Annotated in this window: 52 protein-coding genes and 3 tRNA genes (1 of these 55 running past the window's edge); 24 read left to right on the top strand and 31 right to left on the bottom strand. The window is 72.6% G+C overall.

The window, feature by feature from the left end; all coding sequences use genetic code 11:
- From ACFV9Q_RS24245 to ACFV9Q_RS24235, 3 genes are all read right to left on the bottom strand, one after another.
- Positions 1 to 576 carry the 5' portion of an aminoglycoside phosphotransferase family protein gene (locus ACFV9Q_RS24245; protein ID WP_377236524.1) on the bottom strand. The gene continues 321 nt to the left of window position 1, outside the view, so 576 of the gene's 897 nt are visible here — the first part of the coding sequence; its start codon is at positions 574 to 576; the stop codon falls past the left edge of the window.
- Between the two features lie 36 nt (positions 577 to 612).
- Positions 613 to 1,788 carry an NUDIX domain-containing protein gene (locus ACFV9Q_RS24240; RefSeq protein WP_377236523.1) on the bottom strand — a complete coding sequence of 392 codons (1,176 nt, stop codon included), beginning with the start codon at positions 1,786 to 1,788 and terminating at the stop codon, positions 613 to 615.
- Positions 1,789 to 1,881: 93 nt separating this feature from the next.
- Positions 1,882 to 2,397, bottom strand: a complete 516-nt coding sequence (locus tag ACFV9Q_RS24235) for an SRPBCC family protein (protein ID WP_377236522.1) — start codon at positions 2,395 to 2,397, stop codon at positions 1,882 to 1,884.
- Positions 2,398 to 2,510: 113 nt separating this feature from the next.
- Here ACFV9Q_RS24235 and ACFV9Q_RS24230 point away from each other — a divergent pair, with 113 nt between their 5' ends.
- Together ACFV9Q_RS24230 and ACFV9Q_RS24225 are read left to right on the top strand one after the other, a co-directional pair.
- Positions 2,511 to 3,839, top strand: coding sequence for a glycoside hydrolase domain-containing protein (locus tag ACFV9Q_RS24230; protein WP_377236521.1), 1,329 nt, complete (start codon positions 2,511 to 2,513; stop codon positions 3,837 to 3,839).
- A 23-nt stretch (positions 3,840 to 3,862) separates the two neighbouring features.
- On the top strand, positions 3,863 to 4,135 hold the full coding sequence (locus tag ACFV9Q_RS24225; protein ID WP_377236520.1) for a DUF4242 domain-containing protein: 273 nt from the start codon (positions 3,863 to 3,865) through the stop codon (positions 4,133 to 4,135).
- 48 nt (positions 4,136 to 4,183) lie between these two features.
- Here the strand turns inward: ACFV9Q_RS24225 and ACFV9Q_RS24220 are convergent, their stop codons facing one another.
- Positions 4,184 to 7,108, bottom strand: coding sequence for an ATP-binding protein (locus tag ACFV9Q_RS24220; RefSeq protein WP_377236519.1), 2,925 nt, complete (start codon positions 7,106 to 7,108; stop codon positions 4,184 to 4,186).
- A 169-nt stretch (positions 7,109 to 7,277) separates the two neighbouring features.
- On the opposite strand from ACFV9Q_RS24220, the gene ACFV9Q_RS24215 reads away from it, so the two are divergent.
- Both ACFV9Q_RS24215 and ACFV9Q_RS24210 read left to right on the top strand, forming a co-directional pair.
- Complete coding sequence (locus ACFV9Q_RS24215; protein ID WP_377236518.1) at positions 7,278 to 7,976, top strand: hypothetical protein; 699 nt, start codon at positions 7,278 to 7,280, stop codon at positions 7,974 to 7,976.
- A gap of 141 nt (positions 7,977 to 8,117) precedes the next feature.
- Positions 8,118 to 8,525 carry a hypothetical protein gene (locus tag ACFV9Q_RS24210; RefSeq protein WP_377236517.1) on the top strand — a complete coding sequence of 136 codons (408 nt, stop codon included), beginning with the start codon at positions 8,118 to 8,120 and terminating at the stop codon, positions 8,523 to 8,525.
- 52 nt (positions 8,526 to 8,577) lie between these two features.
- Here the strand turns inward: ACFV9Q_RS24210 and ACFV9Q_RS24205 are convergent, their stop codons facing one another.
- Positions 8,578 to 9,996, bottom strand: a complete 1,419-nt coding sequence (locus ACFV9Q_RS24205) for an FAD-dependent oxidoreductase (RefSeq protein WP_377236516.1) — start codon at positions 9,994 to 9,996, stop codon at positions 8,578 to 8,580.
- 85 nt (positions 9,997 to 10,081) lie between these two features.
- On the opposite strand from ACFV9Q_RS24205, the gene ACFV9Q_RS24200 reads away from it, so the two are divergent.
- Positions 10,082 to 11,677, top strand: a complete 1,596-nt coding sequence (locus ACFV9Q_RS24200) for an SLC13 family permease (RefSeq protein ID WP_377236558.1) — start codon at positions 10,082 to 10,084, stop codon at positions 11,675 to 11,677.
- Here the strand turns inward: ACFV9Q_RS24200 and ACFV9Q_RS24195 are convergent.
- From ACFV9Q_RS24195 to ACFV9Q_RS24180, 4 genes are all read right to left on the bottom strand, one after another.
- The gene (locus tag ACFV9Q_RS24195) at positions 11,674 to 12,078 is read right to left on the bottom strand and encodes a hypothetical protein (protein WP_377236515.1); all 405 of its coding nucleotides are present in this window, start codon (positions 12,076 to 12,078) and stop codon (positions 11,674 to 11,676) included. The genes ACFV9Q_RS24200 and ACFV9Q_RS24195 overlap by 4 nt on opposite strands.
- 100 nt (positions 12,079 to 12,178) lie before the next feature.
- Entirely contained in the window at positions 12,179 to 12,670 is a 492-nt protein-coding gene (locus ACFV9Q_RS24190) for a hypothetical protein (RefSeq protein WP_377236514.1), read from the bottom strand.
- Between the two features lie 645 nt (positions 12,671 to 13,315).
- Positions 13,316 to 13,606 carry a hypothetical protein gene (locus tag ACFV9Q_RS24185; RefSeq protein WP_377236513.1) on the bottom strand — a complete coding sequence of 97 codons (291 nt, stop codon included), beginning with the start codon at positions 13,604 to 13,606 and terminating at the stop codon, positions 13,316 to 13,318.
- A gap of 167 nt (positions 13,607 to 13,773) precedes the next feature.
- Positions 13,774 to 15,777: a hypothetical protein gene (locus ACFV9Q_RS24180; RefSeq protein ID WP_377236512.1), complete on the bottom strand. Its 2,004-nt coding sequence runs from the start codon at positions 15,775 to 15,777 to the stop codon at positions 13,774 to 13,776.
- 335 nt (positions 15,778 to 16,112) lie between these two features.
- Between ACFV9Q_RS24180 and ACFV9Q_RS24175 the strand changes: the two genes are divergently transcribed.
- Positions 16,113 to 16,997, top strand: a complete 885-nt coding sequence (locus ACFV9Q_RS24175) for a hypothetical protein (RefSeq protein WP_377236511.1) — start codon at positions 16,113 to 16,115, stop codon at positions 16,995 to 16,997.
- 221 nt (positions 16,998 to 17,218) lie between these two features.
- On the opposite strand, the gene lpdA is transcribed toward ACFV9Q_RS24175, so the two are convergent.
- Together lpdA and rnhA are read right to left on the bottom strand one after the other, a co-directional pair.
- The gene (gene lpdA, locus ACFV9Q_RS24170; protein WP_377232261.1) at positions 17,219 to 18,622 is read right to left on the bottom strand and encodes a dihydrolipoyl dehydrogenase; all 1,404 of its coding nucleotides are present in this window, start codon (positions 18,620 to 18,622) and stop codon (positions 17,219 to 17,221) included.
- 88 nt (positions 18,623 to 18,710) lie between these two features.
- On the bottom strand, positions 18,711 to 19,166 hold the full coding sequence (gene rnhA / locus ACFV9Q_RS24165) for a ribonuclease HI (RefSeq protein ID WP_377236510.1): 456 nt from the start codon (positions 19,164 to 19,166) through the stop codon (positions 18,711 to 18,713).
- Between the two features lie 160 nt (positions 19,167 to 19,326).
- Here rnhA and ACFV9Q_RS24160 point away from each other — a divergent pair, with 160 nt between their 5' ends.
- Positions 19,327 to 20,226: an LLM class flavin-dependent oxidoreductase gene (locus tag ACFV9Q_RS24160; RefSeq protein WP_377236509.1), complete on the top strand. Its 900-nt coding sequence runs from the start codon at positions 19,327 to 19,329 to the stop codon at positions 20,224 to 20,226.
- A 109-nt stretch (positions 20,227 to 20,335) separates the two neighbouring features.
- Here the strand turns inward: ACFV9Q_RS24160 and leuD are convergent, their stop codons facing one another.
- Entirely contained in the window at positions 20,336 to 20,971 is a 636-nt protein-coding gene (gene leuD / locus ACFV9Q_RS24155) for a 3-isopropylmalate dehydratase small subunit (protein ID WP_377236508.1), read from the bottom strand.
- Between the two features lie 14 nt (positions 20,972 to 20,985).
- The gene (gene leuC, locus ACFV9Q_RS24150; protein ID WP_377236507.1) at positions 20,986 to 22,515 is read right to left on the bottom strand and encodes a 3-isopropylmalate dehydratase large subunit; all 1,530 of its coding nucleotides are present in this window, start codon (positions 22,513 to 22,515) and stop codon (positions 20,986 to 20,988) included.
- A gap of 92 nt (positions 22,516 to 22,607) precedes the next feature.
- Here leuC and ACFV9Q_RS24145 point away from each other — a divergent pair, with 92 nt between their 5' ends.
- From ACFV9Q_RS24145 to ACFV9Q_RS24135, 3 genes are all read left to right on the top strand, one after another.
- Entirely contained in the window at positions 22,608 to 23,327 is a 720-nt protein-coding gene (locus ACFV9Q_RS24145) for an IclR family transcriptional regulator (protein ID WP_026365378.1), read from the top strand.
- 237 nt (positions 23,328 to 23,564) lie between these two features.
- Complete coding sequence (locus ACFV9Q_RS24140) at positions 23,565 to 23,735, top strand: hypothetical protein (RefSeq protein ID WP_020013705.1); 171 nt, start codon at positions 23,565 to 23,567, stop codon at positions 23,733 to 23,735.
- A 139-nt stretch (positions 23,736 to 23,874) separates the two neighbouring features.
- Entirely contained in the window at positions 23,875 to 24,945 is a 1,071-nt protein-coding gene (locus ACFV9Q_RS24135; protein ID WP_377236506.1) for a PH domain-containing protein, read from the top strand.
- Between the two features lie 169 nt (positions 24,946 to 25,114).
- Here the strand turns inward: ACFV9Q_RS24135 and ACFV9Q_RS24130 are convergent.
- The 11 genes from ACFV9Q_RS24130 to ACFV9Q_RS24080 form a co-directional block, all read right to left on the bottom strand.
- Positions 25,115 to 25,187, bottom strand: a tRNA-Glu gene (locus tag ACFV9Q_RS24130).
- Between the two features lie 37 nt (positions 25,188 to 25,224).
- A tRNA-Glu gene (locus tag ACFV9Q_RS24125) sits at positions 25,225 to 25,297 on the bottom strand.
- A gap of 88 nt (positions 25,298 to 25,385) precedes the next feature.
- Positions 25,386 to 25,457: transfer RNA gene (locus ACFV9Q_RS24120), tRNA-Gln, on the bottom strand.
- A gap of 180 nt (positions 25,458 to 25,637) precedes the next feature.
- The gene (locus tag ACFV9Q_RS24115) at positions 25,638 to 26,498 is read right to left on the bottom strand and encodes an HAD family hydrolase (protein ID WP_377236505.1); all 861 of its coding nucleotides are present in this window, start codon (positions 26,496 to 26,498) and stop codon (positions 25,638 to 25,640) included.
- Positions 26,495 to 27,760, bottom strand: a complete 1,266-nt coding sequence (locus ACFV9Q_RS24110) for a CPBP family intramembrane glutamic endopeptidase (RefSeq protein WP_377236504.1) — start codon at positions 27,758 to 27,760, stop codon at positions 26,495 to 26,497. Before ACFV9Q_RS24110 ends, ACFV9Q_RS24115 begins: the two co-directional genes overlap by 4 nt.
- A 92-nt stretch (positions 27,761 to 27,852) precedes the next feature.
- Entirely contained in the window at positions 27,853 to 29,325 is a 1,473-nt protein-coding gene (gene gltX / locus ACFV9Q_RS24105; protein WP_377236503.1) for a glutamate--tRNA ligase, read from the bottom strand.
- Entirely contained in the window at positions 29,322 to 29,774 is a 453-nt protein-coding gene (locus tag ACFV9Q_RS24100; protein WP_377236502.1) for a hypothetical protein, read from the bottom strand. The genes gltX and ACFV9Q_RS24100 overlap by 4 nt, the downstream gene beginning before the upstream one ends.
- 121 nt (positions 29,775 to 29,895) lie before the next feature.
- Positions 29,896 to 30,780, bottom strand: coding sequence for a GNAT family N-acetyltransferase (locus ACFV9Q_RS24095; protein WP_377236501.1), 885 nt, complete (start codon positions 30,778 to 30,780; stop codon positions 29,896 to 29,898).
- A gap of 7 nt (positions 30,781 to 30,787) precedes the next feature.
- Positions 30,788 to 31,417 (bottom strand): NUDIX hydrolase, encoded by a 630-nt coding sequence (locus tag ACFV9Q_RS24090; RefSeq protein ID WP_377236500.1) that lies wholly within the window; start codon positions 31,415 to 31,417, stop codon positions 30,788 to 30,790.
- Between the two features lies 1 nt (position 31,418).
- Positions 31,419 to 32,201: a fumarylacetoacetate hydrolase family protein gene (locus ACFV9Q_RS24085; RefSeq protein WP_036971387.1), complete on the bottom strand. Its 783-nt coding sequence runs from the start codon at positions 32,199 to 32,201 to the stop codon at positions 31,419 to 31,421.
- Positions 32,202 to 32,271: 70 nt separating this feature from the next.
- Positions 32,272 to 33,087, bottom strand: a complete 816-nt coding sequence (locus ACFV9Q_RS24080; protein WP_377236557.1) for a class I SAM-dependent methyltransferase — start codon at positions 33,085 to 33,087, stop codon at positions 32,272 to 32,274.
- A gap of 392 nt (positions 33,088 to 33,479) precedes the next feature.
- Between ACFV9Q_RS24080 and ACFV9Q_RS24075 the strand changes: the two genes are divergently transcribed.
- A complete protein-coding gene (locus tag ACFV9Q_RS24075; protein WP_377236499.1) occupies positions 33,480 to 34,754 on the top strand; it encodes a heparan-alpha-glucosaminide N-acetyltransferase domain-containing protein in 1,275 nt (424 codons plus the stop codon).
- Between the two features lie 76 nt (positions 34,755 to 34,830).
- Here the strand turns inward: ACFV9Q_RS24075 and ACFV9Q_RS24070 are convergent, their stop codons facing one another.
- Positions 34,831 to 35,718 (bottom strand): PhzF family phenazine biosynthesis protein, encoded by an 888-nt coding sequence (locus ACFV9Q_RS24070; RefSeq protein WP_377236498.1) that lies wholly within the window; start codon positions 35,716 to 35,718, stop codon positions 34,831 to 34,833.
- 62 nt (positions 35,719 to 35,780) lie between these two features.
- The gene (locus tag ACFV9Q_RS24065) at positions 35,781 to 36,749 is read right to left on the bottom strand and encodes an aldo/keto reductase (RefSeq protein WP_377236497.1); all 969 of its coding nucleotides are present in this window, start codon (positions 36,747 to 36,749) and stop codon (positions 35,781 to 35,783) included.
- Here ACFV9Q_RS24065 and ACFV9Q_RS24060 point away from each other — a divergent pair.
- From ACFV9Q_RS24060 to ACFV9Q_RS24040, 5 genes are all read left to right on the top strand, one after another.
- Positions 36,748 to 36,942, top strand: coding sequence for a hypothetical protein (locus ACFV9Q_RS24060; RefSeq protein ID WP_377236496.1), 195 nt, complete (start codon positions 36,748 to 36,750; stop codon positions 36,940 to 36,942). The two genes, ACFV9Q_RS24065 and ACFV9Q_RS24060, sit on opposite strands and share 2 nt — an antisense overlap.
- Positions 36,943 to 36,995: 53 nt before the next feature.
- The gene (locus tag ACFV9Q_RS24055; RefSeq protein ID WP_377236556.1) at positions 36,996 to 38,123 is read left to right on the top strand and encodes a 3-methyladenine DNA glycosylase; all 1,128 of its coding nucleotides are present in this window, start codon (positions 36,996 to 36,998) and stop codon (positions 38,121 to 38,123) included.
- A gap of 167 nt (positions 38,124 to 38,290) precedes the next feature.
- Positions 38,291 to 38,899 (top strand): lytic polysaccharide monooxygenase auxiliary activity family 9 protein, encoded by a 609-nt coding sequence (locus tag ACFV9Q_RS24050; RefSeq protein WP_377230574.1) that lies wholly within the window; start codon positions 38,291 to 38,293, stop codon positions 38,897 to 38,899.
- 479 nt (positions 38,900 to 39,378) lie between these two features.
- A complete protein-coding gene (locus tag ACFV9Q_RS24045) occupies positions 39,379 to 40,062 on the top strand; it encodes a lytic polysaccharide monooxygenase auxiliary activity family 9 protein (RefSeq protein ID WP_377236495.1) in 684 nt (227 codons plus the stop codon).
- Between the two features lie 204 nt (positions 40,063 to 40,266).
- Positions 40,267 to 41,130 (top strand): phosphotransferase, encoded by an 864-nt coding sequence (locus ACFV9Q_RS24040; RefSeq protein WP_377236494.1) that lies wholly within the window; start codon positions 40,267 to 40,269, stop codon positions 41,128 to 41,130.
- A gap of 101 nt (positions 41,131 to 41,231) precedes the next feature.
- On the opposite strand, the gene ACFV9Q_RS24035 is transcribed toward ACFV9Q_RS24040, so the two are convergent.
- Positions 41,232 to 42,509 carry a DUF418 domain-containing protein gene (locus ACFV9Q_RS24035; protein WP_377236493.1) on the bottom strand — a complete coding sequence of 426 codons (1,278 nt, stop codon included), beginning with the start codon at positions 42,507 to 42,509 and terminating at the stop codon, positions 41,232 to 41,234.
- 204 nt (positions 42,510 to 42,713) lie between these two features.
- Between ACFV9Q_RS24035 and ACFV9Q_RS24030 the strand changes: the two genes are divergently transcribed.
- Both ACFV9Q_RS24030 and ACFV9Q_RS24025 read left to right on the top strand, forming a co-directional pair.
- Complete coding sequence (locus ACFV9Q_RS24030; RefSeq protein ID WP_377236492.1) at positions 42,714 to 43,568, top strand: phosphotransferase; 855 nt, start codon at positions 42,714 to 42,716, stop codon at positions 43,566 to 43,568.
- Positions 43,565 to 44,302, top strand: a complete 738-nt coding sequence (locus tag ACFV9Q_RS24025; protein WP_377236491.1) for an AAA family ATPase — start codon at positions 43,565 to 43,567, stop codon at positions 44,300 to 44,302. Before ACFV9Q_RS24030 ends, ACFV9Q_RS24025 begins: the two co-directional genes overlap by 4 nt.
- Here ACFV9Q_RS24025 and ACFV9Q_RS24020 read toward each other — a convergent pair.
- Positions 44,272 to 44,832: a CGNR zinc finger domain-containing protein gene (locus tag ACFV9Q_RS24020; protein ID WP_377236490.1), complete on the bottom strand. Its 561-nt coding sequence runs from the start codon at positions 44,830 to 44,832 to the stop codon at positions 44,272 to 44,274. The genes ACFV9Q_RS24025 and ACFV9Q_RS24020 overlap by 31 nt on opposite strands.
- Positions 44,833 to 44,871: 39 nt before the next feature.
- Between ACFV9Q_RS24020 and ACFV9Q_RS24015 the strand changes: the two genes are divergently transcribed.
- Positions 44,872 to 45,969, top strand: a complete 1,098-nt coding sequence (locus ACFV9Q_RS24015; protein ID WP_377236489.1) for a DMT family transporter — start codon at positions 44,872 to 44,874, stop codon at positions 45,967 to 45,969.
- A gap of 77 nt (positions 45,970 to 46,046) precedes the next feature.
- Here the strand turns inward: ACFV9Q_RS24015 and ACFV9Q_RS24010 are convergent, their stop codons facing one another.
- Positions 46,047 to 47,702, bottom strand: coding sequence for a DUF222 domain-containing protein (locus tag ACFV9Q_RS24010; RefSeq protein ID WP_377236488.1), 1,656 nt, complete (start codon positions 47,700 to 47,702; stop codon positions 46,047 to 46,049).
- 316 nt (positions 47,703 to 48,018) lie between these two features.
- On the opposite strand from ACFV9Q_RS24010, the gene ACFV9Q_RS24005 reads away from it, so the two are divergent.
- Together ACFV9Q_RS24005 and ACFV9Q_RS24000 are read left to right on the top strand one after the other, a co-directional pair.
- On the top strand, positions 48,019 to 50,850 hold the full coding sequence (locus ACFV9Q_RS24005; protein ID WP_377236487.1) for a DEAD/DEAH box helicase: 2,832 nt from the start codon (positions 48,019 to 48,021) through the stop codon (positions 50,848 to 50,850).
- A gap of 205 nt (positions 50,851 to 51,055) precedes the next feature.
- On the top strand, positions 51,056 to 52,396 hold the full coding sequence (locus ACFV9Q_RS24000) for a hypothetical protein (protein WP_377236486.1): 1,341 nt from the start codon (positions 51,056 to 51,058) through the stop codon (positions 52,394 to 52,396).
- On the opposite strand, the gene ACFV9Q_RS23995 is transcribed toward ACFV9Q_RS24000, so the two are convergent.
- Positions 52,380 to 53,219: a TSUP family transporter gene (locus ACFV9Q_RS23995; protein WP_377236485.1), complete on the bottom strand. Its 840-nt coding sequence runs from the start codon at positions 53,217 to 53,219 to the stop codon at positions 52,380 to 52,382. The genes ACFV9Q_RS24000 and ACFV9Q_RS23995 overlap by 17 nt on opposite strands.
- A 128-nt stretch (positions 53,220 to 53,347) precedes the next feature.
- Here ACFV9Q_RS23995 and ybaK point away from each other — a divergent pair, with 128 nt between their 5' ends.
- Positions 53,348 to 53,854, top strand: a complete 507-nt coding sequence (ybaK, locus tag ACFV9Q_RS23990; protein ID WP_377236484.1) for a Cys-tRNA(Pro) deacylase — start codon at positions 53,348 to 53,350, stop codon at positions 53,852 to 53,854.
- Between the two features lie 22 nt (positions 53,855 to 53,876).
- Here the strand turns inward: ybaK and ACFV9Q_RS23985 are convergent, their stop codons facing one another.
- Entirely contained in the window at positions 53,877 to 54,290 is a 414-nt protein-coding gene (locus tag ACFV9Q_RS23985; RefSeq protein ID WP_377231007.1) for a YccF domain-containing protein, read from the bottom strand.
- 163 nt (positions 54,291 to 54,453) lie between these two features.
- Between ACFV9Q_RS23985 and ACFV9Q_RS23980 the strand changes: the two genes are divergently transcribed.
- Both ACFV9Q_RS23980 and ACFV9Q_RS23975 read left to right on the top strand, forming a co-directional pair.
- Positions 54,454 to 55,302 (top strand): YggS family pyridoxal phosphate-dependent enzyme, encoded by an 849-nt coding sequence (locus tag ACFV9Q_RS23980; protein WP_377236483.1) that lies wholly within the window; start codon positions 54,454 to 54,456, stop codon positions 55,300 to 55,302.
- 120 nt (positions 55,303 to 55,422) lie between these two features.
- Positions 55,423 to 55,962, top strand: coding sequence for a GNAT family N-acetyltransferase (locus ACFV9Q_RS23975; RefSeq protein ID WP_377231009.1), 540 nt, complete (start codon positions 55,423 to 55,425; stop codon positions 55,960 to 55,962).
- The last annotated feature ends 26 nt before the right edge of the window (positions 55,963 to 55,988 follow it).

Below are 55,988 nucleotides of genomic sequence, written 5' to 3'. Positions count from 1 at the left end.
GTCCCGGTCGCCCGCGAGGATCACGGCCGCGGCGTCGGCCGCGAGGTCCAGCACACCCGGGTCGAACGGCCGGTCCAGGTGCTCCCAGGCGGGGCGCAGGCGCGGGGTCAGCCGGGCGACGTCGTCCGCCACGTGACCGACGCCGGCCGCGACGTCGTCGCCGGCGGGGATCGCGAGGCGTCGTGCGATCCGGCCGATCTCGGCGAGCGCGACGTCCAGGGGCTCGCGGACGAGCGAGCGGTCCGGGTCGAGCCGGTCCAGCAGGAGCGCCCCGGCCGCGGGGTCCGCCTCGAGCTCCCCCACCACGCCGTGGCCGCGCCAGAACTCCAGCGCCGTCGAGAGCGCGACGGTGTCGTCGGCGGGGGGCGTCAGGCGCAGCGCGGCGGGCGACCCGGCGCGGCGCACGGGGACGACCAGCGCGTTCGAACCGTGCCGGGGCAGGCCGTCGACCGTCAGGCCCCAGTGCCGGCACCGGGCGTCCACCAGGCGCGGCAGGTCGGCAAGCCACTGCTCCTCGACCGCTGTCGCGGTCCACCAGCGCGGCATCGCGAGGAAGGTCGCGGGGACCTCGATCACGGCGCCTCCGCGGGGATCACGGCGCCTTCGCGGGGATCACGGCGCCTCCGCGAGCAGCGCGTGCCGGTTGGACCGGATGAACGCCTTGAGCGCGGTGGGCACCAGGTCGACGTCCGCGAGCGCCTTCTCGTCGCGCAGGTCGACGTGCTCGACGTCGTAGGTGCCGCGCATCGGCTCCTCGAACTCCGGGCCGGACCGCAGCGCCAGGTCCATGGAGGTCACGCGCGCGAGGAAGTAGTGGTGCACGGCGACGCCCGCGTCCTTGGGCCGGGAGGTCAGGAACACCTGGCGGACGACGTCGGCCGTGGCGCCCAGCTCCTCCATCAGCTCGCGGCGCAGCCCGTCCTCGATCGAGGCGTCCTCGGGTTCGACGCCGCCGCCGGGCGTCACCCAGTACGGCGCGCGGCCCCGCACGGTCCGCTTGATCAGCACGAGGCGGTCGGCGTCGTCGAGCAGGATCGCGCGGGCCGAGCGCCGCACCACGACCGGCGCGACGGTCCGGGCCGCCGGCGGCTCGTCGACGACGGGCGCCTGGCGCAGGTACCCCTCGAAGAGCGGTCCGCCCGCAGCGTCCAGGGTGGCGCGGGCGACGTCGACCATGGCCTGGTCGTCGTGCCGGGCGGCGACCCACCGGGCGGCGTAGCCCAGGTCCCAGGTGCGCAGCTCGCGCAGCAGCCACTTGCCGCCGCCGTCCCACCGTCCGGCCGCCGCCAGGGCGAGGTGCCCGACCCGCTCCCAGAGCACGGACCGCACCACGTCCGCCTCGCCGCCGTCCCGCGCGTACGCGAGGTCGTCCAGCAGGTCCGTGACGCCGTACCGGGCGTCCTCCAGCGCGGTGTCCGACGCCGGGCCGGGGCCGGCATCCAGCAGGGCGCGGCACTCGGCCTGCAGGTCGTCGACCGCCCCGGCCGGGCCCGCCACCAGCACGCCCGTCGCGATCATGCGCGCGAGCGTCGGCCGTCTCCGGGCCGTCTCCTTGGCGATGAACCAGCGGTGCCCCGCCTCGGTGTTCACGAACAGCTCGACCGGCCAGCCCCGCCAGCGCAGCGCGTCGCGGTGCCCGACGGCGTCGTCCGGCAGGCAGACCACGATGTCCAGGTCGGAGCCCGCGGTCCGGGAACCGGGGTCGAGCACGCTGCCGGCGAGCAGCGCCCAGCGCGCCTCGGGGTAACGGTCGGCCACCAGGGCAGCAGCGTCAGCTCGCGGGTCCACGTCCGTCATCCTTGCGCACGACGAGGGGCCGACACATTCGTTTTCGTGAACCCTGCCCCACGTCCAGGTGAACCCGGGTGGGCGAGCCCGCCGTCAGGCCACCGGAACCCGGCGTCGGACGCGCGTCACGATGCTGCGGGTCGCGATCCTGTGGAAGCCGGAGTCGATCACCAGCAGGCGGTAGATCGCGCCGAGCACGCCCGGGAAGGTCGCGTCGGTGTGCGCCTCGACCCGCGTGGCGGCGCCGTCGGGCACGAGGCGGAAGGTGAGGGTGTAGACCGAGAACCGGTGGACGCCGTCGAGCACGAGCCGGCCAGGCGGCTCCGCCGCCCGGACCCGGAAGCCCGGCACCACCGCACCCGCCGTGAGCGGGCGCGGCCCCGCGGGCCGCCGGTCACGGCAGCCGATCAGGTGCACGTACCAGGCCGGCCGCCCGAGCACCTCGACCTGGTCCAGGACGGCGCGCCAGACCTCCTCGGGCGGGGCGCCGACGGTCACGGAATGCACGTCCTGGTAGCGCCGGGGGCCGACGCCGCCCGGACCGGCGTCGCCGGAACCCGTCTCACCGGAACCTGCCTCGCCGGAACCTGCCTCGCTCGCGCCGGTCATGACCGGACCCTATCCGGCAGGCCCCCAGGATCGGGACCAAAGACCCTGCCGCCGCGACCTCGGGCGACGGACACTCCGAGGTAGGTGAGGGGGCCTGTCCACGGAGGTACCCCATGTCCGCCACCCGCACCATCCTCCGGAGCCTGGCGGCGTTCGGCGGCAGCCTGGCCGTCCTGCTCGGCGGGCTCGCGCTTCCCGCCGCCGCCGAGCCGGAGACCCCGGTGTACTACACGTCCGGGTCGACCTGGACCCGGGCGGACGGCCTCGGCTTCGACACCTGCACCGCGCCGTCGCTCACGCAGCTCGCGGCCTGGCGGGGCACGTCGCCGTACAAGGTCGTGAACATCTACTTCGGCGGCAACAACCGCGGCTGCGCCCAGCCAAACCTGACCCGGACGTGGGTGCGCGACGCCGTCGTGGGCGGGTGGAAGCTGTTGCCCACCTACTTCGGCTACCAGCCCTACTGCAAGTTCGGCGCGAGCAAGCCGAACCGCTACACCGCCGCCAATGCCACGGCCCGCGGGAACGCGGACGGCGCGGACGCCGTGACGCAGGCCGCGGCCCTGGGCGTGCGGCCGGGCAGCGGCCTGTACGCGGACGTCGAGCACTACGACCGGACCGACGCGAACTGCCGGACGGCGGTGCACCGGTACGTGTCGGCGTGGACCAAGACGGTGCACGCCTCGGGGTACCTGGCGGGCGTGTACGCGCACCAGGACTCGGGGATCCGCGACCTCTCGGACGCCTACAACTGGACGACGTACGCCCGGCCGGACGCCGTCTGGATGGCCCGCTGGGACGGCGACCCCTCGCTGAGCAACTGGCCGACGGCGCCGAACTCGCACTGGCCCAGCTACCAGCGCGCCAAGCAGTACCAGGGCGACCACAGCGAGACCCACGGCGGGGTGACGATGAACATCGACTCCGACAACGTCAAGGCGCCCGTCGCCACGGTCGCGCGCACGTACCAGGTCACGAGCACGGATCCGCTGAACGTCCGGAGCGGCCCGGCGACGTCCTACGCCGCCGTCCGCACCTATGCGCCGGGTGCCACGCTGTTCGTGGTGTGCCAGACCACCGGGCAGCGGGTCGGCACGACGTCGGTCTGGGACCGGCTGACCAACGGGGCGTGGGCGAGCGACTACTACGTCTCGACGCCGTCGAACACCGGGTTCTCGTCGACGCTGCCGCGCTGCCTCTACCCGGGGCAGGTGACCGTCGACTCGCTGAACGCGCGCACCGGACCGGGGGCCTCGTTCCCGACCACCGGCAGCCCGCTGCGCCGCGGCGCCCTGGCCCCCGTGATGTGCCAGGCGTCGGGGAGCAGGGTCGGGACGACGTCGGTGTGGGACAAGCTGTACGGCAACCGCTGGGTCAGCGACTACTACGTCTCGAACCGGTCGAACACCACGTGGAGCGCGCCGGTACCGCGCTGCCCGTGAGACCGGACTGAAGGAGGTCCATCGTGCCGCTCTATGTCATCGAGCGAACGTACGCCGAACGCGTCGAGCCCTACCTGGGCGCCTTCGAGAAGCTCAACGAGATCAATGCCAACGAGGGGGTGCGCTGGCTGTACTCGTTCCTGTCGCTCGACCACCGCAAGTCGTACTGCCTCTACGAGGCGCCTACCGCCGAGCTGATCCTCACAGCCGCCGCGGCGGCTGGGATCCCCGCGGACCGCGTGGTCGAGGTCGCGGGCCGGGTGCTGCCGTCCGGCGCTCTCGAACCGGTCGTCTGAGTTCTGGCTGGCTGGCAGACGGGCCTGACCGTCAGACGCAGCCGGCCGTCAGTCGAGCAGGCCCTGGGTCGCCGCGTACCGTGCGGCGCGGGTGCGGTTCTCGCAGCCGGTCTTGAGCAGAATGCTGCGCACGTGGTTGGCGGCCGTGTTCTCGCTGATGACCAGCGAGCGCGCGATGTCGCGGTTGCTGAGCCCCTGCGCCACGAGCCGCAGCACCTCGACCTCGCGCCCGGTCAGCCCGTCGGGGCGCCGCGCGCGGACGCCGTCGGGCTCGCCGAGCGCGGTGTCGAGCATGCGGAGCACGCGCCGCGACCCGGCCGACGTGGCGATGCGCCGGGCCTCGGCCGCGAGCGCCCTGACGTCGCAGCCGTCGGCGCCTGTGGTGACGTGCGCCGTCACGTGCGCGGTCAGGGTGTGGGCGACGTGCAGATGCGCCCCCATCGCCCGGTCCATCGCCTCGGCCCGCTCGAACTCCGCCTCCCAGTCCCCCGTGCCCAGCAGGGCGTCGAGGGAGCCCAGGTAACGGTCGGCGCTGCCCATCGCGCTGACGAGCGAGCCGAACATGATGTTGAGGCCGGCGTAGGGAGCGAGCTCGGCGCGCACGAGTCGGCCAGCTTCCACGTCGCCGAGCGCGACCGCCGCGTCGGACAGGAAGGTGAGGACACCCGCCCGCGTGCCGGGCGACGAGTGCGTCGGCCCGGACTCGATCAGCCACCACAGCGCACGACGCGCCGCCTCGTCCATGCCGAGCTCCGTGTAGAGGGCGAGCAGGCCGGGCACCCAGCGCTCGTCGAAGTCCTCCTGGCCGCTGACCAGGTCACGGACCTCCTCCAGGTCACCCCGCTCCCGGCGCAGCACAAACTGCTGCACCCCGTACTGGCCATCCGGGCCGATGTGCGACTCGAGCTCCAGGGCAGCGCCGATCTCGAGGACCTCCTCCGACATCTGGGCGGCCCGCGCCAGGTCTCCGGCAGCAACGTGCCGCGAGAAATCGACACATCCCGCGAAGTAGTAGAACTGGAACTCTCGGGTGCCTTCATTGACCAGGCGCAGGTCGGTCCGGGCGGTTCGGAGGACGGCCAGATCGCCGTTCTGGTAGCCCAGGAGGATGCGATACGCGGCCGACGGGCCGAGCCGCCAGAGGTCATGGTTTCGCAGACAGTGCTCGGCGAGGTCGGCCGCCCTGGCGAGCTTGACCTCGGCGTCGGTCACCGCACTACCGAGAACGAGCGACGCAATCATGACGTCCGCGAGCAGATCATCGTCCCCCAGTTCGCGGGCGCGGACGATCGAGCGTTCGACCAGGACACCACCCTGCTCACCGGCACCGTCAAAGACGAGCGCACGGCCAAGACCCGCCAGCGCTCGAACCTCGAGCTCGCCGTCCTGATCGCCGGACGACGCGAGCGCGTCCCGCAGCAGCTCGACCGACCTGCCCGCGTCGACGCTGGTCCGCCAGTTGGAGTCCTCGTACTGCACGGCGGCCCGGAGTCTGTGCGCCGACCGCGCGTCATCCGCGATCGGTTCCGCGAGCGCCCGCGACCGCACGAACGCGCCGGTCAGCATGCGTTCCCGGGCGGCGAGCAGAGTGGCGTCGTCGGCGCGCGCCCGGTCGTCGTCGATCGCCGCGGCGCGCTCGTAGAGGTCGGCGGCCTCGTCGTGCGCCAGGCCCTCCGCCGCCAGCACCGCCGCGAGGCGCAGGTACCGCACGGCCTCCGCACGGTACCCCAGCACGAAGGCCGCCTCGAAGTGGTGGGCCACCTGGGCGACGTGGGCGGCGCCACGGCCACCGCGTGCCTCCAGCGCCTGGGCGACCCGCAGGTGGAGCGTCGTGCGACGGGCGGACGGCATCGTGCCGAGCACGACGTCGCGGGTGATGGCGTGCCGGAAGCGGACGGCGGACGGCGCGTCGTCGACCGGTTCGAGGAGGTACGCGTCGACCGCGGCGTCGAGGTGGCCGAGCACCGCCTCGGGCGGGGCCTCACCGGCGGCGACCAGCAGGTCCACGTCGACGACGTCGCCGATCACGGCCGCGTGCTCGACCGTTCCGCGCGCCCTGGGGTCCAGGGCGCCCAGCCGCGCCTCGACGGCGTCCTGCACCGACGGCGGCGTCCGCCGGCCAGGCTGCACGAACCCGGTCGGGCCGCGCTCCCCCAGGGTCTGCACGAGCTCGCGGACGAAGTACGCGTTGCCGCCGGTGCGCTCGCACAGGTCCACCGCGGCGGTCGCGGCCAGCGCGGCCGGCACCTTCGCCTCCCGCACCAGGTACTCCTCGACGTCGCCCGCTGCCAGCGGCGGCAGGTCGACGCGCCGCACACCGTCCAGCCGGTAGAGGCGGGCCACGTGGTTGACGAGGTGGTCGGTCCGGTCGGTCGCGGTCACGCGCTGGGCCGCCACGAGGAGCAGCCGGAGGTCCGCCGTCTGCTCCACGAGGTACGAGAGCAGCTCCCAGGCGGTCTCGCCCGCCCAGTGCACGTCGTCGAGCAGCAGCACGAGCGGCTCGACGGCGGCCGCCGACCGCACCGAGGTGACGACGGCGTCGAGCAGGTCGCGACGGGACGCCTGCCCGGCCGGACGCTCGCCCGCCACCGTGTCCAGGAACGCGACCGTGTCCGCCACGGCCTGTTCGTCGGGGTCGGGTGAGGGACGGGCCAGCGGGAGCAGGCCGTCGGCGATCGCCCCGCGCATCGTGGCGACCGGGGCCACGAACGGCTCGTACGGTGACGCGAGCGTGCTCGGGCACGCACCGGTGAGCACGGTCACGCCGTCGTCCGGCAGGTCCGCCGCGAGCTGCGCCAGGAGGCGCGACTTGCCGGCCCCCGGCTCGCCGCCCACGAACCTGACCTGGCGCGACCCGTCGCGGGCCGCCGCCCAGGCCTCCTGGAGCTGGGCGCGCTCGACCTGGCGCCCGACGAACCAGCCCCGTGCCGCCTCGCCCCGGCGCCGCAGCTCCTGCGCCGACCAACCGGACACGTCAGCAACGTTACGCCCGGCGCCCGTGCCGGTCGATGGTCAGAACTGACCATGTGCGCCGCCCGCCCGAAGATGGTCGGTTCCGGTCATGATCCGGCGCGCTCCCGCTCCTAGCGTCGCTCGTACCAGGGCTCCTGGTGGAGGGGTCCGATCACGAAGGAGTGGACCCATGTCTGGACAGAACCCTCGGGGCACGCAGCACACCGGTCTCCTGGCGGGCATGCTCGCCACGCTGGGCGCCGCGACGCTCGCGCTGGCCGCACCGGCCACCGCGCAGACCCTGGAGGACGACGAGACGAAGGCGCCGCGGCTCGTGCTGGGCGGCCGTGCCGCGCTGGACAGCGGCGAGCTGGCCGACGGCGGGTGGTCGATCGTCACCGACACGACCGACCGGCTCGTGCTCGTGGCCGGCGACACCCGCGTGCGCGTCGTCGTCGACGCGGTGGTCGGCCCCACGGCCGACCCATCGAGCGCGAACGGCCTGTTGCCCGCGCTGGCCGAGGCTCCCGGCCTCGCGGCGCCGAGGTACCTCGAACGACCGTCGGGCGCGCTCGCCGTGCTCGACGTCGACCCGGCGAGCGGGGCGTCGTCCTGCACGGCGCTGCCGTGGCAGGTGGATACCGCGAACCGGACCACGCTGACGGGCGAGGGCGACGCCAAGGTGGTGCTGGGCACGCCCTGCACCGTCGAGCGGGCGTACGTGGTCGCCCAGGGGCCGGGCAACCTCCTCGCCGAGGCGCAGGCGCCACGCGGCCCGGACGGCGGAGCCGCATCCATGGACGCCGCGGACGCGCTGGTGCTCACGCTGGTCCCGGCCGGGACCCGGGGTGACAGCGCCGCGTCGTCGCTGGGGTACGTCACGCGGTGAACGTCCCGCGGTGAAAGTCACGGGTGAACGGAGGAGAAGGTTGACACGACCCGACGACCTGGACATCGCGGTGGTGCCGTATCGGCGCCACCGCGTACCTCTGAGCTCCCGAGCCCCTGAGCAGGCGGTACGGTGACGCTCATGCCGCCGCGCCGATCGCTCCCCGTCGCGCTTGGCCTCGCGGTCGTGTCGGTGTTCGCCGCGTGCACCGGTCCGGACCACCAGGCGCAGGACTTCGCCGCCACGTTCACCGACTCCGACGGCGGCGTGCTGGCCCTGCACGACGACGGCGGCTTCGAGCTGTCGGGCATTCCCGTGGACGTGCTCGACAACGACGATGGCCCGGACAACACGGACGAGCCCCGTCTCACCGGCACCTGGGACCTGACGGGGCCTGAGACGGACGCGATCATGCTCCTTATCGACGAGGGCGGCGACGCCTTCCCGTACGCGAACATCCAGCTCTGGATCGACTCCTCCGACCGGCTGTTCGTCTACCCGAAGGGCGTCGACAGAGGTCCGCTGCACTACTTCGAGCGGTCGAGCTAGCCCTCGGCCGGTCCACGGCGCCGCGTCGTCGCTGGGGTACGTCCCGCGGTGATCACGCCGGGTCCTCGACCGGGTTCTCGACCGGGTTCTCGACCGGCCGGAGGTTGGCGAACAGGTCGTTGAGGGCCTCGGTCATGGACGGGTGGGTGTAGATCTCGTCGCGCAGCTCGCCGGCCGTGACGCCGTGGCGCATGGCGAGCGCGACGGTGTTGATCGTCTCGTGGGCGTCGTGGCTGAGCATCGTGACGCCGAGGACCTGATCGGTCTCGGCGTCCACGACCGCCTTCATGAGGCCCCGCGGATCGCGGACGATCCGCGCCCTGGGCACGGTCGCCATGTCGGCGACCTGCCGCCGGGCGACGAGGAGCGGACGACCCGACGCGCGGGCCTCGGCCTCGGTGAGGCCTACCCGCGCCAGGGGCGGCGTCATGAAGAGCGCGGAGGCGACGGCCCTGCGGTCCGCGGTGGTGCGGCGGCCCTCCCCGGTGAGGTCGTCGAGCACGATCCGGTAGTCGTCGAGCGAGACGTAGGTGTACTGCGGCCCGCCGTTGACGTCGCCGACCGCGTAGACGTGCGGCTGCGTGGTGCGCAGGTGCTCGTCGACGACGACGGCGCCGCGGGCATCGGTCCGGATCCCGGCGGCGTCGAGACCGAGACCGGCGGTGTGCGGACGGCGCCCCAGGGCGGCGAGGACCGTGTCGCCCCGGACCGTTCGGGGTACGCCTGCCTGGTCGGTGAAGGACACGACCGCGGCGTCACCCGTGTCCTCGACGCCCGTGACCGTGGCGCCGGTCAAGATCGTGACCCCCGCCGCGGTGAGGATCTCGGTCGCGGTAGCGACGACGTCGTCGTCCTCGCTCCGGAGGAGACGCGGGCCCCGGGCGAGGAGCGTCACGCGCGCGCAGAAGGCGGCGTGCATGGAGGCGAACTCGACGGCGACGTAACCGCCGCCGAGGACGACGAGCTCGTCGGGCCGTTCTGTGCGGGCGAGCAGCTCGGTGCTGGTGACCACGCGCTCGCTCTCGCGCAGGCCCGGGACCGGCGGGAGCTCGGGATCGGCGCCGGTGTTGATGACGATCGTCCGCGCGGTGACCCGCAGGGTGTCGTCGCCGGCGCGCACCGTCAGGGTGTGCGGGTCCGCGAACGCCGCGGTGCCGGTGACGACCGTGACGGTGTCGAGGGTGTCGAGCATCGCGAAGTTCTTGCCGCGCAGCAGCGTGGTCAGGGCGTCGGTGCGTTCCGCGGCGCGGCGGTAGCGGTCGGGCCCGGGGACGCCGTCCGAGCCGGTCTCGGCGTCGTGCACGAGGGCCTTGGTGGGGACGCACCCGATGTTGATGCACGTCCCGCCGTACATGCGGTCGGACTGCTCGATCATCGCGACGCGGCTGCCGCGGCGGGCCATCGTGGCCGCGAGGGTCTTGCCGCCCTTGCCGAAGCCGACGACCGCGAGGTCGACGTCGAGGTCTCTCATGCGTCGATCTTGCCGGGTGGCCCGGGGCGCCACCAGCGCGCGGTGGGTGAACCGGCCGGATGCGACGATGGGGCCCGTGGAGCTCATGATCGACCCCCTGGTCGCGACCTTCGTGATCCTGGCGCTGGCGGTGCTCGGCTTCGCGACCAACCGGGTGCCGCTCGTGGTCGTGGCGCTGTTCGTCCCGGTGGCGCTGTGGGCGACGGGGGTGCTGCCCCTGGGCGAGGTCCTGTCCGGCTTCAGCGACCCGATCGTCCTGTTCATCGCCACGCTGTTCGTGCTCGGTGAGGCCCTGCAGACCACGGGGATCACGGCGTGGATCGGGACGCAGCTGGAGCGGTGCGCCTCGCTCGGGCGTGCCGCTCTGCTCGCGACGATGGTCGGCGGCACGGCGGTCCTCGCGGCGGTGATCAGCATCAACGGGGCCGTCGCGGCCCTCCTGCCCGTCGCGGTCGTCGCCGCGGCGCGGGCCGGCATCGTGCCGTCGAGGATGCTCATCCCCGTGGCGTTCGCCGCCAGCGCTGGGTCGATGCTGACCCTGACCGGGACCCCGGTGAACGTGATCGTCTCCGAGGTCGCCGCGGAGGCGGGCGGCCGGGAGTTCGGGTACTTCGAGTTCGCGCTGGTGGGCCTCCCGCTCGTCCTGGTCACGATGCTCCTCGTGGTGACCGTCGGCGAGCGCCTCCTGCCGGAGCGGGCGCCGGAGCACCTGGTCGACGTCGCTGCCGACCCGCGGGAACGGGTGCGTTCGTGGCAGGAGAGCTACGCCGCGGAGCTCGACGCGGCACGCCTCTTCACGGGCGCGACCGGGGTCGTCGAGGTGCTCATCGCGCCCCGCTCGTCCCTGATCGGGCGGCGCGTGAGCCCGGGCATGACGACGCGGAACGAGGACCTCGTGGTGGTCGCGCTCCGCCGGGGCAGCGACTCGTCGAGCGGTCCCGACGGCTCCGCCTCGTCCGGACCGCTGTCGTTGCAGGCCGGTGACGCCGTGCTGGTCCGCGGGCCGTGGGAGGCGCTGCACCGGTACACCCGGTCACCCGACGTCATCGCCGTCGACGCGTCGCAGGCCCTGCAGCGGAGCGTGCCGCTCGGGCCCGGCTGGAAACGCTGCCTCGGGGTGCTGGTCGCGACGATCGGGCTCCTGGCGACCGGCGCCGTGCCTCCGGTGATCGTCGGGCTGCTGGCGGCCGGTGCGCTCGTGCTGCTGCGGGTGCTCACCGTCCCCCAGGGGCTCCGCGCGATCTCCTGGGACACGGTCATCCTCATCGCCGCGCTCATCCCGTTGTCCGCGGCCTTCGTGTCCTCCGGGGCGGCCGAGGCGATCGCCGACGTCGTGCTGCGCCTCACCGGCAGCGGCTCCCCGTACCTCGCGCTCCTCGTGCTGTGCGCGCTCACGCTCGTGCTCGGCCAGTTCATCTCGAACGTCGCGACCGTGCTCGTCATGGCGCCCGTCGCGGTGTCGTTCGCCCAGACGCTCGAGGTGAGCGTGCAGCCGTTCATGATGGCCCTCGCCGTGGTCGGGGCCGCCGCGTTCCTCACCCCGATCGCGACGCCGGCCAACCTCATGGTGCTGCAGCCCGGGGGCTACCGGTTCGGGGACTACTGGCGCCTCGGCCTGCCGCTGGCCCTCGTGTTCCTCGCGGCGGCGGTGTTGTACGTGCCGCTGATCTGGCCGTTCTAGGCCGGCGGGCGATCGAACAGACCGTCGCGGTACACCTGGAAGTCCGCCCACCCATCCTTGCCGCCGTCCTCGATGAACTCGCCGGACGAGCAGTCGAGCGCACGGCACCCGAGGACGTGCGCGGTCTCGCGGACCACCTGGACGACGTCGTCCCCGCCACCACGCACGTGCAGCATGATCGACCCGACCGGGTCCCGACTGCCGATGTTGAACTCGATCGACCAGCCCTGCCGTTCGAGGTCGCCCCACGTCGGGTCACTCAGGTCCAGATCAACGAACGCGACCTGCAACCGGCCGAGAACTTCGGCGACCGACCCGAGCGGTGCCGGCTCGTAGTCGCGCGGGATCTCCTCGAGCGTGATCCCGGGTGGTGCGTTGAACAGGCTGATGTCCCAGCTCATCGGGCAGCTCCTTCTTGATCTCCGGCGACGACACGCACCGTTGCGGCACCCACCGACATCTCCGGCCTGCGCCGTCCGGGACGCTCAGTTCCCCTGATGTCTAGCGGGATCCTCGCTGGGTGGGACGCCGACCTCGTGTTCGTCGTCGCCGGACGATCAGTCCGACAAGGAGCATCGCGACAAGCACGATGCCCGCCGCCACCCACGCCGCTGCCTGCAGTCCTGTGCCGATGACGTCGCGGATGGCCACGTCGTCCAAGCCGTCCGCCCGCGGCCCGAAGCGCGCTTCGAGTTCGGCGTGACCAACCTCGTACCGCTGTCCGTCGTACTCCATGGCGAGCGTGTCGAACCGCATTGGTAGCTCGTCCCAGACGACCTGTGCCGCAGTCTCCGTCGCTTCCTCTGCGTCCATGTCACCGCCGATGAGGACCATCGTCGCCAGGTCTTCCGACTTCTTCGTGCCCTCGATGCGGCCGATGTGGACGCCCGCGTCGTCGAACCCCGCGTCGACAAGTGCGCTCCGGACAGGTTGCAGCTCACTGCGCAGGTCCACCGCGCTTGTGCACCCGGACAGGAGGAGGGCGGCGATCACGGCCCACACGACAAGCCCGAGGCTCCGAGGATTCTTCACTGGGCAACCATTCCGATCTGAGGACGCCACGAAGTTGGTCAGCACATGTCGAAGGCGTCCGATCCCCCGCACTGACAGCCCGCCGAGCATGACCCAACTGGATGGTCGCAAGGCAGGTCAACGATGCGGCCCGGACTTCACCCGCAGGTCGACGAAGTCCGGCCCGCTGCCAGCCTCCCGACGATGACGGACGGTCATGAGGAAGCCCAGCGCCTGAGCAATCGGCACACCTGGGTGTACCTCGGTCTTGTCATGCTGCTGTGTCCCGCGGCCATGGTGCTGTACATATCGACCGCCCCGACCGATGCTCCCTGACACGATGGGCCGCCCTGGTCCGGGATGCCCCTGCTCGGACTGGTCTTCCTCTGGGCGATCGCGCTGTCGGACGCTATCTGGGTCCGCCGCGACGAATACGTTGCCCAGGTTCGTACGTTCGGTGGCCGCTCAGGCAGACGACGGACCGCCCGATGGCTCACGCCGCAGCGCTCCTGCCGTTCCTGCAGTCCTGGAGGCAGGCGCCCCGACCACGCTTCGTCGCGGTCAGCCGTTGGCTCGACGAAAGAAGCGGCCCCAGGCACCGTTGATCGATCGACTCGGACCGGCGCGCTACTGCAACCGGCCCTCGCCCTCCGGCGAATACCGCCAGGCCCACTTCAGGTCGTCGGACTCCGCCAGCGGCAGGTGCAGCGTGCGCAGGGCCGGCGAGTGGACGTTGCCCATCGTGCCGCCGTAGCAGTGCCGGCCGCCGTCCACCGGGTCGCCGAACGCCGTCCAGTAGTGCCACCCCGACGCCGCCTGCTCCAGGGTCACCGCCTCGCGACAGAACACGCAGAACTTCTTCGTGCCCACCTCGGGCATCGGGGCGTAGAGACCCGACAGCGGCTTTCTGGCGTCCATGAGCAGTCATCATCCACGAACCTCGACGGTGAGAGCACATCACCATCGCACTGCTCGACCGCCGTTACCGAACCGGGACCGTGAAACGGCGCAGACCGGCCCGCATCGACGGGCCGGCCTGCGCTCTGTCGCCGGGATCAGCGTGCCGGCAATCAGCGTTGCCGGAATCAGCCGGTGGCCACCAGCGGCGGCTCCTTCCGGGCCGGCGGGTCGTCCGGGGTCGGCGTAGGCGTAGGAGTCGGCGTTGGCTCCGGCTCCTGCTCGACCGGCGCCTGGGCCGTGCCACCGCCGACGAAAGCGTCGTCATCCCCGTAGCCCACGATGTCGAGGCGAGACTCCTGGACGGTCCGGGGCAGCTCGGGGTGGTCGCGACGGAACTCCGCGGTCGGCGTCTGCTTCCTGGGCGACTTGTCCAGCTCGACGCCACCGTAGATCGGGTAGGTCCAGGTATACGGCTCGCCGTTGACGATCTCCTCCCGGGTGACCTCGAACTGGACCCGGGTCCAGTCGTTCTCCATCATGTCGTCCCAGACGTCCTTGGTCTCCCAGTCGGTCCCTTCGGGCCACAGGGACACGTCCCCGGAGTCGATGATCGCGTCGTACGGTCCCCGGTTCGCCTCGTTGCGCTGCTTCACCCACGCCGCGGCGACCCGGGCCCGGTAGACGCTGCGCAGGTCCGCGTACTTCGGGTCGGTGTTGATCAGCTGCTCGACCACGGGGGCGAGGTGCTCCTGCGCCATCCGGAAGTTGTGGTCCATGATCTCGTCGCTCGCGGTGCACGGCTCCTGGCCGGGGGGATAGTTGGTGAACTCCATCCGCTCCTTGCCCACGGCCATCGGGGCATCCAGGATGTACAGGCGGTCACCCTCCTGGCGGACCTTGGCCGGGGCGGCGTAGATCCACTGGCGCGTGGAGGGCCAGCACACGCTGCCGTCCGGGTTGGTCCGCAACGAGTCCCAGTACGCCGCACCGACCTCGGTCTCGGGGTTGGTCAGCCGCGTGAAGTCGCGCTTCATCTCCAGGTCGGCCTCCAGGAGCACGCGGGCGGCCTTGGTGTCCGCGAACACCGGGTCCGTGACCTGGTCGGGGTGATCCGGGTTGAGGTTGACCCAGAACACCTCGTCGGGCAGGGCGAGCCACGTGTAGAACGCGTCCGAGCTCAGGTCCAGGGTCTCCTCGCCGCCGAAGGACGGGTTCGCGGCCTCGTCGGGGTTGTCGTCCGCCTGGAACGAGTAGCCGACGTCGCCCGTACCGGGGTCGACCTCCAGGTAGCTGAGCTCGAGCGTCGACCAGTCGATCCCGCCCGGCCGCCGGTACCCCCAGTCGCGCGCGCCGAGCTCACGGGGCAGGTTCTGGTAGCGCCGCGCCTCCGCCGGGGTCCGGCCGGTCTGCTTGGCCAGGTCCTGCACCTTGCTGTTCTGGCCCTTCGAGCTCGGGTCCATCGGGCCGGGCGCGCAGCGGGCGGTGGGCTGCACCACGCTCATCCCGGAGACGCACCCGCCCGGGAAGGTGGGCCGGATGTTGGTGATCCTGGGCTTGACCTTGATCGGGGCCGAGTCCATCTTGGCGTTCTTGAGCGCCTCGCTGGTGGCCTTGTCCGGCGCCTTGCCGTGGACGTACGTCGTGCTCTTCAGCGTCTTGTTGTCGACGAGGGCCTTGTACCTCGCCAGCTGGTCCGGGGTGTGCCCCGATCCCGCCTTCACCTCGATGGCGAACCTCGTGTTCTTGTGGACGATGTCCACGCGGACGGACTGGCCCTTCGGGCCGAGAGTCTTCTCGCACAGCCAGTCGTCGCCGGTCAGCCCGAGCTTCTCGACCACGAGCTTGTGCAGGGCGTGCCCCCGCGCGTTGTTGTCGTGCACCGTGACGTAGCTGGTGCGCCACCCGTCGAAGGCCCCGTTGATCTGCGCCCTCGTCTTGAGCTCCGGGTGCTTGTCGAGCCAGGCGTTCCAGCGCGCGAACAGGTGCGTCTCGGTGCCGACGCTCTTCCCCCGGTACCTCGTGCCGTACTCCGCACGCACCTTCGCCGGATCCTCGCTCGGCAGCGCGGCGTTCCGGACCGGCTCGGCCGGGTTCACGTAGTCCAGGGGCAGGTCCCCGAGCGCGGCGATCTCCGCCGGGTCGGGCATCGTGGTCCGCTGCGGGCCCGTGGGTTTTGGCAGCTTGAACACGTCACGACACAGCTTCCCCGTGAGCGGTGCGGCAGAGGCAGACTCCGCCTGCGGGATCGTCACCAGCGAGAAGGTCAGTGCGAGAGCCAGGAGGACCGCCGGTAGCCGTTTCCGAGCATCGGTCGTCAACGACACGATGACTCCTTCCAGGACGATGGGCCCGTCCGACCATCGAGCCGGACGTCGCATGGCGGCACCAACGTACGCACCGAACTAGCACAAGCGCGACAAAAGTCAAAATGGGACGGTACGGCCGGGATGACGGCGCGTCCGGGTTGGCGGTGCGGGCTGGCATTCCGTGGCGACGGCGGCGTCCACCTGCCTACCGTGGCGGCATGCAGACAACGCCCGACGAGGGCCTCGCCCACTGGCTCGACCACATCGGCCCGATGCTCGAAGGGCTGCAGGACCTCGTCGCCGGGTCCGGCACGACGCTCGACCACTCCGCGGCGTCCCTGCACGACCTCGAACACCTCCTGCTCGCCGAGACGCGGGACGCCGCGCCCCGCGAGGGTCTCGTCGAGGCGCTCGGCGGGTACCTCGGGGAGGCGCTGCTGACCGCGGGCGGCGGGGCCTGGTCGTGGGACGAGCGCTCCGGCCTGCCCGTCGCCGTCCTCGACGCCGGCGGGACGGTCGAGCCGATGCCTCTCGTCCTTGACGCCGTCACCCGCCGCACCGGCGCCGTCTGGGCGACCGAGCACGAACGCGTCGTGGCGGAGGCGGCCCGGCGCCAGGCGGAGGACGACGGCTGGGAACCGCGCGGCGCCGACCTGCCCGCGCTGCCGACCCGTGGGGCGGACGACCTGCCCGACCCCTGGCTCACCCGCTGGCTCACCACGCGCCGGGAAGGGTTCGACGCGTGGTCCGCAGACACCGGGCGGGCCGAGGAGCTCGACTTCAGCCCGGCGTCGCTGGTCCCGCTCGCGCAGGTGATCCGGCTGCGGATCCCGTCCGCGGAGGCCCTGGACGCCCGGATCGAGGACGACCTCGTGCAGGGCGCGATCTGGTACCTGGGCGAGGTCGCACGGATCCACCGCGACGCTCGCTGGCGCTACACACCCGACCCGGACGGCACGAGCGAGAACCCGTCGGTGGGCAGGCCGTGGGTCGCGCAGGACGACGACGGCGGGGGGTCCGCGATCCCGGCGCTGGAACTCTGGGTCGCGGTCGAGGCCGGCACCGACGACGTCCTCCTGGACCGGTTCGCGGAGTTCGACTGACCGGGGCGCGACTTCCTCTGGTCACCAGGACGCGAAGAGGCCCGGGGGCACGGGGAGGCGCAGGTTTGGGGCCTCCCCCCCGACCCCCCAACCCCGACGACACCGAGGGCGCACCAGACATACCCCACGTCAAAAGAAACAAAAAACCCCCCCCCCCCCCCCACCCCTCCCCCCCCGGGCCTCTGACCAGGCTCGACGGCCGATGACGGCCGAGGGATCGACTAGAAGTTGATCATGTGCCCGGCGATGCCGTGGATCGACTCCTGCAGCGCCTCCGACAGCGTCGGGTGGGTGTGCACGTTGCGCGCCATCTCGTCGGCCGTGAGGTCCCACTTCTGGGCGAGCGTGAGCTCGGGCAGCAGCTCCGAGACGTCCGGGCCGATCATGTGGGCGCCGAGGATCTCGTTGTACTTGGCGTCGGCGACCAGCTTGACGAAGCCGGTCGGGTCGCCCAGGCCGTGCGCCTTGCCGTTGGCCATGAACGGGAACGAGGCGACCTTCACGTCGTAACCCTCGTCCTTGGCCTGCTGCTCGGTGAGGCCGAACGACGCGATCTGCGGGGAGCAGAAGGTCGCGCGCGGCATGTTGCGGTAGTCGCCCAGCGTCTGGGTCTCGGCCCCGGCGATGGTCTCGGCGGCGACGACGCCCTGCGCCTCGGCCACGTGCGCCAGCATGAGCTTGGCGGTGACGTCACCGATCGCGTAGATGTGCGGCACGTTGGTGCGCATGTAGTCGTCGATACCGATGGCGCCGCGATCGGTGAGCTGCACGCCGGCGCTCTCCAGGCCGATGCCCTTGACGTTCGGCGCGAAGCCAACGGCCATGAGCACCTTGTCGACCACGAGCTCGCCCGGCTTGTCGTCCTTGACGCCCTTGAAGGAGACGGTGACCGAGGAGCCCTCGTCCTTCACGGTCTGCACGGCCGTCGAGGTCAGGACCTTGATCCCGAGCTTCTTGTACTGCTTGGCGATCTCCTTGGAGACGTCCGCGTCCTCGTTCGGCAGCGCACGGTCCAGGAACTCGATGATCGTGACGTCCACGCCGTAGTTCTTCAGGACGTAGGCGAACTCCATGCCGATCGCGCCGGCGCCGACGATGGCGATCGACTTGGGCAGGTCGCGCGTGAGGATCTGCTTCTCGTAGGTGACCACGTTCTCGGACAGCTCGACGCCGGGCAGCAGACGCACCTCGGAGCCGGTCGCGATGATCGCGTTGTCGAAGGTCACGGTCTCGGTGCCGCCCTTGTTGAGGGCCACCTCGATGGTGTTCGCGTCGCGGAACGTGCCGCGGCCGTCGAGCTCCGTGATCTTGTTCTTCTTCATCAGGAAGTGGACGCCCTTGACGCGGCCGTCCGCGACCGTGCGTGAACGGTCCCAGGCCTTCCCGAAGTCGAACGTGACATCTCCGGCCATGCCGAAGAAGTCCTTCTGGTGAGTGAAGATGTGGGCCAGCTCGGCGTTGCGGAGCAGAGCCTTGGAGGGGATGCAGCCCACGTTGAGGCAGACACCACCCCAGTACTTCTCCTCGATGATCGCAACGGACTTGCCGAGCTGGGCAGCGCGGATGGCGGCGACGTAGCCGCCGGGGCCCGCACCGAGGAGTACGACGTCGTAGTGGGAAGCCATGACTCAAGGGTATTGGTGCGCGCGAATCGTGGTGACGTGACTTCTGTCTCGTTGGCCGGACGTGGCGCCCGACGTGCCCCGTCGTGCGTCAGCGCACGCTGTCGACGCCCTTGTTCGCGAGCGCGTCGGCACGCTCGTTGCCCGGGTCGCCGGCGTGCCCCTTGACCCAGACCCAGCTCACCTCGTGCTTGGCGACCTCTGCGTCGAGCGCCTGCCACAGGTCCACGTTCTTCACGGGCTGCTTGCTCGCCGTCCTCCAGCCGTTGCGCTTCCAGCCGTGGATCCAGGTCCTCATGCCGTTCATCACGTACTGGGAGTCGACGTGCAGCGTGACGACGGTGGGGCCCTTGAGCGCCTTGAGCGCCTCGACGACGGCGGTGAGCTCCATGCGGTTGTTCGTGGTGACCGGGTCCCCGCCGAACAGCTCCTTCTCGTGCGTGCCGGAACGCAGCAGCGCACCCCATCCGCCCAGGCCAGGGTTGCCCTTGCAGGCTCCGTCGGTCCAGATCTCCGCGGTCGGCCGCGTCGCGCTCGTGCTGGTCACGGGCCTCACCCTAACCGGCGGCCCGGACGGCGCACGCCGTCGCGGCGCACTCGCCGAGCCGTCGCCCGGACCGCCGCGCGAGCCGCCGCCCGGGCCGAGTGTCAGTGGTCCGGCATAGCGTGTGAGTCGGCCCCGGTACGACGACGCATCAGGAGGACGGATGAAGTTCGGTTTCATCAGCAGCTTCGGCACCATCGACCAGCACGTGGCGCTCGCCCGCGAGATCGAGGAGCACGGCTGGGACGGCTTCTTCACCTGGGACGCCATCAATCTCGGCGGCGAGTGGGCCATGCCGGTCTACGACCCGTTCGCCGTCCTCGCGGCAGCGGCTGCCGTGACCGAACGCATCACGCTCGGCGCCATGGTGTTCGCCGTGCCCCGCCACCGGCCGTGGGAGCTCGCGCAGCGGGCGCTCACCGTGGACCGGCTCTCCGGCGGACGCCTGGTGCTGCCCGTCGGTGTCGGTGTGACCGACGACCGGGGCTTCACGTCCGTCCCGGGCCAGCCCACGGAGCTGAAGGACCGCGCGGCGTTGCTCGACGAGACGCTGGCGTGGCTGGAGAAGTCGTGGTCGGGCGAGGAGTTCGAGTCCTCCGGCGAGCAGATCACCACGGGTCCGTTCCGCTTCCCCGAGCGCCCGGTGAACGGCCGCATCCCGGTGTGGCCGGTCGGCGTCTGGGACGCCGAGCGACCGCCCACCAAGAACCTGCGGCGCGCCCTGCGCTGGGACGGGATAGTCCCGCAGCTGCGCGGCACGGCGGACGACCTGACGACGGACGACATCGCCGCGCTGGTCGAGTGGCTCATGGCGAACCGGCCGGGGCCGACGAGCGCGGACGACACGAACGGCACCGGCACTGGCACCGGCACCGGCACCGACCGCCCGTTCGACGTCATCCTCCAGGGCAAGCTGTCCAGCGACCCCGCCCAGGCGGCCGAGCAGGCCCGTGCCATGGCAGACGCCGGGGTCACGTGGTGGATCGAGTCCTGGTGGGACCCGGCGAAGGACTCGGCGGAATCGCTCCTGGAGAAGGTGCGCCAGGGCCCTCCGAACTTGTAGCGAGCGCCGTCGTCGACCCGGGCCCTACGTCGCGAACGCGATCGCGCCCCTGCTGCGGTCAGGAGACTGACCGCGGCAGGGGCGCGAGAGACGTCGGGCGTGCCGGACGTCAGACCGGGCGGGCCGCCTCGATCTCGACCGACGGCAGGTGCCGGGCCGGGAGCGTCTTCGGGCGCCACGACGCCCGGGTCTGCTCGAACGCCGTGATCTTGTCGGCCTCCTGGAGGGTCAGCCCGATGTCGTCGAGCCCCTCCATGAGCCGCCACCGCGTGTAGTCGTCGATCTGGAACGGCACCGTGACGTCGTCGGCCGTGGCGGTCTTCGCCGCCAGGTCGACGGTCACCTCGGTGCCCGGCTTGGTCTCCAGGATCTTCCACAGGATCTCGATGTCCTCGGGCGAGACGATGCCCGCCACGAGGCCCTGCTTGCCCGAGTTACCGCGGAAGATGTCGGCGAACCGGGAGGACAGCACGACGCGGAAGCCGTAGTCCTTGAGCGCCCAGACGGCGTGCTCGCGCGACGATCCGGTACCGAAGTCCGGGCCGGCCACGAGCACGGACCCCGCGGAGTACGCCTCCTGGTTCAGGATGAACGACGGGTCGCCCCGCCACGCCGCGAACAGCGCGTCCTCGAACCCGGTGCGCGTGACCCGCTTGAGGTACACGGCCGGGATGATCTGGTCGGTGTCCACGTTGCTGCGCCGCAGCGGCACGCCGACGCCGGTGTGGGTGGTGAACTTCTCCATGGTCAGTGGTCCTCTCAGCGCAGCGCGGGCTGGATCGCTACGGGAACGGGCAGGTCGACGACGACGGACTCACCCAGCGGGGAGGCGCCCACGCCGTCGAGCGGCGTGCCGTCGAACGTGGTGATGTCGATCTCGTACGGCAGGTCCAGGTCGCCCACGCTGGAGAGCGTGCCCCGGATTGCCGTCGCGGCGGCCACCAGCGGCGACACCAGGTGGGTGCGCCCGCCCTTGCCCTGCCGCCCCTCGAAGTTGCGGTTCGACGTCGAGGCCGACCGCTCCCCCGGCGCGAGCTGGTCCGGGTTCATGCCCAGACACATGGAGCACCCGGCGTTGCGCCACTCGGCGCCGAACTCCTTGAAGATCACGTCGAGACCCTCGGCCTCCGCCTGCAGGCGCACGCGGGCCGACGACGGGACCACCAGGACGCGGACGGACTCGGCCTTGCTCCGGCCCTTGACGACCTTCGCGACGGACCGCAGGTCCTCGATGCGGCCGTTGGTGCACGAGCCGATGAACACCGTGTCGACGCTCACGTCGCGCAGCGGCGTGCCGGCCTGGAGGCCCATGTACTCCAGGGCCCGCTCGGCCGCGAGGCGCTCGTCCTCGTCGGCGATGTCCGCCGGGACGGGCACGGACGCCGACAGCGGCAGGCCCTGGCCCGGGTTGGTGCCCCAGGTGACGAACGGCTCCAGGTCGGCCGCCTCCAGCACCACCTCGGCGTCGAACTGCGCGTCGTCGTCGGACCGGAGGGTCTTCCAGTACTCGACGGCGGCGTCCCAGTCCTCGCCCTCGGGCGCGTGCGGGCGGCCCTCGAGGTACTCGAACGTGGTCTCGTCCGGCGCGATCATGCCGGCGCGCGCGCCGGCCTCGATCGACATGTTGCAGATGGTCATGCGGGCTTCCATCGACAGCGCCCGGATGGCCTCGCCGCGGTACTCGAGCACGTAGCCCTGGCCGCCGCCGGTGCCGATCTTGGCGATGATCGCCAGGATGATGTCCTTGGACGTCGCGCCGGCGGGCAGCGCGCCGTTGACCGTGATCGCCATGGTCTTGAACGGCGCGAGCGGCAGCGTCTGCGTGGCGAGCACGTGCTCCACCTCGGACGTGCCGATGCCGAACGCCAGCGCGCCGAACGCGCCGTGCGTCGAGGTGTGCGAGTCGCCGCACACGACGGTGAGGCCGGGCATGGTCAGCCCCAGCTGCGGTCCCACCTGGTGGACGATGCCCTGGTCAGCGTCACCGAGGCTGTGCAGCCGGACGCCGAACTCCTTGGCGTTGGCGCGCAGCGTCTCGATCTGCGTGCGGCTCGTCGCGTCGGCGATCGGCCGGTCGATGTCGAGCGTGGGGGTGTTGTGGTCCTCGGTCGCGATCGTGAGGTCGGGTCGCCGCACCTGCCGTCCGGCAAGGCGCAGACCCTCGAACGCCTGCGGGCTCGTGACCTCGTGGACCAGGTGCAGGTCGATGTAGAGAAGATCAGGCGAGCCGTCCTCGCCCCGACGCACGAGGTGCGCTTCCCAGACCTTCTCCGCCAGCGTGCCGGCCATTGCGGTTCGCCTCCCTGTCAAAACTACCTCTGTCTGAAACAACTTTGGGCCTCGACTTGCAATCTCACGTTCCGAGACGGCAATATCGCGGTATGGACGATACTAGCGGAGTCGGCGTCTTGGACAAGGCGGCGTCCGTCCTCGGGGCACTCGAGGCCGGCCCGGCCACCCTGGCGCAGCTCGTCTCCTCCACCGGCCTGGCTCGCCCGACGGCGCACCGCCTGGCGGTGGCTCTGGAGCATCACCGCCTGGTGGCACGGGACATGCAGGGACGATTTGTGCTGGGTCCGCGACTCAACGAGCTGGCCACGGCCGCCGGTGAGGACCGCCTCCTGGCCGCGGCGAACCCGGTGCTCATAGCGCTGCGGGACCACACGGGCGAGAGCGCGCAGCTCTACCGCCGGCAGGGCGACCACCGCGTGTGCGTCGCCGCCGCCGAGCGCCCGGTCGGCCTGCGCGACTCCATCCCCGTGGGCGCCACGCTCAGCATGAGCGCGGGCTCCGCGGCGCACGTCCTGCTCGCCTGGGAGGAGCCGGACCGGCTCCACCGCGGCCTGCGTGACGCCACCTTCACGGCCACGATCCTCTCCGGTGTCCGACGCCGGGGGTGGGCGCAGTCGGTCTCAGAACGTGAGCTCGGTGTGGCATCGGTCTCGGCGCCCGTGCGCGGCCCGTCGGGCCGGGTCGTGGCGGCCGTCAGCGTGTCCGGGCCCGTGGAGCGGCTCTCGCGGCAGCCCGGCCGGCTGCACTCGGCCGCCGTCGTCGCCGCGGCCAACAAGCTCACCGAGGTGCTGCACCGCTCCGGCGAGTGACGAGCGGGCGCCGTCCGCCGGACGGCGCCCGCCCCACCGCCCCACCGCCCCGGCGGGCCGCGCGACCCCGGCCGGTGCGCACGACGTGTGCGGTCGATGTGAGCGGTCCGTGAGCGTTGGCCCGCCACGCCGGGCGTGGTGATTCCCCAGGTCCGGGTGGTGTCAGTAGTCTCGTCCGCGACGTGTGCACACCCGGTGCGCGCGCACCAACGTCGGAGGAATCTGATGCCGCCTAAGGTGAGACTCATCATCATCTGGGTCGTGGTGATCTTCCTGCTCTACTCGGTCATCAACGACCCCGAGCGATCCGCCGACGTCGTGCTCGCCCTCTGGGACGTCATCTGGGGTGCCATCGCGAACATCGGCACCTTCTTCGAGGAGCTCTTCACCGGGTCGATCGGCCGGTGACGACGTAGGGTCGGCGGCGGGGCTCGGGGTTCCTCGGGCAGACCCGCCGCCGATCCGCACCAGGCTCCCGCCCGGTGGGTCCGCCGGCGGGCGTGCCCACGGCAAGGGGACCATTCCGAACGCACCCGGGGAGACCCGCATGAGCGCAGCAGCGGACTTCGTGATCCGTCATCGCGCCCTGCAGCGGTACATCCTCGCGGACGAGAAGGTGATCGTCGCCACACGGCGGCACTGGGCCAGGCTCTGGGAGCCGATCCTCACCACGACCGGGGCGTTCGTCCTGGGGCTGGCGATCCTCGTCGCCGTGGACCCGGATGTCCGCGACGGGCTCGCCTGGGTCTGGCTGCCGTTCCTGGTGCTCGGCCTGCGGCTGCTCTACAAGTGGCTGGACTGGCGGGCCGAGTGGTTCGTGATGACCGACCGCCGGCTGATGCTGCTCACCGGGCTCCTGGTGCACCGGGTGGCGATGATGCCGGCCGAGAAGGTGACCGACCTCGGGTACGAGCGCACCCCGCTGGGCCAGGTGCTCGGCTTCGGCACCTTCGTCTTCGAGACCGCGGGCCAGGACCAGGCGTTCGACCGTGTCACCTGGATCCCGCGCCCCGACTCCCGGTACCGGCTCATCATCGCGACGCTCTTCCACCCGGACTCCGCCGAGGCGGCCGCCCAGGCCGACCCCGACTTCCGCCCGCAGGCGGTACCACCGGTCGAGACGCCTCCGCCCGCCGCGCCGCCCGCGCTCATGCCGCGGATCGGCCGGCGCAGCAACCCGCCCACGCAGCGCATCGAGGTTCCGGCACTGCGGGACCTGGCGGGCCTGGGCGCCCCGGGTGCCGCATCGGACGGCGCCACGGCGGACGGCGGCTCCTACGGTACTGACTCATCCGGTGCCGGCCCGGCCGGTGCCGGCTCGCACGGTGCAGGCTCGGCCGGCGTCCTGCCGGGCGGCGTCCGGTCCGGCGGCATCGCCCCGGACGACGGCGCCGGCGGCACCCACCCGGGCAGCGACGAGCTCACGCGTGCCGCCCGGCCGTCGACGAACGGCACGCCCCCGGTGGCGGCGGCGTCGGGCACCGGGCGAGTGCCGGGCCGGACCAGCGACGGCAAGGGCGGCGACCACGTGCCCGGCGGGCCGACGTCCGCGACCGACGGGTCCGACGCCCTGCCCCACCCGTTCATCGAGGGCGGCAAGGACCCGAAGATCCGCTGACGCAGCCGGCCGAGCGGCCAGGCGTCGGGGAGTCGAGGCGGCGGGGAGTCGAGGCGGCGAACGTAGGCATCCTCGGCCCATAAGGGCTCAGAGACCGACGAACCCTACGTTCGACGCCCTTGCCCCCGACAGCAAAAAGCCCGGTCCGTGTGGACCGGGCCTTGATGTGTACCCCCAGCGGGATTTGAACCCGCGTTACCGCCGTGAGAGGGCGGCGTCCTAGGCCGCTAGACGATGGGGGCCTTGAACTAGTCCGCCGACCGAGGCCGGTGGACTGCGTACCCCCAGCGGGATTTGAACCCGCGTTACCGCCGTGAGAGGGCGGCGTCCTAGGCCGCTAGACGATGGGGGCCTTGAACTACCGGTATGAACCGGCACCGTGAGAACGATAGCGCACCCAACAACCGACTTGCGTCAGTGTGGATGCGCAGTGCTCTGCGCTGGGGTACCAGGACTCGAACCTAGACTAAGTGGATCAGAACCACTCGTGCTGCCAATTACACCATACCCCATGGGGGTATGACCGCCTGGATACACCTGTCTCCGACAGGCATTCCGTGGGGGCCCTACCGCTGGAGAACATTACCTGACCTCGGGCGGTGGGCAAAACGGAATGAGGGTGCCGTCCGTCACCCGGGTCAGATCGGGTCGGATGACGGCGTCCTCAGCAGGCTCCGAACGCCCCCGGGGCGTCAGGCGAGGCCGCTCCCGTAGCCCAGTGCCGCCGGGAGCTCCGCCAGCGTCTCGATCACCACGACACCCGCCGCACGCAGCGCCTCCGGGTCCTGCGGGTCGCCCTGCAGGACCGCACGCTGCGCGGCATTGGGCTGGCCGGGCGCGGACGGCACGGCGCCGGCGATCGCGGCGTCGGACAGCCCTGCACCCGGCCCGGCGTGGCCGCCGTAGCCCGGACCCCGGCGGTGGCCCGCCCGGTCCAGCCAGACGCCCGTCAGGCCCGCCTCGTGGGCCGCCAGGGCGTCCACGGTGGGCTCGTCGCCCACGTAGGCGGTCCGGGACGGCTCGACGCCCAGCTTGCGGGCGCCCTCCGCGAACACGCGGGGGTCCGGCTTGCCGAAGCCCAGGGTGTCGACCCCGACGAGCACGGGCAGGTCACCCAGCCCGGCGACCTTCAGCTTCCGTTCCTGGAGCTCCGTGGCCGCGTTCGTCACCACGCCGACGCGGAGCCCCGCCGCGAGGGCTGCGTCGACGGCGGCCCGGGCGTCGTCGTGCGCGGTCCACGACCGCTCGAACGTGCCCCAGAACAGCGCGTCCCACGCCTCGAAGGACGTCTCCGTGACCGGCGCGGCGCCGAACGTCTCGTGCAGCAGCGCCGCCCGGTGCCGACGCTGCGTCACGTGGTCCATCTCGCCCCGCGTGTACCGGCTGTAGAAGCCGCCTGGGTCGGTGCGCCAGTGCGACAGGATCTCCGGGTCGCGCTCGGCCGGGACGTGCGGCAGGTGTTCCGCCCGCACGGCTTCCAGCGCCCGCGCGAAGGCGCCCTTGGTGTCGACGAGGGTGTCGTCGACGTCGAACAGGATGCCCTCGATCGTCATGCCGTCTCTCCCTGTGCTCGTTCGTGCTCTGCTCGTTCGTGCTCTGCTCGTTCGTGCTCTGCTCGTTCGTGCTCTGCCCGCTCGTACTCTGCCAGCCCCGTCACCGGGCTCACCACCGGCACGGGATCCGTCACCACCAGCGTCGGCCTGCGGCGCCGTGCCCACCAGAGCAGCACCGCGGTCGTGACCAGCGTGACACCGATGCTCACCGCCCCCTCGGACGGCGCCACCTCGGTGATCAGCAGCGAGTCCTGGAGCCCGTCGTAGGCGACCGCGAGGCCAAATGCCACGAGGTTGTTCGCCGCGTGCAGCGCGACGGCGACCTCCAGCCCGCCGGTACGCCACACGAGCAGGCTCGCGACCAGGCCGAACACCAGCCGGTCGGCGAACAGCCACGGGCTCTGCGTGCCGTGCGCCAGCGCGAACAGCAGGGCCGAGACCACGGCGGGCACCAGCACGGCGACCCACCGCCGGCGCAGCATGCTGCCCATCCACTGCGTCAGCCAGCCGCGGAAGAAGTACTCCTCGCCGGCCGCCTGCAGCGGCGTCGTCAGCAGGATCACGAGCACGAGCATGAGCCAGCCGGACGCCGGGGTGAGCGGCCACAGGCCGGCGTCGTCGGCGCCCGGTCCGCCCCCAGCCCCGGCGTCGGGCGCGCCGCCGAGCTGGGCCAGCAGGACGCTCGTGCCGATCGTGAGCGGCGCCAGGAGCAGCAGCGACATCCCGAGCCCGCCGAGCAGCAGGCGCCAGCGCACCCGCCCGAGCACGGAGGAGACCAGGCCGCCGCGCCGGGCCTGCGCCCAGGTCGCGAGGAGCGCGAGCGGGATGCCGAGCGCGAGGCCGAGGTTCGTCACGAGCAGGCCGGCCGGCGACACGAACCAGGCGTCGGTGACATTGGCCGGGTCCGGGAGCTGGGTGCCCAGCGCCTGCGCGACGATCCACACGAGGGCGTACAGCAGCATCGCCCCGAAGATCACGACCACGCCCACGGCGAGCGCGGCCAGCCCGACCAGTGGCCGCCACCAGCGGTGCCGCGGGCCCCGGAGGGCCTGCGGGTACACCCGCGGCCCGGGCGGCAGCACCTGCGGCGGCGGGGCCGGGTCCCAGGCCGACGACGGCGCCGCAACAGCCGACGCCGCAGCCCCCGGCAACGAGGACTGCGGCGTCGGCTGCGGCGTCGGCTGTGGTGCGGTCGGGCTCGGGGACGGTGCGGGCTGATCGGTCGTGGGCGGCACGGCGTCAGGAGTCATGGCGTCGGTCACGTCTGCCACGTTAGTCCAGAACGCCCAGGTCGAGGCTCCGGACGCCGAGGCGTCCGGATGCCAAGACCTCCAGCTGCCACGGCGTCCAGGTACTAGGACGCCACGTTCGCCGACGCCGTCTCCGCGAGGCGAGCCAGGGCGGCGTCGACCCGCGCGAGCGTGCGCTCCCGGCCCAGCAGCTCGAGCGACTCGAACAGCGGCAGCCCGATGCGGCGTCCGGTCACGGCGACGCGGACCGGGGCCTGCGCCTTGCCCAGCTTCATGCCGTGCTTCTCGCCCGCGACCGTGACCACGTCCTTGATCGGCTCGGCCGCCCAGGCCACGTCGGCCAGGGCCACCCGCACGTCGGCGAGGAGCTCGCCGGCACCGGCCTTCATGGCCTTGTTCCAGGAGTCCTCGTCGACGATCGGGGCGTCCAGGAACAGGAAGTCGACGTTCACCGTGATCTCGGACAGCAGGGCCACCCGGGACTGCGCGAGCGGCGCGACGGCGTCGAACACGTCCTGGTCGAACTGCTCCGGCGTCCACGGCGCGGCCGGGGCCACCAGCCACGGCGCGCACGCCGCGGTGAAGTCCTCGACGCTCAGGGCCCGGATGTACTCGCCGTTGAACGCCGTCAGCTTCTTGACGTCGAAGAACGCGGACGACGAGTTGACGTCCTCGACGCGGAACCGGCGCACCAGCTCGTCGAACGGGAGGATCTCCTCGTCGTTGCCCGGCGCCCAGCCCAGCAGCATCAGGTAGTTGACCATCGCGTCGGGCAGGATGCCCTCCGCGAGGTAGTCCTCCAGGGCCACCTTGTCGCGGCGCTTGGAGAGCTTCTGCCGCTTCTCGTTGACGATCACCGGCATGTGCGCCCACTGCGGCGGCGTCTGCCCCAGGGCCTCCCAGAGCAGCTGCTGCTTGGGCGTGTTGGGCAGGTGCTCCTCGGCGCGCATGACGAGGGTGATGTGCTCGTCGATGTCGTCCACCACGTTGGCCAGGAGGAACACCGGCGATCCGTTGCCGCGTGCGATGACGAAGTCCTCGAGGTTGGCGTTCGGGAACGTCGGGTTGCCGCGGATCAGGTCGACGACCCGCGTCTCCCCCTCGTCGGGCGTGCGGAAGCGCAGCGCGCGGCCCTCGGCGTACTCCAGCCCACGGTCGCGGCAGAAGCCGTCGTAGCCGGTCTGCTGGTTGCCGGTGCGCGCCGTCACGGCGTCACGCGTGCAGTCGCAGTAGTACGCCTTGCCCTCGGCGAACAGGCGCTGGGCGGCGTCCTTCTGGATGCCCGCGTTCTCGGACTGGAAGTACGGGCCCTCGAAGGCCGGGTCCTCCTTGCGGATGCCCAGCGCCTCCATGGCCGACAGGATGCCGTCCACCCACTCGGGCTGGTTCCGCGAGGCGTCGGTGTCCTCGATGCGCAGCACGAAGGTGCCGCCCTGCTGCTTCGCCACGGCCCAGTTGAAGAGCGCGGAGCGGGCGCCGCCCACGTGGAACATGCCGGTCGGGGACGGCGCGAAGCGGACGCGCACGGCCGCGCCGTCGGGCGCTGGCTGGGTCGGGGTGTCGGTCACGGAAGTCACGGGCCAAGCCTAGGCGCTGCGGGGCCCGACGGCGGCGCCTGCCGGGCCGCCCGGCCCCGCCAGCCGCGGATCAGGAGCGCGACCGCGTAGCCCGGCCACACCGGGATCGACGCGAAGGCGGGCGTCAGCACGAAGAGCAGGGGCCACCCCTCGTCGCCCTCCGGGAGCGACACGGCGACGGCGAAGTACGCGACCGCCAGGACGACCGTGGCCAGGACGAGGCCCACACCCAGCGACGCCCAGTCGTTGCGGACCTCCAGCCGCCGGAGCAGGGCGGCCGCGGCGACGATCGAACCGAGCGCGCCCGCCGTCACCACGAGCGCGCCCACGAGCCCGAACAGGACGCCGTCCCACGTGACGTCGCCGCTCGTCTGGAGGTACACGAGCACCACCGCGGTGATGCCGAACGCCACAGGGGTCAGTGCCAGGAATCGTCGTGCGGTCTCCACGGGGACCATGATGCGTGCCGGGCACCGCCGTGACCACGAATGTCGGCCGTGCGTGTCCCCGCCGCGAGGCGGGCGGTCGCGCCCGGTGCTCCCGGCGGGCCCGGCGCTCCCGGTGCCCCGGTCAGCGGGGTAGCCGCTTGACGTACCGCCGCGTCGCCACGGGTACGGGCCCCTCGGAGGTCTCCGCCCGGTAGTCCAGCGGGCCGGCGTCCGACCAGCCCGCACGCTCGTAGAACCGGCGCGCCCGCGTGTTGCCCGTCACGACGGCGAGCCAGGCCTCGGTGTGCCCTGCGGCCGCGATCCGGGCCTCGCCCGCGGACAGCAGGTCTGCCGCGATCCCGGAGCCCCGGTGGGCCGCCGCGACGAAGAGCTGCTCCACCTCCTCGCCCTTGACGGTCACGAATCCTGCGACGGCGTCCTGGCCGGGCCCGGCGTCCGCCGCGCCGCCAACCATCACCGCGCCGGCGTCCGTCGCGCCGGCGTCCGACGCCACTCCGCTGTCCGCCCCGCCACCGTCCGCCGGTGTGTCGAGGGCCACCGCCACCGTCGTCCCCGGGACCCGGGCCGCGGCGCGGGGGCCGAACGACTCCCGGGTGCGGACCGCCTCCAGCGCCGGCGGCACGAGGCCGCGGTGACCGTCGCCCCAGGCGGCGTGCCAGACGGCGGCGATCGCCGGGGCGTCCGCCGGTACGGCATGCCGGAGCTCGACGTGCCGCACGCGCAGCGGCGAGAGGAGGAACCGGTCCTCGTCGGGGAGCACAACGGGTTCGGTGCGCCACCCCGGCCCGGCGTATGCGGCGAGCGCAGCGGCGTCGCGCCAGCGGCTCACGTAGGTCAGCGTGTCCGGTGTTGGGCCGTCCGGAGCCGCGCTCCCCCGGCGGACGACGATCTCGTCGCTCACGAAGCCGTCCAGCGCCGCGAACCCGATAGTGCCCGCCTCGATGAACGCGCGGAACTCGTCGAGCAGCCCGGGCCGGACCCGGGCCGTGGAGCGCCTGATGATCATGCCTCGATCATGCTCCACGGGTCCGGGCGCGGGCCAGCATCACCAGCTCGGTCAGCTCGGGCTCGGGCAGCTCGTCGGCCGGCCACCAGCGCAGGTCCAGGGACTCGTCAGAGACCGCCGTCTCGGCGCCGGGGGCCGCGACGGCGACGAACCGCACGTCCAGGTGGTGCACCGGCCGGTCCGGGTCGCCGGTGCCCGGCCGGCAGAACGGCACGACGTGCTCGTCGAGGTGCACCGGGACGGCGTCGAGCACGAGGCCCGCGATCCCGGACTCCTCGCGCGCCTCCCGGGCGGCGGCGTCGGCCAGCGAGGCGTCCCCGGCCTCCAGGTGCCCGCCGAGCTGGAACCAGCGCCGCGCCTTGGCGTGCAGGGTGAGGAGCACCCGCGCGCCGTCGTGCGAGAGCACCAGGGTCGACGCCGTCAGGTGGTCCGGCACGGACTCCCGGAACACCCCGTCGTCGTGCGCCTCGAGGTGTGCCACGTACCGCACCCGGAGGCGCTCCTGCTCCGGCGTCGGCCCGGTCCAGGAGCGCAGGGTCGCCAGTGCGTCGCCGTGCAGCGCGGTGCCGTGCTGAGTTCCTGGCTGAGTTCCTGGCTGAGTTCCCGGCAGCGTTCCCGGCTGAGTCTCGCTGCTCACCTCAGCGGCGCCGCAGCACCGGGTTGGCCAGGACGCCCACGCCCTCGACCTCGACCTCGACGCGGTCGCCCTGGTCGATCCGGCCCACGCCGGCGGGGGTGCCGGTGAGGATCACGTCGCCGGGCAGCAGGGTCATGGCCTCGGAGATGTACGAGACGAGGAACGGCACGTCGAACACCATGTCGCGGGTGCGGCCGTCCTGGCGCGGCTCGCCGTTGACGCGCGAGCGCACGGCGACGTCCTCCGGGTTCAGGTCGGTGTCGATCCACGGGCCGAGCGGGCACGAGGTGTCGAAGCCCTTGGCGCGGGCCCACTGCCCGTCGGTGCGCTGGGCGTCGCGCGCGGTCACGTCGTTCGCGACGGTGTACCCGAGGATGTACGACGGCGCGTTCTCCGGCGTGACGTCCTTGCAGACCTTGGAGATCACCACGGCCAGCTCGGCCTCGTAGGAGACCTCCTGCGTGAAGTCCGGCAGCACGATCGGGTCGTCCGGGCCGACCACCGCCGTGTTTGGCTTGAAGAACAGCAGCGGCGTGGTCGGGACGTCGCCGCCCATCTCCTTGGCGTGGTCGGCGTAGTTCTTGCCCACGCACACGATCTTGGAGCGCGGGATCACCGGGGCGAGCAGCCGGACGCCGTCGCCCAGCTCGATGCGCTCGCCGGTCGGCATGGCCGGCATGTAGAGGGGGTCGCCGCCCAGCACGGCGAGGAAGGTCTTGTCGCCCTCCTGCTGCACGAGGGCGAAGCGGGGGTCGTCTCCGGTGGTAAATCTCGCGATACGCACGGGCTCAGCGTAAGCCGCGCCGCGGCCCCCGAGTCTCCTAGGAGCTGCCCGGGGGTCCGCCTCGTCCGGCTCAGGCGCGCGCCAGGACCTCGCCGTTGAGCACCGCGAACCAGCCGTCCGGGGCCGCGGCCCACTCGCGCCAGCCCTGGGCGAGCTGTTCGAGGGCCACGTCGTCCGCGAGCGCCGAGTCCTTGGCCTGCACGGCGAAGTTGGACTCGGTGCAGCGCTCGGCCCACAGCCCGCCCCACCAGGTGCGGTCGTCGGGGGTGGCGTAGCACCAGACGCTCGCTCCGGGCTCGATCGTGGCGGGGTCGAAGCCGGCGTCGCGCACCCAGGAGGCGAGGCGGCGCCCGGCGTCGGGCTCGAAGCCGTAGGTGTGCGTGACCTCGTGGTACAGCATGTTCCACTCGGTGAGCTCCGCGGACTCCGGGTACCAGGTCATGGCCTCGTAGTCGGCGTCGCGCACCGCGACGAACCCGCCCGGCTTGGCCACGCGGCGCATCTCGCGCAGGGCCGCGACCGGGTCGGAGAGGTGCTGCAGGAGCTGGTGGGCGAAGACGACGTCGAACGAGTCGTCCTCGAAGGGCAGCTCGTAGGCGTTGGCGTGCTCGAAGGTGATGTTCTTGGTGCCGTGCGCGTCGGCGAGGCCACGGGCGGACTCCAGCACGTCGTCGGAGGCGTCGACGCCCACGACGCTGCCCTGCGTGAGCCGCTCGGCGAAGTCGACGGTGACGGTGCCCGGGCCGCAGCCGACGTCGAGCAGCGTCATGTCGGAGAGCAGGTGCGGCAGCAGGAACGCGGCGGAGTTGGCCGCCGTCCGGCGCCGGTGCGAACGCAGCACGGACTTGTGGTGCCCGTGCGTGTAGGACTCGGACTCCTTGCTCAGGTCCGTGCCCGCGCCCGGGTTGTCGGGGCTTTCGGGTCCGTCGGGGCTCTCCGCGCCGCGGGTCAGGCTCGTGAGGCTGCTGGGGGCGTCGACCGCGTCGATGGGGTCGGTGCCCGCGGGCGTCGTCCGGTCCCGGGCGGGGCCGCCGCCGCCCTCGTTCGCGGGATCGCTGAACCTGCCGCCGAACCGGTTGCCGAGCTCGTGGCTGGGCGTGGGGACGGACGGGTCGATGCGGGCCGAGTCGTGCTCGTTGGCGCTGCCGGTCATGGCCGCACTGTATGTGCGCCGTGCCACGCTGCACATCCGCGTTCTCATCCTTCGGGACGGTTGTCCAGCCGATCACCCGGCGTGGCCCGCGCGCGCCGCTCTGCGCGACGCGCAAGGATGCGCGCATGTCCACGCTCGCCCAGCCGTCCGCCCGCGTGCGGAACACCCTCCGCGACAACCTGCTCGGTGGCCCGGGCCGCGTGCTCGGCGCCGACATCGCGCGGGGTGTCGCGGTGCTCGGCATGTTCACGGCGCACGTGGGCGTCACCTCGGACGACCTCGGCACGTTCGAGGGCTGGCTGAGCCTCGCGCACGGGCGGTCGTCGATCCTGTTCGCGACGGTCGCCGGCCTGTCCCTGGCCCTGGTCACGGGCGGCTCGACGCCGTTCACCGGCGAGCGGATGCGCACGGCGCGCGCCCGGATCCTCGTGCGCGTGGTGCTGCTCCTGGCCCTGGTCGCGGTGCTCGACCTGTTCGGCACGCGTGTGCTGCTCATCCTGGGCTTCTACGCCGCCTACTTCGTGCTGGCGCTGCCGTTCCTGCGCGTGCCGCCAGGCCGGCTGGCGGCGATCGCGGTGCTGGTCGCCGTGGTCGGGCCGGTCCTCGTCTACTACGGCCCCGAGGCGCTGGCCCGCGCCGGGCTGCGAGCGCCGCACGACGGTTCCGGCGCGGCCACCGACTTCCTCCTCACGGGGCACTACCCCGCGCTGGTCTGGATGGCGTACGTGCTCGCCGGGCTCGCGCTGGGCCGCTGCGACCTGCGGTCGCCCACGGTGCACCTGGGCCTCGTGGCGGGCGGGTTCGGCGTCGCCGCGCTGACGGCGGTCGCCTCCGCGGTCCTGGTGGCCGACGCCGGGGGGCTGGCCGCCGTCGAGGGGCAGCTCGCCGTGACGTCGTCGGACAGCGTGGTGCCGCCGCCCGCCTGGTCGGACCCCTGGCCACCGGTGTCCGGGCTGTACCTGGAGGGGCCGCACGACGACACGATGTTCGAGGCGCTCGGCTCCGGCGGCTTCGCGCTCGGTGTGCTCGGGCTGTGCCTGCTGCTCGGCGGGGTGGCGCGGGACGGCTGGTCGGCGGCGGACGGCGGGGCAGCCGGTGTTGTGGCGCGGGACGGCGCGCAGCCCGGCGGCGTCCTGCGGGCCGCGCGCGCCGTCGTGCTGGCGCTCGTGACGCCGCTGGCCGCCGTCGGCGCGCTGGCCCTGACCGTCTACTCCCTGCAGATCGTCACCATCTGGTGGTGGACCCGCACCTACTGGGACCTCCTCGACCCCGCGACCAACACGCCGCTGGGCTGGATGGTGCTCGTCACCCTCGTCGTGGCGACGCTGTGGCGGGCCCTGCTGGGCCGGGGCCCGCTGGAGCGCCTGTTCGGCTGGGTCGCCCGGAAGGCGTTCCCGTAGCGCCCGGACCGGGCGGCCGGTCCGGGCGGCCGGTCCGGGCGGCCGGTCCGGGCAGCAAGTCCGGGCGGCCCGTCGGCTAGAGCGTCACCTCGCCGACGATCGTCGTGAACGTGTCGCCGCCCACCCACACCTCGCCGTCGGGCAGCTTCTGGACGTGGACGCGACCGGCGCGCCCCAGCGCCGTCCCCTGCGACGCGACGTACGACGACGGCAGCACGTCGCCGGCGAGCCACTGCCCCAGGCCGGCGTTGAGGCTGCCCGTCACCGGGTCCTCCCCCACGCCGATGGACGGGACGAACGCGCGCACCTCGACTGCGGGCTCGTCGGCGCCGCTGCTGGTCCCGTTCCCGGCCCCGTGGCCGGTCGGGTACTCGCCGACCACGCCCAGCTTCAGGTCACCCATCGCCACGAGATCCGGCTCCAGGCCGAGCACAACGTCGGCGTCGCGGAGCTGGACCGCGACCCAGCCCGGACCGTTGTCGACCCAGGCCGAGCGGACGACGTCGGACACCTCCAGGCGCAGCGAGCGCGCGATCTGCTCAACGTCGGCGGCGTCGACGGCGCCCGACCGGCTCAGGGGCGGACCGGCGAAGGCGAGGCGCTGCCCCGCGCCCGTGTCCTCACGCCGCACCCTGACCAGGCCCACGCCGCACTCCTGGACCACGTCCTGCCCGCGGGGCACGCCGCCCGCCTCCAGCCAGGCGTGCGCTGTGCCGAGCGTCGGGTGCCCGGCGAACGGCAGCTCGCCGCCCGGCGTCCAGATCCGCACGCGGTAGTCGGCGCCGGCGGCGTGCCCGGCCTCGGTCGGGTCGAGCAGGAACGTGGTCTCCGAGAGGTTGGTCCAGCGGGCGAAGGCGGCCAGCTGCTCGTCGGTGAGGCCGTCGGCCCCGTGCACGACGGCGACGGGGTTGCCGCCCGTCGGGGTAGCGGAGAAGACGTTGACCTGGCGGAACGGATGACTCATGGCACCACGCTACCCAGCCGGGGCCGCCGGGCGAGCCACGTCCCAGGCACGTCTCAGGCACGTCAGGCGGGGAAGATCTGGTCCAGCTCGGCGAGGTCGTCGGCCGTCGGGGTCCACGTCCAGGCCTGGGCGTTGCCGCGCACCTGCTCGGGCCGGGTGGCGCCCGCGATCACCGACGACACCTCGGGCCGGGACAGCAGCCACGAGAAGGCGACGACGGTCTCCGTCACGTCCCGCTCCCGGCAGAACGCCGCGAACCGGTCCAGGGCCGCCCACGGCGCGGTCTCCAGGAGCTGGGGCTTGGTCGTGACCAGGCGTGAGCCGTCGGGCCGGGCGCCGCCCGCGTACTTGCCCGTGAGCAGGCCGTTCTCGAGCGGGTGGTAGGGCAGGACGCCGATGCCGTACTCCTTCGCGGCGGGCAGCACCTCCCGCTCCAGTCCGCGGGCCAGCAGGGAGTACTTGTTCTGCGCGGAGACGAAGCGGGTGCTCCCGCCGCCCAGAGCGCGGGCCACGTGCTCGGCGTCGGCCACCTGCCAGCCGCGGAAGTTCGAGTGGCCCACGTAACGGACCTTGCCCGAGCGCACCAGGTCGTCCAGCGCGGCGAGCGTCTCGTCGACCGGGGTCGCCGGGTCGGGCGCGTGCAGCTGGTAGAGGTCGATCCAGTCCGTGCCGAGCCGGCGCAGCGACGCCTCGGCCGCCCGCACGATGTACCGGCGCGACCCTCGTGCCCCGAAGTCCTGGCCGTTCGCGCCGTGCACGTCGAGCCCGAACTTCGTGGCGATCAGCACGTCGTCGCGGCGCCCCTTGAGCGCGGCGCCGAGGAGCTCCTCGGACAGGCCGGGCCGGCCGCCGTAGGCGTCCGCGGTGTCGAAGAAGGTCACGCCCGCGTCGACCGCGGCGTCGACCAGGGCCGTGGCCCCCTCCGCGGTCTCGGTGACGGTGCCGGGGCGGCCGAGGTTGTTGCACCCCAGGCCGACGACGGGAACGGACAGGCCGGAGCGCCCGAGGCGGCGCAGAGGGAGGTCGGACATGATCGCACCCTATGCGCCGGGCGGTGCACGACCGGTGCTGGGCCGTGCCGGGCCGGGGCCGGGGCCGAGCCGGGGCGGGGCCGGGCCGGCCGGGGCCGAGGCGGTGCTGGGCCGGTGCCGCGACGTCCGGGCCGCCGGTCGTTCCGCGGCCCGCCCGGGTGGGCGTCACCGCAGCCGTACCCTGGAGCGGTGACGACAGCCCTCGACGAGCCGACCGCGCCCGGTGCGCGCGGCGCCGTCGTACCCCTGGCCGGGGTGGACGGGGCACTGCCTCCCGAGGTGTGGCTGCCTCTCGCCGCCGCCCACGCCGAGCGCGCAGACGCGCTCACCGCGGTCTGGCGCGCCGCCCGCGCGGCCGGGCGCAAGCACGCGATCGAGGACTTCCTGTTCACGTACTACCCCACGCGCATCGCGCACCTGCGGCGGTGGCACCCGGGAGCGGGCGTCGCCCTTGCGCTGCCCGACGGCGGGACTCTCACGTCCGACGGCGAGGGTCTCACGTCGCCTGACGGGGGTGGCGCGGCCGACCCGACGGCGTCCGGGAACCCGGGAGGCGCCGGGCGTCCGGCAACCGGAACCGACGCGCCCGACCCGGAGGACCGCACCGCGTGGCGGTGGCACCGGACGGACCGGGCGGACGGCGTCGCCCCGAACAGCGGGCCGCGGGATGTCGTCACGCTCGACCGCGAGGCATTCCTCGCCGACCGCGGCGACACCGTGCGGTACGTCCGCGAGCTGCTGACGGCGACGGCGTCGCGGCCGGGCACGTTCGGCTGCTTCGGGCTGCACGAGTGGGCCATGGTCTACCGCAACCGTGAGGCGGGCCGCGACCAGCGGCACCCGCTGCCGCTCCGGCTCGGGCACGAGGGCACTGACGCCGTGGTCGAGGCCAACCCCGTGCGCTGCTCGCACTTCGACGCGTTCCGGTTCTTCACGCCGGAGGCGACGTCGCGCAACCAGCTCCGGCCGACGCGCGCCGCCCAGGTCGGCATGGAGCAGCCGGGCTGCCTGCACGCCAACATGGACCTCTACAAGTGGTGCCTCAAGCTCGGCCCGGCGGTGCCCGGCGACCTGCTGCTCGACGCGTTCGAGCTGGCCCGTGACATCCGCTGGACCGACATGGCGGCGTCCCCGTACGACGTCTCGGAGTACGGCGTCGCGGCCGTCCGGATCGAGACGCCCGACGGCAAGGCCGAGTACGTGCGGCGGCAGCGCGACTTCGCGCGCCGGTCCGGCGCGCTCCGGCAGCGGCTGCTCCGGGTCTGCGACGCGGTGCTCGACACGGAGTTCGCCACGGAGTTCGCCACGGGCGTCGACACGGCGCCCGACACGGCGCTCGACCCGATGCTCGACACGGTGCTCGACACGCCGTAACCGGCGCCGATCCGGGCTTTTCGGGCCCGCACGCGTACGTGTTTGCCCTACTTGTCGGCGGGCCCTCCCCCTTCTTAGCGTCATGCCTGTCGCACCCCAGCACTCAGGAGCACCCCAGGCAACTCCCAACTTCGCAGTTCCCACCGACAGAACACGAGGTGAGCCCCATGAGAGTCACCGCACCGCAGACACCCGTCGTCAGAGTCCTGCTCGGCGTCCTCGCCGTCCTGGCCCTGGCCCTGACGGCGCTGGTCGCCACACCGAACGCCCTGACCCCCCGGGCCGAGGCCCACGGCTGGGTCGTCTCGCCGCCGAGCCGGCAGGACCACTGCGCCAAGCGGACCGTGAGCTGGTCCTGCAACGGCGTCGAATGGGAGCCGCAGAGCGTGGAGGCACCGAAGGGGTCGAAGCTCTGTTCGGGCGGCAGCCGCTTCACCACGCTGGACAACAGCTCCCTGGCCTGGCCCCGCACCGGCATCAGCAGCACGCACACCTTCCGGTGGACGCTGACGGCCTTCCACCGGACGGCGAGCTGGGAGTACTTCGTGGACGGCCAGCTCTTCAAGACGGTGAACGACAACGGGGCCACACCGCCCGCGACGGTCACGCACACCCTCACGGGCCTGCCGAGCGGCAACCACACGATCCTCGCCCGCTGGAACGTGTACGACACCGCGATGGCGTTCTACGCCTGCATGGACGTCAACATCGGGGGTGGCAGCCCGAGCGCCGGTCAGACGGCGGTCGACGGGCGCCTGCTGGCCGCCCAGATCTGACCACCCGCCAGGAACAGCCGCCAGGAACAGCCGCCAGGAACGGCCGCCAGAATCGACGGCCGGAAACGACTGCTCGAAACCACGGCTGGAAACGACGGCTGGAACGGCCGGTCTCCCCACGACGGGAGGCCGGCCGTTCGCCGGTTCATGACCGCCGACCGACTGACTGACTCGCCCCGCGCACTCCGCCGAGTCAGTTGGCTGGTCGGACCAACCCGCTGACTCGGCGAGCGCGGCGCGGCGAGTCAGGTGGGCGGTCGTGATCTCGTGCGTGAGGGCCCGTTGAGGCACCGTTTTTACCCAGCCGCGGCGAAAATACGGGGAACCGCGTACGAATTCACCCTCATTGTCAGCAAAGCTTCCATTTCCTAAGTTCGATGCCTATCCAGGAAATTTCACCCGCTCGACCCGGACGCGGCCCGTCTACCCCAAGGCGTCGCCCGGGCCAAGAATCCGCTCGTTCGACGGAAGGCATCACCGTGAACCGTGCACGAACCGCCAGCCCGCACACCCGACTCCTGCTCTCCGCGCTCGCCGCCCTGGCACTCGCGGCGGCCTTCCTCACCGCCGCCCCGGGCGCACTGCTGCCGCAGGCACAGGCCCACGGCTGGATCACCAGCCCGCCGAGCCGCGCGGACCACTGCGCCTCAGGCACCGTGAGCTTCGACTGCGGCGGTCTCCAGTACGAGCCGCAGAGCGTCGAGGCGCCGAAGGGCTCCACCCAGTGCTCGGGCGGCAGCGGCTTCACCGTGGTCGACGACGACTCGCTGCCCTGGCCGCGCACCACCATCGGCGGCGACACCACGTTCCGCTGGCAGATCACGGCCCGGCACTCGACGTCCACCTGGGAGTACTTCGTGGACGGCCAGCTCTTCAAGACCGTGGACGACGGCGGCGCCCAGCCCGGCGCGACCGTCGAGCACACGCTGAGCGGCCTGCCGGCCGGCGACCACACCATCCTGGCCCGCTGGAACATCGCGGACACCGTGAACGCGTTCTACCAGTGCGTCGACGTCACCGTGACCGGCGCCGCGGCGGCCGACGCCGCTGCCGACGCCGGTGCGACCGACTCCGGTGCCGCCGACGTCAGCGCGGGCGGCACCAGCGCGGGCGCGCAGGTACCGGCCGCCCTGGGCACGCGCGGGGCACTGACCGCCGTCTGACACCCACGGACCACCCGGGGCCGGGTGCCCGACGCCGATCAGCGCGCCGGGCAACCGGCCCCGTCGTGTCACCCAGCACCCCGAGTCACCCCGTACGCCATGTCACCCAGCACGCCATGTCACCCAGCACCCCGTGTCACCCAGTACCCCGCGGCATCACAAACCGGGCGCCATTTTTCACCCGCTCTATGGGAGGATGGTGTCGTGTCGAGCACAGTGGTCGGCATCAGTCCGACACCCGTCGAGGTACCGCCCGTCATGCACGACCTGGCCGGACGTCTGCGGCCGGCCGTGACGGTCGTTCCCGTGTGGCGCAACGAGTACGGCGGTTTCACCGCCCGGCTCGAGGACCGGCGGGCACCCGGCCCGGCGTCGGACACCGCGGGGCGGAGCGCCTACCTCAAATGGGTCCCTCGTTCCTCTACCTGCCCCGACCCGTTCGCCGAGGCGGACCGGCTGACCTGGGCCGGATCGTTCACGGCGGTGCCCCGCGTGCTCGCCGTGGGACGCGACCCGCGCGGGTCCTGGCTGCTGACCGAGACCGTCGAGGTGAACGGCACGCTCGCGACGTCCGCCGTCGAACCTCGCTGGCGCGCCCTCGCGAAACGCTCGGCGATCGCGGTCGGCCTGGGCCTGCGGCGGTTCCACGACACGCTCCCCACCGACACCTGCCCGTTCGTCCGCACGGCCCAGCTGCGCGTCGCCGCCCTCCCGACCGACACGGCGGCCCGTGCGTCGATCACGACGACGCTGGGCGACCCGCCGCCGGTGGACCGGCTCGTCGTGTGCCACGGCGACGCGACCGTGCCGAACACGCTGCTCGACCGCGCCGGCCGGTTCGCGGCCCACGTGGACGTCGGCGACCTGGGCGTGGCCGACCGCTGGTCCGACATCGCGGTCACCACGCGGAGCGTCACCCGCCGCTACGGCCCCGGGCTGGAGCCGCTGGTCCTGGCCGCCTACGGCGTGGCGCCCGACCCCGAGCGCACCCGCTACTACCGGGCCCTCTGGGACGCCGAGGAGGCGCTCCGGGTGCGGCGCGTCGGTCAGCAGGCCGGCCCGCGCTGACCCGACCGGCGAGATCACGACCGAGATCACGACCGGCCAGATCCCGACCGGCCAGATCCCGACCGGCGACGTCACGACCGGCCAGATCCCGACCTGCGACGTCACCTGCGGCCCGCGTCGTAGACGCGGTGCATCACCAGCTCGATCGGGCCGCGCGGCCATCTGCGCAGCCACAGGGGCGCCGCCACCATCAGCGTCAGCGAGATCACGGCCCAGATCAGGACGACCTGCCACGGATCGCCTCCGGCAAGGCCGAGACCCCAGTCGAAGCAGATCACCGAGGCGAGCACGTTCTGCAGCACGTAGCAGGACAGCGCCGTCCGCCCGACCGCCTCGACGCCGCGCCGCAGCGGGCCCGGTGAGGCTCCCGGCCGCAGACGGGCGACGAGCGTGGTGCCCAGCGCGAGGATCCCGAGCGCCACCAGCGGCGGGACCAGGTAGCGGTCCACGAGGACCCAGCCCGGCCCGGCCCACGTCGTCAGCGCGTTCAGCGGGACCCCGGCCCCCAGCCCGACCCACGCGAGCCGACGACGCAGCCGCGCCCCCTCCGCCGTCGTCGAGAACATCCCCGCGCGGACGAGCCGCGAACCCACGAGGAACAGCACGATGGCCGACGGCACGATGAGGAGCAGCTCGATCCGGAACACGTCCATGTGCGTGAGCCGCACCACCACCTGGTCCAGCCAGCTCGCGCTCGACAGGCTCGCGGCGCCGTCGCCCGCGGCGGCCATCGCGTCCTGCCCGTCCTGCCCGCTCTGCTGGGCCTGCTGCCCCTGCTGGCCCTGTCCGTTCTGCTGCCCGCCGTCCGCGTCCGAGGTGCCGACCAGGAGCGCGGTGAGCGCCACGACCGCCGCGACGTAGACGCCGGCCACCACGCCGCCCCAGACACGCACCACGCGGTCGCTGCGCCCGACCAGGTAGGCGGCGACCAGCGACGCGATCGCGTACCCCATGAGCACGTCGAACTCGAAGACCAGCACGTAGTGCAGCAGCCCCTCGACGAACAGGATCGCGGCCCGGAGCACGTACCGGCCGGGCCACGGCACACCGCGCCGCACTATGGAGCGGTACTGCAGCTCGAGCCCCACCCCGAAGAGCAAGGTGAGCAGCGCGAGGAACTTCCCGTTGGACAGCGCCTGCAGCACGGTCCGCACCGGGTCGTCGGTGGCGAAGCCGTCCGCGAGCCACGCCGCCGGTCCGCCCGGCGTGCTGAACAGCCAGATGTTGCTGGCGAGGGTGCCGAGGATCGCGATCCCGCGCAGCACGTCGAGCGCGAGGATCCGGCCCGTCGCCCCCGTGGGAACGCCGGCGGACGACGGGGTCCGCGACACAGCGGACGGGGTTGGTGTGGCCGTGCTCGACGGCTGGTGGGCGGGCATGGGTCCGAGCCTGTCGTGGTCCGGGTGCGACGGCGTCGGCCATCCGGCCGATCTCCGCGCGGCGGCGTACATCGTTCGGAGGAGGCACGTTCGGAGGAGGCACGTTCGACGGAGAGACGTTCGGCGGAGGCACGGCGCACCCATCGGCGTCCGGCGCCGGAATTCACCTCGTGATCACGAGGCCCGGTCTGCCACCCTGGGCCCATGACGATCCCCGCCGAAGCGGCCTCGGTGCCCGACGTCGTGCGCGAGCTGGCCGGTGACGGAGACGTCGCGCCCGTCTGGCGCAACGAGCTGGGCGGCCTGACCTTCCGGATCGAGCCGCTGGCACACCCCGCGACACACGCCACGGCACACCCCGCGGCACATCCCGCGACGCAGCTCGTGACGGGCCCGACGCCGCCGTCCGCCTACTACGTCAAGTGGATGCCCTTCTCGGACCGGGCGACGACCGAACGGGTCGACCTGACGAACGAGGCCGCGCGCATGCGCTGGGCCGAGACCTGGACGCCGGTGCCGCACGTCCTCGACGTCGGCTCCGACGACGAGGCGCAGTGGCTGGTCACGGCCGCGATGCCCGCACGCTCCGCCGTCGACCCGCGCTGGCTGGCCGAGCCGGAGACCGCGGCCCGGGCGATCGGGGCCGGGCTCCGCGCGCTGCACGACGTGCTGCCCGTCGACGAGTGCCCGTGGACCTGGAGCATCGAGGACCGGATGGCGATCGCCGAGGACCGGGCGGCCCGGGGCCACGCCGCCGACGGGTGGTCGCCCGAGGCTCGGGCGCGCCTGCTGGACGCACCCGAGCACGACCGGGTCGTCGTCTGCCACGGTGACGCCTGCGCACCCAACACCCTGCTCGCCGACGACGGCACATGGTTCGGGCACGTGGACCTCGGCGGGCTCGGCGTCGCCGACCGCTGGGCCGACCTCGCCGTCGCGACCTACAGCCTGGGGTGGAACTACGGCCCCGGGTACGACCACCTGGTCTACGAGGGGTACGGGATCGACGAGGACCCGGACCGGGTCGCGTACTACCGCCTCCTGTGGGACCTCGGATGAGCGGGACCGGTCGCGGGAGCGGCAGCGGCACCGGCGCAGATGCCGGGGCAGACGCCAGGGCGGGCGCCGTCACCCCCGGCCTGCTCGTCGTGACCGGGCCGCCCGGCTCCGGCAAGTCCACGGTGTCCGAGGCGCTGGCCGACCGCTGGGAGCCGAGCGTGCTCGTGGAGGGTGACGCGTTCTTCCGGTTCCTGCGGCGGGGGATGATCCCGCCCTGGCTCCCGGAGTCGCACGCCCAGAACGACACGACGACCCGCGCGGCGGCGGCCGCCGCGGGCGGTTTCGCCGCTGGCGGCATGGCCGTGGTCTACGACGGCGTGATCGGCCCGTGGTTCCTGCCCACGTTCGCGCGGTTCGCCGGCGTCGCGGTGCTCGACTACGTGGTGCTGCTGCCGCCCGTGGAGGTCTGCCTGAAGCGGGTCGAGACGCGCACCGGCCACGGGTTCACGGACCTCGACGCCGCCCGGCACATGCACGACGACTTCGTCCGGGCGACGACGCCGCGCTCCGGTAGCGCAGTCACGGACAGAGCGGTCACCCCCGGCGCGGTCACGGACAGAGCGGGCACGGACAGCACGGTCACCGACAGCACGGTCACCGACAGCGCAGGCGCCCCGCCCGGAGCCGTACTGACCGATCTGCCGGACGACGTCGCCGGGGTCGCCGACGCGATCGTCGCGGCCATGGCCTCGGGCCGGTCGCGCTACACCGTCGGCGACGCCGCCGACGCCTGATCCGCGCGCCGGGCCCGGTGGGCGGCCTGGGCGTTGCGGTTGCTGCACGTCGTGGAGCAGTAGCGCCGCGACCGGTTGCGGGACAGGTCCAGGACGATCCCCGCGCAGTCGCTGTCGGCGCACACCGCGAGGCGGGAGAGCTCGTCGTCCCGGATCACGTCGACCATCGCCATCGCCGTCTCGACCAGGATGCGCGTGGCGAGCGGCGCGTCGCTCGGCACGGCGTGGATGTGCCAGTCGGCGGGCGGGTGCCGCACGAGCTGCGGCACCGCCCCGGCGGCGGCCAGCATGTCGTTCACCAGCCCGACGGCCGCGTCGCGGTCGGCGGTGAGCAGCTCGCGCAGCCGCGGCTGCAGTGCCAGCACCTCCTCCAGCTCGGCCTGCGTGCTGTCGTGCCGCCCGGTGTAGCCCTGTCCGGCGAAGAACGCGTCGAGGTCGGCCACGGTCGCGATGGTGACGGGTGGCTCGCCCGCGTTCACGAGCACGACGGCGGCCTGGAGCGACTCCTCGGTGTCATGAGTGAAAACCACGTTGACACATTACTCTCTCCACCCGTAGCGTCAGGACCCATGGGCGCTGTGACACCTGACATCAACGGGCCGGTCCCCGGCGGGCCAAGCCTCGACGCACCGGCCGCGCACGGACTCCGGGGCTCCCGCAGGCCCCGCGGGCCCCGTGCCGTCCGGACCGGGCCGTCGCGCCACCTCGCCCTGGGCCTGGTGTTCGCCGGCGCCTCGGCGGTGGCGTTCAGCCTGTCCGGGGTGTTCGCCAGCGGGCTCCTCGACACGGGCTGGAGCCCCGGCGCGATGGTCCTGGTCCGCGTGGCGATCGCCACGCTGGTGGTGCTGCCGCTCGGCATCGTGTCGCTGCGTGGCGACTGGGAGCCGGTGCGCCGCAACCTCGGGCTCATCGCGGTCTACGGGGCGGTGTCGGTCGCGGGCTGCCAGTTCGCCTACTTCTCGGCCGTGCAGCACATGCCGGTCGGTCCGGCCCTGCTCATCGAGTACACGGCGCCGGCCGCCGTGGTGCTCTGGTTCTGGCTCCGGCACGGTCAGCGCCCGACGCGGGCGACGATCGGCGGCACGCTGCTCGCCGCCGTCGGCCTCGTGCTCGTGCTGAACCTGGTCTCGGGCGCCCCGGGCGCCACAGCCGTCGACCCCGTCGGCATCGCGTGGGCCCTGGTCGCGATGCTCGGCGTCTCGACGTACTTCGTCATCAACGCGAACGTCGACACCGGCTTGCCGCCGCTCGCCCTGGCGGCCGGCGGCCTGACGACCGCGACCGTGGCGCTGGGCCTGCTCGGCGCGACCGGGCTCATGCCGCTGGAGTACAGCACCGCCTCGCCGGTGTACGCGGGCACGGCGGTGCCGTGGTGGCTGCCGCTGGTCGGCCTCGGCGTGATCACTGCCGCGTTCGCCTACGTCGCCGGCATCGCCGCAGGCCGGCTCCTCGGCCCGCGGCTGTCCTCCTTCGTCGGACTCTTCGAGGTGGTCTCCGCCATCGGCTTCGCCTGGCTGCTGCTCGGCGAGCTGCCACAGCCGGTCCAGCTCGTCGGCGGCGTGCTGATCCTCGCCGGCGTGGTCGCGGTCCAGGCCGGCGAGAAGCGCGTGGACAGCGGGTCCGCGGACGACAAGCCGACCGGGATCGCGCAGACGACTCCCCTGTAGCGCCGGCCCGGCCCAGCCGGCCCGGCCCAGTCCGGCGGTGACGCCGCCCGGCCCGGCGGTCACGCCCAGTCCGGCGGTCACGCCGCCCCGTCCGGTGGCTCGCCGCCGTCGGACCGGACCGCAGGCCTAGCCCGATCGACCAGCTCGGCCGGAAGAGCCGGATCATCCGGTGCGGCAGGGTCGGCAATCGCCCTGCCGTGACGGTCCGTGAACGCCCACCCTCCGATGCCGTCGCGCCAGCGCATCGTGACGCCGGTCGTGTCAACCAGGTCGTGATGGTGGTAGCAGAGCAGCGCGCCGTTGGCCACGGAGGTGTCGCCACCGTCGGCCCAGTGCCGGACGGCGTGGTGGACCTCGCAACGTGACGGCGGCTGGTCGCACGACGGAAAGACACAGTGCCGGTCCCGGGCGATCACCGCTCTGCGCATCTGACCGGTAACCGTCCGGTGCGCCCGCCCGACGTCGAGCACCGCGCCGTCCGAGCCGAACACCACTCGCGTGATGGCACTGTCACAGGCCAGGCGACGGAACAGTCTCCTGGGCACGACGCTGTCGCGCCCGTCCCCGACCAGAGTCGGAGGCACCGAGCCGAAAGCAGCGCCCGCCCGTACGACAGCGAGCTCGTCCGCGGCGCCCGCACGAGCACGAGCGCCAGCACCAGCACCAGCACGAGCGCCCACACCAGCCCGCACGCCGGCGCCCACTCCCGAGGTTGCGCCGCCCGACCGGTCGACCAGTCGTTCCATCTCGTCGACCGACACCAGCACACTGATGTGCGGGCGGACCGCGGCACCCGCACCGGTCCGGCCGTTGTCGAGCGCGGTGCGCGCCAGGTCCGCGAGCGCCTGCGCGCGGCGCTGGGTAGCCGTTCGATCGTCTCCCGGGGTCGGCCTGCCCATCACCGATCCGAGCGCCGCGCTCAGCGCGTGACCGTGCTCGTCGGTGAGGAACCCCCGGAGATGGAAGCCGCCCAGCGTCTTGGCCAGCTCGAGGTGCTCGCGCTCCTTGGCGATCCGGTATCCCCGTTCGTCGGCATCCGGGTCGGACTGGTCGGCGAACCTGTCGACGATGCGCCGGAATCCCTCCGGCGTGTTGAGGTCGACATGGCTCAGGAGCAGCTCCTCCCGCGTCATCAGCACGGCCTTCGGCTTCGATCCGCCCGCATCGCCGCCGCCCGCATCGTCGCCGTCACCAGGCTCAGCACTCCCGACCACCTCGAGCTCGGTCACGCCCGGGTCCACCAGGACCTCCTCCGCGAGCGCCTCCGCGCGCACCTCCGACGTCGGCGCCTTGTCGATCATCGCGCGCAGCTGCTCGGGCCCCACCCGGCCGGCCAGCGCCCCGGCGAGGGTCGCCGGCAGGTGGGCGGCGAGCCGGCGTCCGGCCTTCACGTCCCGGCTGGCGGTACCGAACCGCACTCCCTCCCGCCGGGACAGCCAGGCAGGAAACGTGCGCGAGCCGTCCGTGGCCCACAGGCCGTGCGCCTCGATCCTGGGCAGCCAGGACACCCGTAGGACGTCGAGGCGGTGCACCGTCCTGCGCAGCACCGGCGACAGAACGGTGAGCCGGTCCGCGACAGCACCAGCACCAGCACCAGCACCAGCCAGCTCCTGCGCGTCCAACGCCTCCGGACCTCCTACGTCCACCAGCTCGTCCACTACCCGCTCCAGGTCGGCGACGACGTCCGCCACCTCGCGCGAGGAACCCGCCCCGCCGCCCGCTCTGTGCAGCATCCCGCTCACCATGGCCGTCACCTCCCCTCACCAAAGCACGCCACCGAGGACGCCAAGATCAGCCGAACGAGATCACCGTATAGAACAATCGTCCGCAGTGACGGGCGGAAATCAGATCTGTGCACAACTTTCCAAAAAGGCCCCTTGTGGTCGCACTCCCTCGGTGAAACGACGGCGAGAAGGTCTCTCGCCGAGCCGCACCGAGCCGCACCGAGCACCGCCAGACCCCACCAGCGACCCACCGGCGACCCACCGGCGAACGCCGCCCCCTCACTTCACCCGCACGCAAGAACCGCCTGCAAGAATGGGCAGCACCATGACCGCGCCCTCCTCGACGACGTCGACAACCTCGACCGCCCCCTCCGCCACCGACCGGCCCGCCTCGTCGCAGGGCGCCCCGAAGCCCGCAGGGACCCTGATCCCGTACCTGCCCGCGCCCACGGGCAAGGACCCCGACCCGGACGTCCTGTTCGAGAGCTTCGGCGAGTGGGCCGCGGCGGGCGGGCGAGCGCTCTACCCGCACCAGGAGGAGGCCCTCCTGGAGGTCATGACGGGGTCCCACGTGGTCCTCGCGACGCCCACGGGCTCGGGCAAGTCGATGGTCGCCATGGGCGCGCAGTTCGCCGCCCTGGCAGCCCACCGCTCCGGGCGCGGCGGCCGCACGTACTACACGGCTCCGCTCAAGGCGCTGGTCAGCGAGAAGTTCTTCGACCTGGTCGCCGCCTTCGGCTCGAAGAACGTCGGCATGATGACGGGCGACTCCGCCGTCAACCCGGACGCCCCGATCATCTGCTGCACCGCCGAGATCCTCGCGAACCTCGCGCTGCGCCGGGGCGACGCCGCGGACGAGACCAACACCGCCGCGGACGACGACGCCATCGCGCAGGTCGTCATGGACGAGTTCCACTACTACGGCGACCCGCAGCGCGGCTGGGCCTGGCAGGTGCCGCTGCTGGAGCTCACGAACACCCAGTTCATCCTGATGAGCGCCACGCTCGGCGACACCACCCGCCTGCGCGAGGACCTCGAGGAGCGCACCGGCCGGCCCGTCGCCGAGGTCGCGGGCGCCGAGCGCCCCGTGCCGCTGACCTTCTCCTACGTGGTGGAGCCGCTCACCGAGGTGATCCAGGAGCTGGTGACCACGCACCGCGCCCCGGTGTACGTCGTGCACTTCACGCAGAAGGACGCCGTCGACCGGGCGCAGTCCCTGCTGTCTATGAACGTCTCCAGCAAGTCGGAGAAGGAAGCGATCATCGCGGAGATGGGCGCCTTCCGGTTCGGCACCGGGTTCGGCAAGATCCTCAGCAAGTTCCTGCGGCACGGCGTGGGCGTGCACCACGCGGGCATGCTGCCCAAGTACCGCCGCCTCGTGGAGCGCCTGACGCAGAAGGGCCTGCTCAAGGTCGTGTGCGGCACCGACACCCTCGGCGTCGGCATCAACGTGCCGATCCGCACCGTGCTCCTGACCAGCCTCGTCAAGTTCGACGGCGAGCGCATGCGCCACCTCAGCGCGCGCGAGTTCCACCAGATCGCGGGCCGCGCGGGCCGCGCCGGGTACGACACCGTGGGCGAGGTGCTCGTCATGGCGCCCGAGCACGTCATCGAGAACCGGAAGATCCTGGCCAAGGCCGGCGACGACCCGAAGAAGCTCAAGAAGATCGTGCGCAAGAAAGCGCCGTCGGGTAGCGTGAACTGGACCGACGCCACCTTCGAGCGCCTGCGCGACGCCGATCCCGAGCCCCTGGTCTCCCAGTTCCGCGTGAACCACGCGATGGTGCTCAACGTGCTGGCGCGCGGTTCCAGCCACGGCTCCAGCCACAGCCACGGCCACGGCCACACCGGACCCGGTCAGACCGGCGCGACCGACCCGGTGGACGCCATGCGCCACCTCCTGACCGCCAACCACGACTCCGAGACGCAGCAGGCCGAGCACGTGCGGCAGGCGTTCCGCATCTACCGCTCGCTGCGGCTCGCGGGCGTCGTGGAGAAGGTCCGGGTGCCGGACGGCGACGGCGGCCTGCGGCCGTCCGCCCGTCTCATGGTGGACCTCCCCCGCGACTTCGCGCTCAACCAGCCGCTGTCCCCGTTCGCACTGGCGGCCATGGACCTGCTCGACGTCGAGAGTCCGACGCACGCCCTCGACGTCGTCTCCGTCATCGAGGCCACCCTCGACGACCCCCGCCAGGTGCTCATGGGGCAGCAGAACCGGGCGCGCGGCGAGGCCGTCGCCGCCATGAAGGCCGAGGGGCTGGAGTACGAGGAGCGCATGGAGCTGCTGGAGGAGGTCACGTGGCCCAAGCCGCTGGCCGACCTCCTGGAGCCCGCCTTCCAGACCTACCGCCGCACCAACCCGTGGGTCGCGGACGCCGAGCTGTCGCCCAAGTCCGTGGTGCGCGACATGGTCGAGAAGGCCATGACGTTCGCCGAGATCGTCAGCGTGTACGGGCTGGAGCGCACCGAGGGCGTGGTCCTGCGCTACCTCGCCGACGCCTTCCGGGCCGTGCGCCAGGTGGTTCCCGACGAGCACCGCACCGAGGAGGTGCAGGAGATCATCGAGTGGCTCGGCGAGCTCGTGCGCGGCGTGGACTCCTCGTTGCTCGACGAGTGGGAGCGCTTGGCCAACCCCGTGGACGACGATGCCGACCTCGTGACGGACGGCGAGCTCGCCGACGCCGGGGCCGAGGCGCCCGTGCGCCCCGTCACCGGCAACCCGCGCGCGTTCCGACGGCTGGTCCGCAACGCGATGTTCCGCCGCGTCGAGCTCGTCGCGCGCGAGGCGTACTCCGCGCTGGCCGCGCTGGACCAGGGCTGGGACGCCGACGCGTGGGGCGATGCCCTGGACCCGCTGTTCGAGGAGCAGGGCGACGACGCCGTCGGCATCGGCCCGGAGGCCCGCTCGGCCGCGCTCCTGACCATCCTGGAGCCGGGCGCGGAACTGCCGACCAGCAGCATCAGCAGCACCGGCACCGGCACCGGAGGGGCGGACGGCGAGACCGGCCGCGTCGAGCCCGGCACCTGGTGGGTGCGGCAGGTGCTCGACGACGCCGACCGCAACCGCGACTGGGCCATCACCGCGCTGATCGACCTGGCGGCGAGCGACGAGGCCGGCGAGGTCGTGCTGACGGTGGTCGCCGTCGGGCAGGTCTAGGCCACCGCCCGAACGCCGCCCCGCCCGTCGCCCGGCAGACCCGCCCGTCGCCCCGCAACCCCGGGCGGCGGGCGGCGCGCTGTCGCGGGAAGATTTCCCGGGTGATTTGCCGACTGTTTACCCCAGTGCGACCGTCGCATAAACTCCGCTATTGAAGATCCGGTCAGCAGTGCCGCACCGGCACTGCCTGGACACAGGAGTGCCAATGACGACGCACCTGCCCTCTCCCGACCGCTCCAGCCACCGCTCCAGCCACCGACACCGACACCCGCGCGCCCGGCGAACGCTCGCCCTGCTCGTCTCGACCTGCCTCGCCGCCGCCACGGCGGTCGGGGCGGCCGCGCCCGCGACCGCCGCTCCCCTGCCGGCCGCTGCACTGCCAGCGGCTTCCCTGCCCGCCGCTCCCCTGTCAGCCGACGGCCCCGGCGTCGGCACCCCGTGGGTCGTGACCCTCGGGGACTCCTACATCTCCGGCGAGGCCGGCCGCTGGGCGGGCGCCTCCAACAGCGACTCCGACCGCGCCGACGCCCTCGGGCCGACCGCCTACTTCGACAACGCCGGCGGCACGGGCGAGACCATCGCACGGTGCCACCGCGCCTCCTCCGCCGAGGCCTACATCGGCGGCGGCGTGAACGGCCTCAACCTCGCCTGCAGCGGGGCCACGACGGCCACCTCGACCGGCACGAACTTCAAGCCGGGCATCGACTTCTACGAGGGCTCGGCCGGCAAGGGCCAGGCCCGCATGCTCCAGGAGGCGGCCGCCACCCGGAACGTCCGCATGGTCGTCGTCTCGATCGGCGGGAACGACTTCCAGTTCGCGAGCGTCGTCCAGAGCTGCGTGGTCAACTTCCTCACCTCGCCGACCTGGTGGAAGAACTACTGCCACGACGACAGCTCGGTCACGGCCAACTTCACCGCCGCGAACGTCGCCACGATCCGGGCCCGGGTGGCGGGCGCGCTCCGCAACGTCGCGACCGCGATGAGCAACGCCGGGTACAGCACCGGCCAGTGGACCCTGGTGGTCCAGACCTACCCGTCGCCCGTGCCGAACGGCTCCGGGATCCGCTACTCGGAGTCCGGCTACACCCGCCAGTCCACGGGCGGCTGCGGCCTGTGGAACCGGGACGCCGACTGGGCCAACTCCACGGCCCTGCCCACCATCAACGGCGCGCTGCTGGGCGCCGCCTCCGACGTCGGGCTGCCGAACGTCCGCACCCTCGACATGACGCACGCGTTCGACGGCAAGCGGCTGTGCGAGACCGGCGTCGGGCTCTACGAGGAGGTGGGCCTGCCGAGCTGGCAGTCACCCGGCGCGGTCGACCGGACCGAGTGGGTCAACCAGATCCGGACGGTCAGCACGATCGGCGACTCGCCCTACTACGTCCAGGAGTCGCTGCACCCCAGCTACTGGGGGCAGCTCGCGATGCGCAACTGCCTGCGCCAGGTCTGGAACGCCGGCAACCCGCGCAGCGGAAGCTGCACCGTCGGCAACCTCGGCACGGCGAGGCTGAGCCCGACGGGCGAGCCGCTCATGTCGCTCCACTGACCCCGCCCCACGACGTGTCAGACGTACCGGTCACCCCAGTGGACGGTCCATCTTCCAAGTCCCAAAGGGGTGAAGAAAAGTCCCGGAACCCCCTGCCAAAGGGTTCGAAACCGCCGACGTAGGCGAGCGTCACGAGCACCTTGCGCGTGGCGCTCGCCGAGATCCGCCCCACGAGCAGCTCCCCCAGCCCGACGGAGGCCAGGAGCGCGACGCCGATCGTCACCCACTCCCAGACCGCGAAGGCGGGGAACGTGGCGTCGGCGAAGAGGAGCTTCGCCGTCATCGCGGCGACCGCGTTGGTGAGGAAGATCGGCTGCGCGGTGGCCGCGAAGTCGCGCGGGTCCCAGCGGTCGAGCACGGAGTAGACGGCGATGGGCGGGCCGCCGATCCCGGCGGCGACGCTGCCGAACCCCGCCGCCGCGCCCGTCACCAGGAGCGGCAACCGCGCCTCCGGCGCGAAGGGCCGCTCAGCGCCGCGCAGGCGGGAGGTCACCAGCGCGAGCGTCATGGCGACCACGACGACGGCGCCCACGCCGATCTCCAGGGCGGACGCGCTCGCGTCCCGGATGACCAGGGCCGCCGGCACGCTCATCGCGACCGAGGCGCTCACCAGCCAGCCGTAGCGCCGCCAGTTCACGCGGCGGATGGTGCGCCCGAGCACGAGCAGGGCCATCACCGCGCCGACGAGGTTGACGAACAGGACGCCCTCGATCGGCCCGATGAGCAGCACGATGAACGGTCCGGCGACGAGTCCGAAGCCCATTCCCGCCACGCGTTGCAGGGAGCCCCCGACGAGGATGGCGAGGACGAGGAGGGCGAGCACGCCCCCTACGCTAGCCACGTAGTTTCCGACCGGACTCCAGGGGAATGAGTTCGCCGCAGGGGCCGACGACGGCGTCCGTACCGCAAAACCGTTGCGCCGGCGCACGGCTCGCACGGCACAATCGCGTCGTGGCCAAGAACTCGAAGTCCGCCCGCGCCAGCCACGGGACGCCCGCCGTCGTGACCCTCGAGAAGTCCGGCGTGCCGCACACGCTGCACCCCTACGAGCACGACCCGTCGAGCGAGCTCAGCTACGGCATGGAGGCCGCGGAGGCGATCGGCGTCGACGCGCCGCAGGTGTTCAAGACGCTGCTGGCCGACGTCGACGGGAAGCTCGTGGTGGGCATCGTGCCCGTGGACCGCAAGCTGGACCTCAAGGCGCTGGCCCGCGCGGCCGGGGGCAAGAAGGCCGCGATGGCCGAGCCCGCGGCGGCCGAGCGGGCCACCGGGTACGTGGTGGGCGGCATCTCGCCGCTGGGGCAGAAGACCCGGCACACCACGGTGCTGGACGAGTCAGCCGAGGCGTTCGACGTCGTCTACGTGTCCGGCGGCCGGCGCGGGCTCGACGTCGGCCTCGCGCCGGCCGACCTGCTGACGCTCACGAACGGGACGACGGCCCCGATCTCCCGCGACTGAGCCGATAAGCAGAGCGTGGTGCTCAGGCCGCCGCGGCCTGCTTGCGGTACGTCGGCAGCAGCGCGTCGCTCGGCACGATCTGCTTGCCGAGCGGCATGAGCGAGACCGGGATGAGCTTGAGGTTGGCCCAGGCCATCGGGATGCCGATGATCGAGATCACCAGCGGGATCGCGGTGATGATGTGCCCCAGCGCGAGCCACCAGCCGGCGACGATCACCCAGATGACGTTGCCGATCAGGGAGAAGATGCCGGAGCGGGGGCTCTCGATGACCTCGCGCCCGAACGGCCACAGGGCGTATCCCGCGATGCGGAAGGACGCGACGCCGAACGGGATGGTGACGATGAGCAGGCAGCAGATGATCCCCGCGAGCATGTACCCGAGCCACAGCCCGAACCCCGCGAAGATGACCCAGATGATGTTCAGCAGCGTTCTCATGGGACCCATCCTTCCGTAGAGCAGCAGGTCACGGAACCAGGCACCTCCCTGATCCGACCCTGAGCGTCCCGGCACGATCCGGGACTCCGCCGGGCCCGCACGCAGGCTCCCGTCCAGTCTGCCGACGTCCGCCTGCCCCGGCACCCCGAAATAGACTCGGCCCGTGCCCGACCAGCCCCAGCCCGCCACCCAGCCCCCGGCAGCGCAGCCCTCGGCAGCCGAGCCCTCGGCAACCCAGCCCCCGGCAGCGCAGCCCCCGGCGACGCCGCATGCGCCCACCCCCGGCACGGTCGCCGACCGGCTCGCGACCGTCCGGGGCCGGATCGCCGCGGCCGCCGACGCCGCCGGGCGCGGCCCGGACGAGGTGCGGCTGCTGGTCGCGACCAAGACGCAGACGGCGGACGCCGTGCTGGAGGCGCTGGCCGCGGGCGTCGACCTGATCGGCGAGAACCGGGTGCAGGAGCTCGTCGCGAAGGCGCCCGCCGTGGCCGGCCGGCTGACGGACGGAACGCTCCAGGTGCACATGATCGGCCACCTGCAGCGCAACAAGATCAACCAGGTGCTGGCCACCGCCACGGGCCTGGAGACGCTCGACTCGCTCGACCTGGCGCGCGCGATCTCGGACCGCTGCGTGCGCGACGGCCGCACCGGCGACACCGCCCTGGACGTGATGGTGCAGGTCAACGTGACCGGTGAGGACAGCAAGTCCGGCGTCGGGCCGGACGACGCCGGAGCGCTCGCCACCGCCGTCGCCGCCCTGCCGGGCCTGCGCCTGACCGGGTTCATGACCATCGGCGCGCGCCTGGAGGGGTCGTCGGAGCAGACGGTCCGCGCGGGGTTCGCCCGGCTGCGCGCGATCCGCGACGAGGTGCTCGCGTCGGGGGCGCCGGGGACGGGTTCCGCGACGGAGCTGTCGATGGGCATGACCGGCGACCTGGAGCTCGCGATCGCGGAGGGCGCGACGATCGTGCGGGTGGGTACGGCAGTCTTCGGCCCGCGCCCGGCCCCGTGACAGAGGTCGCCGTCGTGACCGCTACCACTCTTTGACCCAGGTCACAGACGCGCGACCACCCCGGCGGCTAACGTTTTCGGGTTCCCCCCGACCCCGCCGACTCCTTGGAGTGATAGAGCCATGTCCACCGTCACCGTGCTGCGGCCCGCCACCGACGCCGACATCTCTCACCTGGTGAGTCTGAACAACGCCTCGATCCCCGCCGTCCCGGACACCCCGGCCGACGACATGACCGAGCTGCTCGACGCGTCGTCGCTCGCCCTGGTCGCCGTCGACCCGCAGGCGCCCGCGGAGCCGCTCGGCTTCGTCGTGGCGCTCGAGGGCGGCGAGGACTGGGCGGGCGAGAACTACGCCTGGTTCGAGGAGCGCGGCCTGGACCACCTGTACGTCGACCGCATCGTGGTGGGCGAGGGCGCCCGCGGCCGCGGGATCGGCCAGCTCTTCTACGACGCGGTGTTCGACGCCGCCCGGACCGCCGGCCACGACGTCGTCACCTGCGAGGTCAACCTGAACCCGCCGAACCCCGGGTCGATGCGCTTCCACGGCCGCCTCGGGTTCTCCGAGCGGGGGCAGCAGCTCACCAAGGGCGGCGACGTGCTGGTCGCCAAGCTCGCGGCCGACGTCCGCTCCGCGGGTCCGCGCCAGGCCGTCGCGGCCTGACGCACCAGAAGCGGCGAGGTCGGTAG

This window comes from Promicromonospora sp. NPDC059942, assembly GCF_042731755.1.
Classification (GTDB): Bacteria; Actinomycetota; Actinomycetes; order Actinomycetales; family Cellulomonadaceae; genus Promicromonospora.
This window is presented reverse-complemented; position numbering and strand designations above follow the sequence as displayed.

Bases quoted from the DNA above. Each gene is read 5' to 3' on its own strand.
- ACFV9Q_RS24235 (WP_377236522.1), bottom strand. From the start codon at position 2,397: ATGACCGGCGCGAGCGAGGCAGGTTCCGGCGAGGCAGGTTCCGGTGAG.
- ACFV9Q_RS24230 (WP_377236521.1), top strand. From the start codon at position 2,511: ATGTCCGCCACCCGCACCATCCTCCGGAGCCTGGCGGCGTTCGGCGGC.
- ACFV9Q_RS24215 (WP_377236518.1), top strand. From the start codon at position 7,278: ATGTCTGGACAGAACCCTCGGGGCACGCAGCACACCGGTCTCCTGGCG.
- ACFV9Q_RS24210 (WP_377236517.1), top strand. From the start codon at position 8,118: ATGCCGCCGCGCCGATCGCTCCCCGTCGCGCTTGGCCTCGCGGTCGTG.
- ACFV9Q_RS24205 (WP_377236516.1), bottom strand. From the start codon at position 9,996: ATGAGAGACCTCGACGTCGACCTCGCGGTCGTCGGCTTCGGCAAGGGC.
- ACFV9Q_RS24200 (WP_377236558.1), top strand. From the start codon at position 10,082: ATGATCGACCCCCTGGTCGCGACCTTCGTGATCCTGGCGCTGGCGGTG.
- ACFV9Q_RS24195 (WP_377236515.1), bottom strand. From the start codon at position 12,078: ATGAGCTGGGACATCAGCCTGTTCAACGCACCACCCGGGATCACGCTC.
- ACFV9Q_RS24185 (WP_377236513.1), bottom strand. From the start codon at position 13,606: ATGGACGCCAGAAAGCCGCTGTCGGGTCTCTACGCCCCGATGCCCGAG.
- ACFV9Q_RS24175 (WP_377236511.1), top strand. From the start codon at position 16,113: ATGCAGACAACGCCCGACGAGGGCCTCGCCCACTGGCTCGACCACATC.
- lpdA (WP_377232261.1), bottom strand. From the start codon at position 18,622: ATGGCTTCCCACTACGACGTCGTACTCCTCGGTGCGGGCCCCGGCGGC.
- ACFV9Q_RS24160 (WP_377236509.1), top strand. From the start codon at position 19,327: ATGAAGTTCGGTTTCATCAGCAGCTTCGGCACCATCGACCAGCACGTG.
- leuD (WP_377236508.1), bottom strand. From the start codon at position 20,971: ATGGAGAAGTTCACCACCCACACCGGCGTCGGCGTGCCGCTGCGGCGC.
- leuC (WP_377236507.1), bottom strand. From the start codon at position 22,515: ATGGCCGGCACGCTGGCGGAGAAGGTCTGGGAAGCGCACCTCGTGCGT.
- ACFV9Q_RS24145 (WP_026365378.1), top strand. From the start codon at position 22,608: ATGGACGATACTAGCGGAGTCGGCGTCTTGGACAAGGCGGCGTCCGTC.
- ACFV9Q_RS24135 (WP_377236506.1), top strand. From the start codon at position 23,875: ATGAGCGCAGCAGCGGACTTCGTGATCCGTCATCGCGCCCTGCAGCGG.
- ACFV9Q_RS24115 (WP_377236505.1), bottom strand. From the start codon at position 26,498: ATGACGATCGAGGGCATCCTGTTCGACGTCGACGACACCCTCGTCGAC.
- ACFV9Q_RS24095 (WP_377236501.1), bottom strand. From the start codon at position 30,780: ATGATCATCAGGCGCTCCACGGCCCGGGTCCGGCCCGGGCTGCTCGAC.
- ACFV9Q_RS24075 (WP_377236499.1), top strand. From the start codon at position 33,480: ATGTCCACGCTCGCCCAGCCGTCCGCCCGCGTGCGGAACACCCTCCGC.
- ACFV9Q_RS24070 (WP_377236498.1), bottom strand. From the start codon at position 35,718: ATGAGTCATCCGTTCCGCCAGGTCAACGTCTTCTCCGCTACCCCGACG.
- ACFV9Q_RS24060 (WP_377236496.1), top strand. From the start codon at position 36,748: ATGATCGCACCCTATGCGCCGGGCGGTGCACGACCGGTGCTGGGCCGT.
- ACFV9Q_RS24065 (WP_377236497.1), bottom strand. From the start codon at position 36,749: ATGTCCGACCTCCCTCTGCGCCGCCTCGGGCGCTCCGGCCTGTCCGTT.
- ACFV9Q_RS24050 (WP_377230574.1), top strand. From the start codon at position 38,291: ATGAGAGTCACCGCACCGCAGACACCCGTCGTCAGAGTCCTGCTCGGC.
- ACFV9Q_RS24035 (WP_377236493.1), bottom strand. From the start codon at position 42,509: ATGCCCGCCCACCAGCCGTCGAGCACGGCCACACCAACCCCGTCCGCT.
- ACFV9Q_RS24030 (WP_377236492.1), top strand. From the start codon at position 42,714: ATGACGATCCCCGCCGAAGCGGCCTCGGTGCCCGACGTCGTGCGCGAG.
- ACFV9Q_RS24025 (WP_377236491.1), top strand. From the start codon at position 43,565: ATGAGCGGGACCGGTCGCGGGAGCGGCAGCGGCACCGGCGCAGATGCC.
- ACFV9Q_RS24015 (WP_377236489.1), top strand. From the start codon at position 44,872: ATGGGCGCTGTGACACCTGACATCAACGGGCCGGTCCCCGGCGGGCCA.
- ACFV9Q_RS24010 (WP_377236488.1), bottom strand. From the start codon at position 47,702: ATGCTGCACAGAGCGGGCGGCGGGGCGGGTTCCTCGCGCGAGGTGGCG.
- ACFV9Q_RS24005 (WP_377236487.1), top strand. From the start codon at position 48,019: ATGACCGCGCCCTCCTCGACGACGTCGACAACCTCGACCGCCCCCTCC.
- ACFV9Q_RS24000 (WP_377236486.1), top strand. From the start codon at position 51,056: ATGACGACGCACCTGCCCTCTCCCGACCGCTCCAGCCACCGCTCCAGC.
- ACFV9Q_RS23985 (WP_377231007.1), bottom strand. From the start codon at position 54,290: ATGAGAACGCTGCTGAACATCATCTGGGTCATCTTCGCGGGGTTCGGG.
- ACFV9Q_RS23975 (WP_377231009.1), top strand. From the start codon at position 55,423: ATGTCCACCGTCACCGTGCTGCGGCCCGCCACCGACGCCGACATCTCT.